A 57,671-nucleotide genomic window follows, 5' to 3' on the forward strand; every position below is an offset into this window, starting at 1 on the left:
GGTCTATCAGCGTGATACCGGGGTCGCTCAGGTTATGGTCTGTCCACTGCGGCGCATATCTTGGGATGAGTTTTCTTCCCTCCTGCGCAAGCTGGCTGAAAGTCTTATCATCCAGGTTTTGTTTTGGCAGTACCATTGTTATCAACCACTTCCAGGTATCCATTTTGCAGAAATATCGTGCTCGCCGCTATACAGGAGAGTATCAGCCGGGAGTTTGAAATTATCAGAATTTCTTGTTATTTCGGTTAATTTTGAGCTATCTTCATCATAAAGTTGTATCTTAAGTTCACTTACATAGTCCACATCTTCTATCTTCTCGAACAATGGGAAAATGTCAGATATGCATGGAACTGCGCCGAAGTCCCAGCCTTTGCCTTCCAATCCCCCGAAGAGAGGATGGAGAAAACCTGTTATCTGCGACTTTGCTTTCTGCTCTATGACAGGTATAGTATCTATCTTATGAGTTACAAGAATTGCAGATACCTTCACCACAATATAAGAGGGCTGGACCACATTCAGTTTTGCGAGATTGGAGCATCTCTCACTGACGTATCGTTCCACAATATGGCGCAGTTCAGGCGAAGGCACCGGTTTTGCATCCATGCTTCCGGGGACTATGACAATGGTAATAGTTCCTGGCATATGCGTACCTTCTGCGCTGAGATTCGGGAGGATTTTTACCCTTGCCACTTTATTTGAGGCTTCTTTTACAAGCATCTGGTAATCCTGGAGGGCAACAGCCCTGTTCCTGTGTTTCAGGACAGAGGGCGCTCTTTTTGTAAGAGTATCAACTTCCTCCGTATCGGCTCCCCCGTCAGAAGCTACAGGGTTGTAAACCTTATCGACAAAAGCTATTGTGCCCTGGAGTTTTGATATCTTCCTGGCAGGAATATTCCCTGTCTTTCCCCCGCCTGTAGAGTATATGGCTTTGATATTGTTATACCCGATGGATGGTATCATGCCATGGACTCCATCCCCGAACCGGATTTCACCCGTAGTCCTGTCTATAATATAATGCCTGTCTTTTGGGACTGAATCAAGAAAATATGGGACTTCATCCCATTTCACCCAGAACTCTGTCACATTACCTGAATCGTTTTTTTTCTCATCGATATACTTATTATTGCCGAGTGCTTTCCTTTCGATTTCAGTAAGTGTGCCGTATTCATTTACGAGTATCTTTTCCGATAATACAGGTGTATTCATCAGCCTGAACACCTGGCGGCTTTCACCTGTGCTGGAACCTGTAATTTCATACGCAACAGTCCTTGACTGGAGAGCCCATGCGGAATTCAGGTATAAACCGAGAAGTTTTGATCTTGTGTGGATATCTTTCAGTTCAACAACCGGGTTTTGTACTGCCTGCGCCCTTATCCAGTACAGGTCATTTGTTGTGAATATTTTTTCACTCACCATTTCCCCGGATATGACAAATTGTACCATTTCGCTTTTTATAAAGCCATTTGTTTCATCCAGGATATCAGGTTCAAGCCACTGGCTGTTCTTTGAGAGGTATTGCCATTTCAATGATGGTCTTTTATTTTCACTGTAATCGGTATTTTCATCAATTGAAATGAAAAGACTGAAAGGCCCTCCTTTTAGCGGCTTATCAAACCCGAAATAAAGGGAAGGATAGTTATCCGGGATGGATTCAAATGGTTTAAAAGTCTTCCCTGTATTAAGTTCGTCCAGGCAGTTTTTAAATACAAGGTTATTTTTTGAAAGTATGTAATCGGGCTGATCAGCAGATTTGTCCTGTCCCGCGCTGTTTTTGATATAATTGATCCTTAAATTCGAAAGCATTGGAGGACAAAAGCTTCCGGGTTCAACCTGGTTATTTTTGATCATGTATTCTTTTCCATAGTCTCCCCCTACAAGCCGCACGCGTATCCAGTATTTTTCCTGTCCGTTTACCGTTGTAGGTTTTGCAGTCGGCATGGATGGGATAATGATTTTAGGATAATCAACCGCTCTTTTTTGTTCTTCTTTTGCTGTGTCAATAACCGATGCCTTCTCTCCTGGCGTTTCAATACATTCATCAATACCAGCCCAGTTATCAGGAGTATTTTTAAATTGCAGCTTTTCAAGACAATTCCATCCCATCCCGTCCCAGTACTCCCAGGAAAGCTGTGGATTGTTCGCGGTTTTTTTATCTGCTGCGGCAGACCCCGCTGTTTTTCCAGGGGTAAGATCAAAACTTATCTCTACAATATATCCGGTCTTTGAAAAAGCATCATCACATGCTATGTAAAATGTATTATATATCTGCGGTTTCTTGCCAAACGGATATATGTTTTTAGTAACATCCACAGGCACATCGTTCATGAAAGCCATATCAGGTTTGATACCTGGAGAATAGGGTGAAGTGGATATATCCAGTCCTGATATTTGCATATCCCTGGCCAGCGAGATCCTGGAATTTATTACCCTGCACCGTATCCATCGGCTTTTTATTCCATTAATCTCTATTTCACTTATCGGTTCATCCGTACTTTTGACCAATGGCAGCCAGCTTGATTTATTTGCAGGGGCCAGGATGTTCCATCTAACAGTTTTTATTTCCTTGCCATCGATCTTTTCAGTGACTTCTGTCCCATATTCCCATGAAAAATTAAGCGGATTTGAAAGGTTCTGCGATCCTTTGCCTTCAACCTGGATCCTTGCAGTTGTAACATTCAACCGGTTCTTATCCCCGATATAAAGTATATGTTCCTGCCGGTTCTTGCCCTCGAAGAATCCTGATGAACCTGTCCCATCTATGGTTACTGTATGATCAAATATTTCGTCCTGCTTATATACATTTAATCTGCCATTCTCGATCCTGGCTGTAAATTCATCAGTCCTGTCAATCAGGTCATGTGAAGCATCCGTACCGATTTCCAGTTTAACTTTACCTGTAATGTTATTTAACTTAAACAAAATGTCAGGATTACCTGCAGAAGTTATTTTTATTATGTCATTACCCTGTTTCGTTATAGTTCCTGATCTTGCCCACTCAACATCATAATTCCGGGCCAGGAATTCCAGGATACTGTTATTCTCATTCCCCGGAATTTCATCCCAGTTGAATAAATAATTGTTATCAATAATACTGAACACGGATACAAGTTTTGAAGGCGTGGCTATGATATTCTTCTCAGTTTCAAATAGCACCGGTTTTCCGTCAGCTCCCTGGCCAGCCACCTGTGTCAATGCAGGAATAAGTACGTTCTCAGGAGTGCCCTTGCTCAGCAGGAATGTGAGTGGGGCTCTTGCAGGACGGGCCGGGATCAGGGAAGCATTAATTGTCTCAAGAAAGGACAGGAAATGTCTTTGCGGGGCATCATTTAATTTCTTAATAGCTATTTCAGACATTTGTGCAAATATTTTAGCAAGTGCCGCTCCCGGATCAGTATTAGTCTCATCTGTAAAAGTCCATTCCGGGGTGTAGTACGGGACCTTGCCTTTTATTTCCTGCAGGATAATTTCCATATTTTTTTTGATTACTTCAGGGCCGGGCATTTTTATTATTCTCCTTCCTTTAAGTAAAACGGATAAACAAGATTAAATTGGGTATTTGTCGCACGTACCCTGTAATCGATATTTATGAAAAGCTTGCCTTCATCTGCCTGTCCTGCATCCGTGTTCACATTTATAAGTTCAATCCGCGGCTCCCACAGTGTAAGTGCGTCTCTTACGCTTGTCTCGATAAGGGACAGGTTTACCGCATTTATAGAACTAAAAACATATTCGTGTATCCCACATCCGAATTCAGGACGCATGATGCGTTCTCCTTTAGCAGTTCCAAGGATTATCCTGATCGCTTCTTTGATATCTTCATCATATTCGGAAATGGCGATCTTTCCATTTTCATCGACCCTGACAGGGTACTTCCATCCTCTGCCAAGAAAATCCTTGCTCATTTAATCCTCCGGTGATATTTTGGTTATTTATCCGATCATTACAGTAGGGCATCCCATCACTATCGAATTAGGGGGCCCTGCTTCTGTGATCATGTCTCCCTGGCGGGCCGCAGGAAGGTTATTGATCAGGACTGTTGTGCTTCCCATGGATATTACTCCTCCGACATGCGGAGCAGGCCCATTGAACAGGGGGCATGTGTGAAAATCCGCACCCACGCGAAAAGCCGGCATCCCGCCGATTAGCACATTTGCACTTCCCGGACCTGGCCCAAGGGGGGTGCCGTGGCTTGTCATATCTCCTACTCTTGCTGCTGGCGGCATTGAAATCACTCCTAATTTATCTTTACGATTGATCCCTGGATAGTAAGAACAGCGCTGGATTTGAGGGTAAGCGACGTTGTACCCTCTATCTCAACAATATTTCCTTTTATTTTAAGTTCCATGGCGCTTTCGATGTTTATTGAATTCGCCACCGAATCGATCACGATCTTATTACTCCCGGTCTTATCAACTATCTCGATCTTTTCCTGGCCTGATGAGTCATCAAGCACTATCTTATGTTTCCCTTTAGTATGGATCTCGATTTTTTCCTTCATTGCGGTATCGTCATCATTAAAAATTATTTCATGTCCGCTTCTTGATTTGATCTTCCTGATATTATTCTTCCCATCGCTGTTGGTTTCGGGAGGTTTATCCTTTCCATTCCAGAGAGATCCGATGACATATGGCTGGTTTATATCCCCGTGCTCAAATGCCACCAGCACTTCGTCATCAACTTCAGGATAAAAAACCATACCTCTTTCGTTTCCTGCCATGGGGCTTGCGATTCTTGCCCAGTAGCTTTCATCCTTTTCTCCTCTCCATGGAAAATTGATCTTGATCCTGCCGAGTCCTTCTGTATCCTGGTTGCTTGTGACCACAGCTATTACCACGCCATATATGTGACTGTCCTGCTGTGGACGCGGCAGCAGGTCTTGCATGCTCATAAAATACTCCTTCGCACAGTGATGGTGGTTTTATAACCCGCATCGCCTATGGAATGCGTCGCTTTTGTTATGTAATATACGCCGCTGAACCGTTTCCCGACTTTTTCAATATTTACCGTTATTCCGGGCCGGAGTGAAGAATCACCGATACATTCAAGCATACCTTCAATGAAACCTTTATTCCTTCTTTTTAATTCTGCTTTTGCAAGGTTCTTTGCTTCTTTCTGGGATCGTACAAGCCTTCCTTCAAGCTTTACATCCACTTTTGTTCCATTGGACTGTTCTATGATGCTATCAAAATCAGGGTTCCCAACGCTGCTCTTGATATCACTGATCGTGGCGGATTCGGAGATACTTTCTTTATCCTTTATGTTCCAGGCCGTTACATGTACTTCATTTACAAGCGATGCAGTGGTCATCCGCGGATTGAAATTGATGAAATTTTTCCTGAACTCGAAAGTAAAATCTCCCCCGATGTTATCTCTGGGCTCACGAAAGTACAATTCTTTATTCCTGATGAAAAATTCATAACCAATCTCATTAGAAAGCCTTTTTAAGAGATCATAATCCGTTTCATTTTTTATCCGTTCAACCTTCCCATGAGTTATTTCCGTGGGATCCACCTTTGCCGAAAGGCCATTTGCCTGTGCGATCTCCTGTGCGATCGTTGAGTAAGTTACTTCCGTATCAGTAAATTTTTTTGCTGTCTTTTGCATATCGTGTGAATGATCATAACCTTCAACGCTAAGCGTTGGATTGCCGGTTGACTGGAAACCGGGTGTAAGTGCCTTGATTTTTCCTTTCATCATACCCTGTTTCTTTGATGTCGCATACCCGAAGAAAATCTCTACCTCTGTTCCGGGTTTGATCTTATCATCATCAAGCCACCTGAATTGCTGCGTCCGGATGTTGATCTCTTCATTTAATGACAGCCGGAACATCGCAGGACTTTCCAGGTCTTCATCTATCTCAATATTTAAGATGCTCTCTTTTGGCGGGTATTCCTCGCCATTTTGTTTTATCTTAAATACGGGCGCATAAATATCCATGCCTGAAATCGCTGTTGCCATATCATCACTCCAACATTATTCCAGCGGCGGGATTGCCAATTCCGTACCCGGTTTTAAAGACCGTGGGTTATAAATATTATTTTTTTCCGCAATAGGTCTCCACATATCAGGGTCGCCGTATTCCCTGTACGCTATAGCCCAGAGGCTGTCGCCCTGCTTTGCTATATACACCTTTGTTTTATCAGGTGATTGGAGCTCCCTTTCCCGGCTGTTTAGCTGCATCTTGAATTCTTTCAATGTGATATTCAGTCTTGCCCTGACCGGTACCCCATCGGAGTTGAACATTGTGAACTTTTTTGTCACCCGTTCAAGTACGCAATTAAAAGGTTCTTTAGGATCAAGCCCCCAGATAAATTGCAGGGGAGGCGGAGCATGGATCGTGGGATCGATATTTAAAAGATCAGTAAGCTGGCTGGTAATTTCCCTTACATCTGTTCCTTTTTCGTAAGTATCATAGAAAACCTCAATCGTGATCGTTCCGGCGTTTCCTTTTACAAACTGGAGATAAGGAGATTCAAGTCCCGGTATTGCTATTTCTGAGAATGTATTGCTCCTTTCCAGGGAGTATTCCGGAGGAAAATAGAGTATCTCTATCTGCTTACCCTTTTTATTCCCATCAAGTATTTTAATAAAACCTTTTTTCGGCTCCATTTAAATATACCCCCGTCTTTCTTTTTCAATAGTTATTTTCCTATCTAATAATTGATATACCTGGTCAGAAAGCTGCTTAATATCTATTTTACGCTTTATTTCCTCATCATGTAAAGTATGAACTGAATTTAACCTGTCTGTCACTGTCTGTTTTGCTTCCAGGGCAATCCTTTTTATTTCTTCTATTTCATATTTGATATTCTTATTTGTCTTAAAATGAAGATCAGAGTCATTTACAGGGATGCCTGGTTTTGCTACAGGTTCAGGATTTGCCTTTGCAGATAATGGCAGGTTAGTTTTGATAATTGATTTTGCGGATACCCCTGATTTCGTGAAATCTCCTGCCTTCGTGAATCCTCCTGCTTTTGTGAAATCTCCCGGTGGAGAGATCTGGAGCATAGTTACCATACCAGGAACAGTCAGGCATGTTATTGATTTTAAAAATGATTTCAAATGTGAAAATATCCCTGTGTGTGAAATTCCTGAAAAATGATATTTTAATAATAAATGATTTACAGGATTTGTGACCTGTTTATTCGTGACCCGGATATTTGCTGGTTGGTTATTTGTATATTGGATATTTGCAGGTTGGATAATTGTGGATTGGATATTTGTGTGCGGGACATTTATGTGCCGGATATTAACGGGGTGAATATGCATCAGGTTAATATTATCATCACCTGTAAGTTCATGGTCTGCTAATTCAATCCCCGGGAAAGAATAATACGATTCCTGACGACCAGAACTTGTTTTGAAAAATTCCTGGGAATTTAAAGCGCCACCAACCATTGTCATGTTGTTTAGCAATAAATTCACCTGCGGTAAGATAACCTGGTATTTATTTTCCAATGTTGAATAGTTATCCGAGTTTAAAACCTTCATATTATTCCCATAATTTGTAAGCTGCTTTTTTACATTTTCAGACCTGGAAAAACCAAAGAAATCCTTAGTATACAAAGCACTGTCAACTGTTGTCATGCTGTTTAGCAATAAGTTCACATGTGGTAAGGTAACCTGGTATTTATTTCCCAATATAATATAATTATTCAGGTCTGAAAAGTCCATATTATTCCCATAATTTGTAAGCTGCTTTTTTACATTTTCATGCCTGGAAAAACCAAAGAAATCCTTAGAATATAAAATACTGTCCATTGCCATGTTTTTTAGCAATAAATTCACATGTGGCAGCATAACATATTTAAATTGCGGGGTAGATATATAATCGAATTCCGGTTTAGACCCATATCTGGATTCCGGGAAAAAACCCTGATGGAATTGATAATAGGATCCAGGAAATCGGGGATTTATTTTTTGAACAATATTATCCCTGCCGGAAAAAGAATTGTTTACAATCAGCTTTGAAACAATATTATGAAAATCCTTCCTATTAATGCCGCATTTTGATATTTCCGTTCTGTTATAAGACGATAATATATTCCGGAAGTATTTTCCAATTCCGGACAACTTGAACACATTATTTATTCCACGTCCTGTTATCTGTGAAATTTTCAGATTATTTTTAGTATTGAATTGCAGGAGAACATTCAAATTTATCTTATTGGATATTGATTGCCCCTGGTTTTTGAAAAATATCATCAAAGGAAAGTCGTATGGATTTCTTTTGCTTTTATGATATCTGCCGGTGATCATGCGATGAAAATCCGGATCACTTAAATTGATCACTGGTTTAGCCATTATTCTTAGCCCTTCTTGATACCGTGATGTGCAAGTTCAATAGTCTCAAATGCGACAGTATTACTGTCTGCTCTTAATTCCGGGCCTGTCCACTTGACCGGATATGCCTGTTCGAAATTCCAGCACCATTTATCTTTGCCTGTGACATCCTGCAGGACAACAGTACCGTTTTTCTTCTTAAACTTACCACTTACCACTTCCTGGTACCATTTCCACATATCATCAAGATCAGAAATACCTCTTTTCAGGGTGATGTGCTGGTATTTTGTCCTTTTAGGAAGCAGGTGCACATAATCATTAACACCGCCCTCTTCATAGGATTCAGTTTCAGTTTCAAGTATAAGCCCTGTTACCTCTGTAACCTGCGCGACAGTAATTCCTCCGATCTCGATCCTGAACCTGAATGAAGTATATGGATATGGTTTATTACCTGTTGTCATAAATCAAACTTTAACCGGGACATTCTCCCTTAGACCTCAAGAATGCTTTTCTGTTTTTCTCCACTCAAACGCTGGTTTATCCTGGATATCTCCTCGCACCACCTGTGTCTTTCTTTGTGTTCCATATTCAGGATATCTTCAGATGGCCAGTGGAAATGATATGCAATAAAAGCTACCTCCTCGTACAACCTGTCAAGGGGGTAGCCTGCTATTCCCCCCGGGATTCTACCTCAAATTCAAATTGGTGCTGGCATTTGGGGCATTCTGTTTTTATTTTACCTGATCCGTTTTCATTGATACGCCTGTAGAAATCCTGCAGGTAAGATAAATCTGATGCAAACAGGTTCTCGATCACCTTTGTATTTATTGCCTTTATATCTCCCAGCTTTGTGATAACTCTTGAAAATAATATCACAGTCAGATAAGCCGGGTTTGTCTGCACTCTTGCATCCTTTAAAGGAAGGATCTCATCAGCGGCGGTTGCAAGACGCATAATGCCTTTCTTATGGAGATTCCCATCCTCATCTACATACCCTTTCGGTAAGGTGAACTCAAATTCTGTCTGAAACGCCATAATGTTACCTGCTCATTTTTTCATTTGACCCGTTTAAATCCTTCGTGGACTATTTCAAGGGTTTCTATCGCAACTTCATTTCCCTTCCCGCTGAAATCAGGCGGATCATATTTGCTTGGCCATGCAGACTCGATATCCCACCGGGATTTATCTGACCCTGCTTCATCTATCAGGGTTATGGATATGTTTTTCCGTTCTTTTTCCGCCCCTGCGTCTATAACTCTCTGTCTCCATTGATACAGGTCCATCGAATCAGTAATACCCCATTTGAGGGTGATGTTCCCGTATTTTGTTAATCCCGACAGTTTCCGGAATCGCGGGGGCTCATTTCCTTCACGGTATTCAACAGGATCTGTTGTTGTGTCAGCAAAAGTACATTCGCTAAAACCTGCCTGTGAAATTCCATCTATCTCAACACGGAACCTGAACTGCCTGTACGGATCTTTCCTATCTCCAGTAGCCATATTTATCCTCCATAGTTTTATTATTTATTTTCATTTTTATTTTCATTTTTAACATCGTTACTCAGTAGCAGAAGAGCCTCCAGCCCATTGAGCGATACGGAATATTACGAACTCTGCGGGCTTGACAGGAGCGATGCCGATAATGCAGATCAGTCTTCCGTTATCTATATCGTCCTGCGTCATGGTAGTCCTGTCGCATTTGACAAAGAACGCTTCTTCAGGTTTTGTTCCCATGAGTGCGCCATCTCTCCATACGCGTGTGAGGAACTGGGTTATTGTTGCCCTGATCCTTGCCCAGAGTTTTTCGTCATTGGGTTCAAATACTACCCACTGTGTGCCTTCTTCTATGGATTCCTCTACAAAGATGAACAGGCGCCGGACATTTATATACTTCCAGAGAGCATCGCTTGATAGTGTCCGCGCTCCCCATATGCGTATCCCTCTTCCCGGAAATGCACGAATCACATTTACCCCGCGGGGATTAAGGATACCCTGTTCTCCTTTTGTTATCTGGAACTCAATATCCATTGCCCCGCGAACCACTTCATTTGCCGGGGCTTTATGTACGCCGCGTTCAACATCGCTGCGGGCATATATCCCTGCCATGTGACCTCCTGGCGGGATTAACTTACTCTTACTAGTCAGGGGATCAATGACCTTTATCCATGGATAATAGAACGCAGCATATTTTGTGTCAAAATTATCACGGGGCTTAATATTACCTACATTACTGCTCCCGTCATCAGTATCTATGATAGCGAAACGATCCTTCAGTTCTTCACAGTGGCTTATGAGAGCCGAAACAAGACCTGATACCGAATTTGCATCGGGAGAATAAACAATGGAAATTTCATCTATCTCTTTAAAAGCCGTTAATCCTTTTCTGCTGCCAGGAATATTATCTTCATTCGAGTCGCGCAAATAATCATCTATACCCAGGGCAGTCCCATCAAGATCAGTTCCTCCCAGGGGTGTTACCGCAACCGGGCCATTTGGCAAATTCCCGGAATCACCAGCCTGGCTGGAAATGGTAATCAAACTGGATATCCCGTTAATCTTTTTATCATAGTGGTCAGGCGAAGCATGATCTATTGACAGGTTGTCATAAAATTCGACCTGTGCAGGCTGAGGCTTTGATTTTTTATCTGTTTCCGGATCGAACAAAGTCGATGGGACCGCATCTTTCCAGTAGAATACAGAAAGTTTGAACAATGGTTTTGCTGCCGTATTATCTGTTCCTGTTCCCACTTTGACAACTATCCTTTTTCCCCACTCGCCTTCCCCGATCGCATCTATTGTCAGCGCATTTGCGCCTGCGCTGGTAAGTTTAAGGGATGCTTTTGCGGCATCATTTGCAGCCACTCTCCCTATAAAGCATCGCTGGCCCCCGTTCATAAAAAAACCATCTACGGCATAGGGTAGATATGAACCTGCGATATAGCTTCCATACATTCTCTGGAATTGGAGCCAATTTGTGACCAGTTGGGGAGTGGTGGGTCCGCGTTCGGTTATCCCGAGGAATCCAGCTGTACTTGTGCTGACCCCTTCTATCGGTTTTGCTCCTATCTCAAATTCTTCTACATATACACCCGGTGTTAAATATTCTGGCATTATATATCCTCCTTCTAATATTTATTATATATTTTAAAATTTAAATTTATTATTAAGATCTGTCTGGTTTCCGCAATTCTATTCTACAACACTTTTGCAACTTGTCTATACCTCTCTGGTTATTGACATTCAAACCTCCTTTTTATAAATTTAAATATTTATTATGGAAAAGCTATTTTCCCCAGCGATACGGTTTTTCCTTCATCTAAATTTGTTTTTACTGTTTTTGATTTTCCGTCTTTCTTAAATTCAATCGTAATTTTTTTATTTTTGACATCCTTGAAATACAGGACGAATTCCCCATTAGCATCAGAAATAGTTTCTATTTCAGGCTTTACTGCTTTAATATTTACATTTGCGGTCAGGTTCATATCGGGATTAGACAACAATCCCCTGGCAAGGGTTGCATTAGCCGGGAAAGGATAGGATGGCAGGGGTTTAAGTAATATTTCAAGGACAGGATTTTTTGGATCAAGAAGAGAGGGATTCACGGTCAATTCCCGGGAATAGTATATTTTTGATTTTACGCTAACTGTATTATTACCAGCAGGCATATCCGTAAAAATATAATACCCACCGGGATTTTTTATCGCTTTTTGATTTTCTTCCCCGTACATCACTTCTATATAACCGATCGGCTCTTCTCCGGTGTAATCATCCTTAAGACGGATTGCAAGAGAAAGGCGTGTGATAATGATATCGCCTTTATAGGAAACAAATGTATCCGTAATATAAGGCTGGACAGGAAGCATTTATTCATGTCTCCTTTTTAAAACCATTTCATTATATCCGGTTTCCTTTGAAACTACCCTCTGTATGCTTATTTCATGTTGAGAGCCTATCCTGACAGGTGATACAAGATAACATGCTGTGGGCTTGAAAGGTTTGCCCTGGAAAGTGCTCCATATTTTGGTCATATCATCGATGTTTAAATTCTCAATTGTAATGCGCAGTTCTTCATTCCCGGATTTCAGGCTGCCTTTTAAAACTGAACCGGAAAGGATGGCATTATCATAAAAAACCTGCATTGCCCTGCCCAGTAACAAATGTGCCTCCAGTGTTTTCTCGGTATTTTCCTGGGAAGGGTGCGCAGTCAACATATAGGACAGGTCAAGGGCAAGAGGCGGGAATCTCATGGTTTTTGGTCCTGCCTGCTGCATTTCCTGGTTCTTCAAATGAATATTATCCTGGATCCTGTACAGGAACAGGGATATCCTGGTGTCGCTCTTGATCTCACCCGGAGAGCCCAGCACAATAGAACCATCAGGTAGATCTTTCATATTGTCAATTAATAAGCTTATTAAGGTATTCCCCACGTCTTTAATCGCTGTATTGTCTGCCATTATCGGTTTCCTGTGATTGGTTTAAGTTAATATCTTATAATATTCCCCGAAATCTTCCTTTGTGCACAGCTTTCCTATTTTCTGGAATTCCCTTTGTGTTCCCTTTATGATATGTTCCATCTTTATGACACCACAATCATCTGCTGCAAGGAAAGCCGCTGAGAGCGCAATATTTTTCATATTCCCGCCTGTGATCTTGAACATGGACAGGAAGCTGTAATCAATATTATCTGCCAGCGGTGTCTTTCCGGGGAAAATATTCCTCCATATCTTTTCTCTCAGTTTCTCATCGGGAGATGGGAAATTAATTTTGAAGTGCAACCTGCGCAGGAACGCCTCATCTATATTATTGCTGAAATTCGAAGCCAGGATCACTATCCCTTCATATTCTTCCATTTTCTGCAGGAGATAATTTATCTCGATGTTTGCATACCTGTCGTGTGAATCCCTGACTTCCGACCTCTTCCCGAAAAGGGCATCAGCCTCATCAAAGAAGATGATAGCATTGGTTGTTTCTGCCTCTTTGAAGATCCTGCTAAGATTCTTTTCGGTTTCACCTATATACTTACTTACTACATTTGAGAGGTCAATTTTATAAAGATCAAGTTTAACTTCATTGGCAATAATGCCTGCCACCATGGTTTTACCAGTTCCGGACGGACCGGAAAAAAGGACATTCAATCCTTTTCCGAGGGATAATTTTTTATCAAATCCCCATTCTGCATATATTGTTCCTTTATATTTTATATAACCGCACACTTCATTTAATTGCTTCTTCGTATCATCAGGAAGAAAAATATCATCCCAAGTATTGGTAGACTCGATCTTCCTGGCAAATGATATGAGCTTCTTATTGGATTGTGCCCTGCAGCCTTCAAAAAGGTCTTCTGTTGAGAGTTTTGAACCTTTGTTTTTTGCTATTGAAATATTCTGTGACGCTGTTATTGCATCTTTTATCAGGCCGCCGCTAAAGTTGAACTTGCCTGCAAGAGCGCCAATATCAACATCATTCGAAATATTCCCATTCATTAATGATTTCCATAACTCTTTGCGATGCAAATAAGAAGGCATCTTAAATCCAAAGCTTATAAATCCACGGTCTTTCAATATGCTGCCCAGTTCAATGTCAGCTTCTCCGGATAATATTATCCAGCCAGGATACCGGTCTAATTCCCGGATAATATATTTAGCCGCATTTCCTGCATTTTCATCGCTAAATAATGAATCAAAATCTTCAAGATACAACAGCGAATCCTGCAAAAGCGCTTCACGAATGATTATTTCCCGGATTTCGAACGATTCATTTTTTAAAAGTGTTTTTGAATCAACCACGAACAAAGACACGCCAAGTTCCTTTGAAATTGCCTCAGCAGCCATCTTTTTTCCTGTACCGTAAGGTCCCCGGAAATATAATACCGGAGGATTTTTATTAGAATATTTTTTTACCAGTCCGGCTATTGGCCGGGTTATCTCATCTGCAAGTATCAGTTCACTCAAAGTCCTCCTGGGTTTTACCAGGAATGAGTGGCGCTTTATCCTGTGGTCGATCTCGTTTGTACCCAGGAGAAAGTCGATTATTTTATCGTCTGTCCTTACGGATCTGGATAATAGTAACTGTGAGCTGTCTTCATTTGAGAAATAGATTAACCTGTTACTCAAAAGTGTTGAACTGTTTGAAAAATATTCTCTTGCCCTGATCCTGTCTCTGATCGAAGAATACAGGAGCCTGATAATAAGATCCACTGTCGGGCGCTTTTTAGTAACATCGTTTTGAAGGTAGGAATAAAGCTTCTCATATCGCAGATCAAGTTCCGGGGCAAGACATATAAGGAGCACATTCTCCTCAAAGGGTGAAAGATGAAATATTTTTGATAAAGCAGGAAGAAGCAATTTCTTATTTTGTTTTATGCTCTCATTTTTCTTGGCAATTATTTCCTTTGTTATTGTTTCTATTTTTTCGGTCCAGTGATCTGTGCTTTCATCAGTCTTTTTTTGATGGACTGGGGTTTGAAGAATTGAATTTACTTCATCTTCCGAAATGAACAAACCACGAAAATCATCTATCCCATAGTTGCTTTCTGACCTAGATTTATCAAGGCTTTTATGTAATAAAAGGTCAATTCTTTTAAGCTCATCAAGAAGATACTCGATGTTAGTTTCATAAACATTCATATGCTTCACCGGGAAAATTATCATATGACATTATAAAATGCTTTAATAATTATTTCATTATCCGTGAGATTTCCTGTGCTCTTTAATTTATCAACTTCAAGAAGAAATTTTTCAGTTTTCTCGATTTCAAAATTATTCTTTTTGGCAAATGCCATCGAAAGCATTTTCAGTTCGATCTTTGAAGAATATTTTTTTGATTGCTTCTGGTCTATAAAATTAAATATATGACCGCATTTTTTGTGACCTATTGTTGGAGTTGACGGGTTTGCTGATGTTTTTATGTAATCCTTAAACGTATTCCCGTCTATGATTTCTCCGCACTCGCATAATATCATGTTATCCAACCACCGATTTTTCAAAATATTTTCCAATATGCTAGAGGTTTCATCGCAGATTAGCTCGCCCCTTATCAGTATTCATGACCACACATCATATTCATATAGATACTTATCATGAATACGTACATCATGTACATGTAGATACTCATATATAAATGTTCTGAATGTTAAATTTAGAATGGATTATTTCAATTCGTTTTATGACAGGAATAAAAAATACCTTATGCGGCTGCCGGGATTTGAACACGGGTTAGAGGCTGTTTCCTGATTTTTGCAGTGCCTGCAAAAGCTCTTGGGAAGCCCCTGTCATAGCCGCTAGACCACAGCCGCATTATGAACCGATTTTCAAGGTATTGGTTCAAACCTAATACATTGTTATTGTTTATTTAACTTTTTGTCAGGATACAATTTCGGATCACATACCTGGCCTTGATCTTAACCATTCGTTAATGATTTCTTCAAGTTTTCCATCCACTTCCTCGATCGTGTATCTGACCCGGATAACAGGTTTATTAAGCTTTAACAGCCTGCCAAGGTCTATGGGCGTCCCTGCTATGACTATATCGCAATCCGAAGCATTGATCGTATCTTCCAGTTCTTTGATCTGGTCGCTGCCGTACCCCATAGCAGGAAGCACAGCGCCAATATGCGGGAAATCCTGGAAAACATTATGGATAGAACCTGCAGCATACGGACGGGGGTCGATGATCTCTTTTGCCCCGAATTTTTTTGCAGCAATTATACCTGCACCATATGACATTCCCCCGTGGGTGAGCGTGGGGCCGTCTTCCACGACAATAACCCGCTTCTGTTTGATCGCTTCCGGGTCTTTGACCGTTATAACAGACCTGGCTTTTATGATCCTTGCATTATTATTTATGGATCTTACATTCCTGATCACTGTTTCTACATCTTCTTTCCGGGCTGAATCCACTTTATTAACGATCACTACATCTGCGAGGCGAACATTCACTTCCCCCGGATAATAAGTGAGTTCATGTCCCGGCCTGTGCGGATCAGCAATAACGATATGAAGGTCGGGTTTGAAAAATGGGATGTCATTATTCCCGCCATCCCATATGATAATATCAGCTTCATCCCGGGCAGCTTCAAGGATTTTCTGGAAATCAACTCCGCTATAAACAACGGTTCCGCAGCAGATATAGGGTTCATATTCTTCCCTTTCTTCTATTGTGCATTCGTTCTTCACGCAATCTTCCATTGATGCAAATCTCTGGCACTCCTGTTTCAAAAGGTCGCCATACGGCATCGGATGGCGCACAACCACTGCCCTGATACCTTTTTCCCTGAGTATATCCACCAGTTTCTGCGAAGTGGGGCTCTTACCCGAACCTGTCCTGACCGCGCATACCGAGATAATCGGTTTTTTTGAAATTAGCATCGTGCTTTTTGTTCCCATCAGCCGAAAATCCGCACCTGCTGCAAGGACAAGAGAAGCTTTTTGCATGACTGTCTCATGAGAGAGGTCTGAATATGCAAGTATAACCTGGTCTATGCTATTCTCTTTAATGAGCTGTGCCAGTTTGTCTTCGGGATATATGGGTATGTCTTTCCCATACAACCGCCCTGCCAGTTGCCTGGGGTAACTGCGACCGGATATGCCTGGTATCTGTGCTGCTGTGAAAGCCACTACCTCGTAATCACTATTATCCCTGAAAAAAACATTAAAGTTATGGAAATCGCGCCCTGCAGCTCCCATAATTATTACTTTTGTTCTCATAGACTAACCTCATGATAAAGATTGGTCTCTTATCATTTAAGGATAATGGAATTTGAACTTACCTGGAAAAAGAACTTCTGTCGTCCTTTTCATTCATCTGTCTCATGATCTCCTCATACTCAAGAGGATGTTCGTGTTTCATCTGTTTCTCTGAAAGGTTGCCTGTAAGCCATGCTTTTGACATGGGAAATACTTCAGGGCTATAATGAACGTTCCACCAGTGGACAATAAAGATAAACAGCGTAGCCAATAATGCTTCATCTGTATGAACGATAGTTGAAAGATGCACATAAGCATAAGGAATCACTTCCATAGCCTGGAATGGGAATAACATTATCAACCCGGTTACGCAAAGCATCACCATTCCCCAGAATGCACCCCAGTAATCGAATTTCTCTTTCCAGCTATACCTTCCATATTTTGGCGCCTGCGCTTTTCCAAGGTAGAACATTATTGTCTGCCAGAAATCCTTTGCGTCTTTTAAAGTCGGCCAGACTTTTCTATCAAGCAAGGATTCCTTATCAACAAAAATATGATAAACAACATGATACACTCCAAGGATGACCATACCTATCCCTGCAGCATGATGTATCTGTGTCCTCATTGCAAATCCCCCGAGGAGATTGATTATAACCGGAGACCACCACGCATCCGGGAATTTCAGGGGCATTCCACTTATTACTAAAAGCATGAACGTAACTATCATTGCCCAATGCTCTGCAAGTTGATTGAAAGTAAATCTTTTAAAATAAATTTCACCCATATTTCTTTCTCCATTTTTATTAGATTCTAAAGCTTCAATTATTTTTTGCCTGGACATATCCTAAAACCTCCTCTGGATCTTGAGTCTTGATAAGAAATCAAGAATCACCATTCCAGTAAAGAAACCTATCACGGTAGTTGTCAATATCTTGAAAAATATTGCTATCCAGTAAGCAAGGTCAAATGGGCCGAGGAAATAGTCTTTCATATTGGAATCCATGCCCGTTTTATTCCACTTAAGCTCGCCGGTATGCAAAGACTCTTTATCATGTACGAGCCCTCCTGCTACCTTGGCATCAAAATTCACTCCCACGTGACAATTCTCTTTTCCGCATGTTTTAGGAATATTTTCAGGATAAGTGCTTGAAGTGGGATCCGTATGGGACTTGGTTTTATGGTTCTCATGGCAATCGGCGCATGTTGCAACCAGTGTATAGCCTTTATCAAGCGCCCTCCAATGGAATGATTCTTTATATGTATCGAATCGGTCTGCCTTAATACCATAATACCATGCGCTCATCATTTCGCTGTTTGAATGGCACTTGGCACATGTCGCAGGGCTGTTTTGATGATTAGAAGATGAGTTAGGATCTTTTATGGCCCTGATCTCATGTATCCCATGGCAATCCGTGCAGGTTGCAGCCTCAGGATGGCCTTTCTCAATCGCATCCCAGTGAATGCTTGTCTTATAATCTTCAGTTTCCTTTATATGACATTTAGAGCAAATATCCGTAATATTATTTCTTGTTGGCCTGCCCACAAAATCTCCTGACATTACAGTATTGGAGATCAAACTGGAATTGGATTTTTCTGCCCCGCCGTGACAACTTGCGCAGTTAAATCCTTTATCATAATGAATATTGTTCCTGAATTCAGTCACAACTTTAGTGTGGCAATGATAACATGAAATATCTTCCTGGGCACCGGCAATACCGATAAATATCGATAATATAACCATTAAAATCAATATATATTTATTTTTAAATAGTGAATACACATTATTGCTTAGAGACATTCAGTAATACCTCTCTTAGTCTATCTATCCTTTCCTTTTAGCCCGTTTTTAATAAGTTACTTCTATCGTAATGCTTTATATAAGTTATCATTTTTTTTATCATTATTTTATATGTTATAACTATTTATCTTCAAGAGCTGATTTAATCAATAATGAACGCAGTTGATATTGAAAATGAAATAGAGTATATTTATTCATTTCCTGACGAAGTTTATATTAAAATAATCCGTGATGTGGGGTTTGATTGTGATTTCTGCGGTAAATGCTGTAAGAGTGAATTTAATGATCACGTCTTCCTGCTCGACGATGATGCGCAAAGGATAATCGAAATTGTGGGGCGGGAATTTCTCAGACCTGCGCCATATTTTGATCTATGTGACAACCTCGGGAGATTTTATGTAATGGGTTATGCCCTGAAAACCAAACCGGATGGGGACTGCATATTCTATACTGGCACAGGATGCGAACATTATGAAGTTCGTCCCCGGATATGCAAAATATACCCATATATGCTTCACAGGGAGCCGGATGAAGAAGGAAATATTGAATTCAGGCAAATAAGCGGCCTGGATATGCATGGATTGTATCACAATGAAATAAGTGATAAGATATGCGAAGAGATAATAAAATCAGTAAAGGATTATGAATCCGGATTTCTCAGGCAAAAACTTGGATTTATCAAAGAAATCGAAAGATATTTCAAAGAAAATAATTTAAGAAACAGCAAGCAGATGTATGACCGGATGATGAGGCAGTATGAGAAAGGTAAAGCAATAGACGTATATGTATTCTTCCATGGAGGATTTAAAAAAGAAGTAATAGCCAAATAAATTATTAACCCTGAGTGATATTAAGAGTAATCAAATTTGAATGAGTATCTATGACAAAAGAATGTTATTATTGCGGTTTCAGGGACCCTATGCCGTTCACATGCAAATTCTGCGGTAATTCCTATTGTTACAACCACCGGCTTCCTGAATCACACAATTGTCCGGGGCTTTTAGAATATAAATCGAGATCAAGAGATACCGGGATCATTTATAAGACGGATTCTGTGGTAAGACGGAAACATAGTCCCTTCTTGAATTCATTAAATAATATTATGTCTGCTGTTAAAAGTAATTATTCTTTGATGATTCTTTTGATCGTTCTTATTTCTTATGTGTTGCAGTATATTATTCCCGGATATTTTTCTTATCTGGCTCTTTCACCCTACTATATTTTTTCCAGGCCATGGATACTTATCACACATATATTCCTGCATTCCGGACCTATACATCTTCTTTTCAATATGATGTTTTTATTTTTCTTCGGGCCTGAGCTTGAGCGAAGGATAGGAGGAAAAAGATTCCTCTTTGTATTTTTCATTTCCGGGATTATTGCTGCGATCGGCTATTCATTGTGGTCGGTTTTTATTTTGAAACAATATTCGACAGCTGTGGGTGCAAGTGGCGCATTGTTCGGGATATTTGCATGCCTAGCTGTTCTTGCGCCGGATATCGAGGTCGGTTTGTTCTTTTTTATTCGCATGAAGATAACATATGCATTGATATTTTTTGCTCTTTTTGACCTTTTGTTCATAGGCTCAAGCGGCGACCTGGTAGCAAGAAGTGCTCACTTAAGTGGAGTGATAGCTGGTCTTGCTTTTGGGAAATACATAAAAAAGACAGGAAATTACATCCGTTATTAAGATATTATTTAAGATATTATATTTCTCCGGGCCCTGAGCCCATCCATTAATTCCAACTTTCTGAACTGCATGCTATTTTTAAAGGCTATAACCAGCCAATAGACAGGATTCACAGGATCGACAGGATAGATTTCTGGCAATTCATCCTGTCAATCCTGTTATCCTGTCCATTTATTGGATGGGTTCCCGGGCCCTGTTATTCTTTTATAATCGCTATGGTATTCGTATGACTTATCTCCGGCTTTTAAGATGATTTTGAAACCGGGTGTAATTACCTGTGCATACATCATGCCTTTTTCAGGATAGCCAAGGCTGGTGTCAGGCCACTCAACCGCTTCTTGTTTAACCAGCTGAATATTTTCAACAGGAATTTTTAATCGTTCAGAAAGATCTTTTTTGGCTAAATCCACCACCGGAGAATATTCAGGGATGACTGAATTATTATATATAGACTCATTTTGACTTTGTTCCACGCAACCCGTAAAGTAAACTGATACTAAAAAAAGAACCATTAATAGTTTCATAATATTATATCTTTCTTGAACATATTTAATATGATTGTAATCACATTGAATCATTATATTGAAAATATATTTATATCAAATAGACCATATCAAACGTCTATAATGAACGGAGAATTTGCGGAAATAATTGTAGCATCAAGACCCTCTGTGGCCGTAATCGGACTCGGGGGCGCTGGAAGCAATATAATAACCTTTCTTTCGGATAAAAACATTGCCGGTGCAAAAGTAATTGCGGCAAATTCGGATATCAGCCATCTTGTCCTCCAGAGGGCAGATAAATTATTGCTGCTGGGAAAAGAAAGAAGTAAAGGCAAAGGATGCGGTGGATTCCCGGAAGTTGGCGCAGAATGCGCACAAGAAAGTAAGGATGAGATCCAGAAAGAACTTGAAGGAGCAAATATTGTGTTTATTGTTGCAGGTCTTGGGGGAGGGACAGGCACAGGCTCGGCTCCTGTGGTTGCAGAGATTTCACGTTCGATGGGCGCACTCACAATAGCCTGCCTGACAATGCCTTTTGAGATCGAGGCGTTGAGGCGTGAAAACGCCAAAAAAGCGATCCGTGCTCTTTCGCAAACCTGCGATTCCGTCGTTTTGATAGATAACACAAAACTCAGGCAGGTCGCAGGAAACCTGCCCCTTAAGACGGCTTTTGCTGTTGCCAATTCATTAATAGGGGAATTTATTAAAAGTATTACAGAAACCATCACTCTCCCCAGCCTTATGAATCTTGATTTTGCAGACTTAAAAGCTGTGCTTGAAAATAAAGGTATTTCCTCATTCGGGATCGGGGAATCAGAAGGTCCGGACCGCGTGAAAAAAGCAGTATTAAAAGCAATATCTGCCCCTCTTCTTGATATTCCTGATCTTGGGTCTGCACACGGTCTTTTGATCCATATCAATGGCGGGCAGGACCTGACACTTGAAGAAGTGGCGCATGTTGATGAATTGATGGCGCAACAGGTTCCCGGCACAAAAAGAATAATCTGGGGTGCAAACGTGGATGAGACAATGACAGGGCGAATCCGCATTATGGCATTGTTCGCAAGTGTCGGCAACCCTTTTGAGTGATTTAACTGTAAGCTGGTAAACCGACTGTAATCGTTTTAATTTCAAAATTTTTTATCATAATCATAACTATTACAATCATTTTTTAAATCTTTAAACTGCAATAATTATAAGTAGATAGTAGTCCAATATTAAAATAATCATCCAAGATAGGTCGTTTGACTATTTATTGGGTGAACCGAGATATGGAGAAAAAGAAATGATACATGAGAAATTATGGAATAGGATGTTATTCTGTATATTAATATCAATCCTACCGGTGATGCTGCTTGTTCCTTTATGAGCCGCACAAAAAGGATTCTTTGATTTTCCCGTAAGTTTTTTTGCTTTCTTGCATTTTGCAGAAGCAGGTTTATATCTTATTGAAATAGATACGTCTAACCCGAAAAATATGCTCGAAATAACAACCCCCTCCCGCCTGCATTTAACACTTATCGATATGAATGCCAGTATCGGGCGCGTTGATGGAAGCATCGGCCTGACTCTTGATAATCCTGTAATAAAAATTAAAGCCCGAAAATCGGATATTATTGAAATAACAGGCAAGAACGAGCATATTGAACGCATAAGGAATAGCGCAAAGTCCCTGCTTCCTGACGGCGAGGGAATACAAATCTCAATCGAAGAAGATTATCCGTCACATATTGGCCTTGGTTCAGGCACCCAGGCAGCTCTTGCGGCAGGCATGGCTGTCAGTGAATTATATGACCTTGGCCTGTCTGTTCATGAGATCGCAATAAAAGTGGGACGGGGAGGCACAAGCGGCATTGGCGTTGCTGCATTTGAAAATGGCGGGTTCATACTTGACGGTGGTCACAAATTCAGCCAGAAGAGGGCATTTCTTCCCTCAGCTGCAAGCAAGCTTCCTCCAGCACCGGTTTTATTAAGAAAAGATTTCCCTGATTGGGATATCGTTATAATCGTGCCTGAACAGAAAGGTGCATCGCAGCAAAGTGAAGTGGATATATTCCGGAAAGAATGTCCGGTTCCGCTCAAGGAAGTAGAGGCACTATCCCATGTGATCCTGATGCAGCTTCTTCCTGCGCTTTTTGAGAATGACATCATTACATTCGGGAAAAGTATCTATGCGATCCAGGAACTGGGTTTTAAAAAACGGGAAGTTGAATTGCAGCCCGCTTCATTTGATTTGATACAGGCTTTAAGGGATGGCGGCGCCAGTGGCGCAGGGATGAGTTCATTCGGGCCAACCGTGTATGCTTTTGGGGAGGATACAGAAAACCTCAAGAAAATCGCAGGTGAACTCCTTGATGGCAAAGGGCTGGTATTTAGTACCAGAGCGAGGAACAGGGGAGCGATTATTGATAAATGTCGATAAGAACCAGTGTATTAAAACATTATGAAAGTCTTTCCAGGGACTATGATCATAGATTTGATAATCCCCGTATCAATTATATGAGGTCTGTAGAGAAAATAGTTCTCCTGGACAGCCTGAAGATGGGATTAATACTTGATATTGGCTGCGGAACAGGAGAGCAATCTTTGTTCCTGGCTGAAAAAGGATATCGGGTACTGGGTGTAGATATATCTAAAGAGATGATAAAAATAGCAAAAGAGAGGATAAAAGATGCCAGATTCAAAGACAATCTGTCTTTTGTTATTGCATCAGCCGAGTTTCTTCCATTTCGCGATAAAAGTTTTGACGGCATAATTTCCATCTTTGGGATATTTAATCATATCCCAAACGTCGATTATGCCTTCCGGGAGACATCCAGGGTTTTAAAAACCGGCTGCCAGGCCATCTTTACAGTTGTTAACAGGTGGAACCTGACATGGTGGGTCAACGCTTTTATAAAATGTAAGGGAAGCTGGATAATATCTTCCCTGAGAAGTAAAGAGTATGTAGTGAATGGATTGTGGACGTATTATTTTTCAAGAGGGGACCTGATAAACAAACTTAAGGATGTCGGATTCAAAGCAAGAATTGGAAGTTTGTTACTGTTTGTGTACCCATTTAGCCCAAGGAAATTATTATTGCATGAAAAAATATTCATTCGTTTTGAGGATGCAGCCCGGTGGTATTACCCATTCAATAGCCTGGGTTATTATCATCTTGTCATAGTAGAAAAAGATGCAGTTTGGAAAGGTATTTAATATCCTACCCCCATAATGGGTTGCCTTCGCTTATAAGAATTTGAAAATCAATTGGAAATAATAATTATCGGAGAAAATTAAATGGCAAGAATGCACACACGTAAAAAAGGCCAGGCAGGGTCCACAAAACCGATCAGGACGGAGCCCCCTAAGTGGTCGAACACCAACAAGGATGAGATCGAGAGTACTATAGAACAGCTTGCAACGAGTGGTAATTCCTCAAGCAAGATCGGTATGATCTTAAGAGACCGTTACGGCGTCCCTGATGTCACACTTGTGACAGGCAAGAAAATAGGAACCATAATGAAGGAAAAGAATGTTTCTTCAAAAGTTCCGGAAGACATTCATAATATTATAACCGATGTACTTGATCTGAATAAACACCTTTTAAAGAATCCTAAAGATATGCATAATAAGCGTGCGCTTAATAATAAGATCTCAAAAATAAGGAGACTTGAAAAATATTATCGCCGTGAAGGTGTACTTCCGGAAGACTGGAAATTCTCTATCCAGAGAGCAGAAATGCTCATTTCATAAGTCCCGATGACTGATGGACAGGAAAGCCTCGCTGAACTTGAGGCTCTTAGCAGGCAGGTAGCAGAAGCCATATTGGAACATGATATGGTTCGGCTTATTTCGCATAACGATGCTGATGGCTTATCTGCTGCCGGTATCATGTGTAACGCCCTTCACAGGAAGGGTATACTTTTTCATGCTACGATAGTCAGCCAGTTTGACCAATCAACATTGGACTTAATTGAAAAAACATCCTATGGACCTGTAATTCTTTGCGACATGGGAAGCGGCCAGGTCGAACTGACTTCCAGGATAAAAGAAGCCATTATAATTGACCACCACAAACCAACAGGGAAACTGGAACATATCCAGTTCAACCCGCATCTTGTGGGTATTGATGGCTCGACCGAATTATGCGCTTCATGCGGCGCTTATATGATAGCCCGCCAGATGGGCGATAATACCGACCTTGCAGGACTTGCTATTGCAGGGGCGACCGGGGATAAACAGCCAATGAAAGGCGCAAATAAATCTATCCTCGATGAAGCCATCGCCAGCAGGACAGTAACTTCCAGTAAAGGGCTTCGAATCGGGGATGGGCCCTTAGCTGAAATTTTTGAAAATAGTATAGATCCTTATCTTGATATAACCGGTGATAAGGATAAGATCAAGGTCTTCCTGGATAGTCTTGGAATAAAAGGCGAATTGCGAAATCTTTCAGAAGAAGAATTGACGAAACTTTCGTCTGTGATAATATTAAAGCTTGTGAAGCAGGGAAGCCTCCCGGCTATTGATACCCTTATAGGTGACAACTATCACCTTAACAGGGAAGTTGTACAAAACATATATGATTTTGTAAATATCCTGAACGCTTGCGGTAAAGATGAAAAAGCAGGAATTGCACTTTCACTGTGTATGCGGGATGAGTCGGTCATTGATGAGGCAAAGATCATAGCGCGGGAGAACCAGCGCGCTTTGATCAGCGTAATTAAAAAGGCACAGGCCCGGATCAAGGCAGCCCGGAGTTTCAGGTATGTGCTCCTTGAGGATTCAAGCGGCACTGGAATAATTGCAGGAACGATGACGCGATACTTATATCCGGATAAGCCTTTCCTCACATTTAACGAAATTGAGGGAAAGATCCGTGTTTCAGGCCGCGGGACAAGGAAATTGGTAGGCGCCGGACTTGATCTTGCAGCGGCTATGAGGGAAGCGTCAGCAGCTGTGGGAGGCATGGGCGGGGGGCATGATGTTGCATCAGGCGCCACAATACCCGTTGGAACCGCAATGAAGTTCATAGATCTGGTTGATCCAATAATCGAAAAACAATTAAAACCAAAAGCATGAAGATAGAAGGAAAATTAACATTCAGAGGTGAAAAATCAGGAGAACTGGTTAATATTATTGCAGAATCCCTGGCGCCGGATAATGTTCCTGGAATAAAGACAATTATCGGGGATGGTTCTGCGGTCGTTTTATTCGAAGGAGAAAAGGTGGGCACGATCCTTGCTTCGGTTGATGATTACCTGATGAATGCAAAAATCGCATATGAAATGATAAATTTATGTCTCTTCCATTTGATGATACACTATTGATCAAACACGTTAACCGACTGCTGCAAAGCTACTTACGCTGGACAGGGCAGGAGCTTATTCCTCCTGGTAGGCCACAGGAGCGCGCCAGGGCACTATTTTATCAACCTTTCGTTGTTCTCTCGCATGGGATACAGGCAGACCCTGTTTTGAACTATGGTAACCAGGCAGCGCTTGACCTGTGGGAGATGACATGGGAAGAATTCATTAAAATGCCATCACGCCTTACTGCAGAACCTGTTAATCGCGAAGATCGTGAAAGACTCCTTGAAGAGGTCAGGCGCAATGGGTATATCGACACGTACCGCGGAGTACGCATATCTGGCACAGGTCGGCGCTTCCTGATAGAGCGAGGTACTGTCTGGAATATCGTTGATGAGAATAATAAATATGCCGGACAGGCAGCGACTTTTAGCAGATGGACATATTTATAATTCATTTGACCTTGATATTGAGGCTGTAACAAAAGAAATTTCTTAAGAATTCAACAGGAAGTAAAGATTGTTAAAATTAATAAACAAATACATGTATATCATTCCTAACATTGCGCCTTTTGCCATCCTTCGGTTTTGAACAGGAATTCGATACATTACTAACATTATGAGAAAAACTATTGTCAATTTGAACGGGACGAACCATTCCTGGTTATACAGGGGATTGAGTTCTTTGTTCTGTGGGTTTTGAAGCGCAAAATACGTGATCGTCAGGTCTGATATTTGCAGTATTGTGAATAATATCCCGAATAATATTATAAATCGTATGTATCCTGAGTTACCACCGATCAAAGATTTAAATCTATAAAGGAAATTGTACTTAATCTCACTTTTTGTATCCTGATTTTCCAGGTTATTCACGTGATATTTTGAATCGGTCATCTCATACACACCAATTCTAAACAAGACCTTTATCTATTTAAATATATCTAATTAATTGAATAATTATAATCGTGATTATCATAAGATATATTCCAGATTAAAATTCACACAATCATATGTAATAAAAATCCTGGTTGATAATCTTTAAATAATATGAAGAATAATGTTTATTAAATTAACAATGTTTATTTATGGGAATAAAAGAAAGAAAAGAAAACGAAAAATCTGAGATGAAAGAGCTGATCTTAAAGACAGCAATGAAGTTGTTCCTGGATAAGGGGTTCAATAACATAACCATACGAAACATTGCAGAAAAAATTGAATACAGTCCGGCGACTATTTATCTCTACTTCAAAAATAAAGATGAAATCCTTTACACTCTTCGAAAGGAAGGATTTGAAAAACTATATGAATGGCAGAAAACGTCACTTAATATAAATGATCCTCTTGAACGTCTAATCAAACATGGGGAGGCATATGTTTTATTTGCCCTTGAAAATCCTGAATATTATGATCTGATGTTTATGATGAGAAGTCCTGTAAAAAATACAACAGAGACAAATTTTTATGATATCGGTCTGAAATCATATGAACTGCTCAAGAATAATGTGAATGAATGTATGATACTGGGATTGTTCCCCCGGATGAACGTGGATATAGTCGCATTCTCATTATGGTCTTACGTCCATGGAGTCGCTTCATTAATAATTCGCAGCAGAGGCATTATGTTCCCTGAAGAACAAGTAAATAATATAATTAAAGGGTCCCTTGATTTTATGCTGAAGATAAATCGTAATAAAATATGGAATATTAATAATGAATTAAGAAATACGAAACCGGAGATAAATAAATGAAAAATTATATAATTGCGCTATTTTTAACATTAGCACTGGCCATGAACGTACAGGCTGACCCTTTCAATGTAACAACTGTACTTTCTGTTCCTCACCTGACGCCGGGTGACAGGAACATCGGGCTTGAATTCACGATACAAAATAATCAGGATACTTCCCTTAGTAATGTCAAAGCATATCTTTTTTTAAGATATCCATTTTCTGCATCCTACTCTCCAAATAATAAGCTCGGTGAAATAAATAATCCGGGGTATCTTATCAGCGCAGGAGGATCTGGAGATGAATATACACCTTATTTTGACCTGTCTCCGCACATGTCTCGAAAAACCTTTTTCAAGATAGATATTGACAGGGACGCAAAATACGGGGTTTATGACCTACCTTATACAATTTTTTATGATGATAAGGAATATAACGGAAAGATCACACTAACGATCAAAGGGGATACACTGATAGAGATAAAAAATGTATCAGTGGCCTCAAACAATAGCCAGGTCGAGCCAGGGGAAGTCTTTAAAATACAAATCTCTCTTGAAAATGTGGGAGATAACGAAATTAAATGGCTAAAAGTCAGCCTGAACCCGGAAGATAAAGCACTCATCCCTCTCTCCTCGGATTCGGAACTGATCTTTAAAGATATGCCACAGGGCTCACAGACAAATTCAGAGATATGGTTTTCCCTGGAAAAGGATGCCTCTATCAAAAATTATCCGATCAATCTTGAGCTTAATTATCTTGACGAAAGAGGTATAGAGTATAACGAGAGCAAACTTGTGGGCATAGTTGCCTCAGGAAGAGCGAATATGGACATCGCCAAAAAGACCACAGAACCCGCAAGATTAATAGAGAAACAGCCTTTTACCCTTACTATAAAGATCGAAAATACCGGCACAGGAGATGCAAAAGGAGTTACGGCACGTCTTGAATCTGCACTTTCCGGGGATAATCTTGCTTATCTCGGGGAAATAAAAAAGGATGATTATTCAAATGCGCTCTTTACACTGGATGCTGACCGCAGCGGGAAACAAACCGGTGTTTTGCATATAACTTTTGAAGATGACTTTGGAATACAGGAGATACAAAAAGACGTGATCATTGTTGTGAACCCGGCAGAAAGCCAGAACCTCCTGCCGATATTAATCGGGATAACAGCAATAGGTGCTATAATACTTTACCTGAAAAGAAGGAAACACTGATTATGAAAGCCTGGCTGTTCCTTGCCATAAAGGATATGTCAAAAAGAAGGCGTGAAACACTGATGGTCATCCTGGCCATAACGATAGGGGTCGTTGGGCCGCTTTTTACTACAGCGTTGAATAACGGGATGCAGGATGCTTTTGTAGGGAATACTGTTAATGTTTACACAGGGCATCTGCAGATCCAGCCAAATACCGGCGATAACGTCATTCCGAAATCAGAAAGCGTGCTTTCGAAGGTAACGGGGATAAAAGGCATAGTAGGTGCCGCTCCACGAATGACAGGTGGAGTAGATATCGAATCAAGGACTGAAAAAATCGGAATTGCAATATTCGGGGTAAAACCATCACTTGAAGAAAAAGCCTCCACACTATCAAGAACAGTTGAAAGAGGAGAATTCCTTGATGATAAGGATAAAAACGAACTGCTGATAGGCACCTCTCTTTCTGAAGTAATGAAAGTGGATGTTGGTGATATGGTTCTTCTTACATACCAGGATAGAAAACCTGTTGAATTCAGGATAAAGGGCATTATCAGTACAGGTACATTTGAACTTGACAGGTATGCCATTATAGCTGCATATGATACAGTAAAGGAACTCATAGAAAAAGATGAAGCCAGTAATATCATTATCCGGCTTGAGAAGCCTGAAGAATCCACAAAGTACAAATTAATTCTCCAGAAAGAGACCACGCTTCCTAATGTCAAGACCTGGCAGGAACTTTCAGCAGGAATGGCAGGGATGATCGAGACATTCGGGGCAATATCCACGATGACATCAGGCATTTCCATATTTGTTGCCGCGATAGCAATCAGCCTTATAATTTACACGACCGTAAAAAATAAGATCCGTGAAATCGGTGTCATAAAAGCAATAGGCGCAAGGGGCGAAATGATTTTAAAAATATATCTTGCAGAGGCTTTATTCATTGGCATTATCGGGACAACACTCGGTACTTCTATAGGTTTAATCCTGATACATGGAATGCAGCAAAATCCGCTTATCATGACTCCTGAGTATGGTATGAAACTCATAATCATGCCACGGATATCAAATATTTCAATAATGGCGGCCGATCTGTCAATACTTATCACATGTATCATCGGCGGCATCTTCCCTGCAATTATCGCCGCGCGGACAAATATTATAAAAGCAATATGGAGCGGATAGTTTTGATCGAGACCGAAAACCTCAGGAAAATATATTATATGGGTAAAATTGAAGTTCATGCTTTACGGGGAGTTGATATTAATATCAGGAAGGGTGAATTCGTTGCTCTTATGGGTCCGTCCGGCAGCGGAAAATCAACTCTTTTAAATATGATCGGCCTTCTTGATACTCCAACATCGGGGAGAATCGTTATCGACGGGATCGAGGTATCTTCTCTTAATGATAATGAGAGAGCTGATTTCCGTCTCAGGAAAATGGGGTTTGTTTTCCAGTTCTTCAGCCTGCTTAAGGAACTGAATTCGCTTGAAAATGTTGCACTGCCGATGATAATGGATGACCGGAAATATGACCGTGCCTCTTCACTTCTGGAGCTTGTGGGAATAGGCGACAGGGCCGATCATTCTCCAAGTGAGCTTTCGGGCGGGCAGCAGCAGCGCGTAGCAATTGCCCGGGCTCTTGCGAATGAACCTGCAATCCTTCTTGCGGATGAACCCACGGCAAATCTTGATACGGAGTCTTCAAACCAGATAGTCGGACTATTTCGCGAATTGAACGAAAAAGGACAGACTATTGTTATGGTGACGCATGAACCTGAGCTTGGCGAGAAAGCTGACAGGATAATCAGGATCAAGGATGGGAAAGTGGTTTTGTGAATATAAAATAATCTATAAAAATAACCTGTCAATTTCATATCAATTTATTAAAATTTACATGAGCATGTCGATGATCCGGTAAAAAAGTAAAAAGATTAGTGAACTATATGTGTGTGTAAAATATAAAGTTCCGTGGAAGGAACATTATATTATGGCCAACGATAAAAACGTAAAATTAAAGGCCCTCCTGAATATTGCTTCAATAGATACCACCTCAGGATTAGATGAAATCCTCCAAAAAATACTGAACGTTACATGTGAATCCATAAATGCAGATTATGGAGCAATAATATTGGTCGATGAAGGGACATGTGAGTCCAGGATGGCCTCGTCGTTCGGCCTTCGGGAAGATTATATTGAGCAGGTTCACAGGGCAGCAAGAGAAGCAGGCGTGCCATTTTCCTCAAGCCTGGCAAAAATGCACAATATCAGATCTCAACTACTCATTCCCATGAAAAATGGAATGGAAGTTATCGGTCTCTTAAATGTCTATATGTCAAAAGTGCATGACTTTACCGAAGAAGAGATTGATTTCATAACTATCGCCGCGTCACAGGCGTCATTCATTGTCCAGAATTCCAGAATGTGTACTGAAGATAGAATAAAAGAAATATATGGTAAATTATATAATTCAGAAAAATATCTTAAAACAATAATTGATTCATCCCTTGATGGGATCGCTGTCGTTAATATGCAGGGTGAAATAGAATTTGGGAACGATTCTTTTTTCAATATCGTGGGCTGGCCGAAAGATGAGCTACTAGGACAATCTTTCGTTAAAATACTACCACAGGATACAAAGGAAGCCTACATCAAAATATGGCATGAAACTCAAAATAACCTGAATAGCGGAAAAATTGCAGATGCTAAAATAATCACTAAAAAAGGCGAGATACGATATTTATTAAAGTCTCGTGCTGAAATGATTTTTGACGGAGTAAAAAAATTTTTATTCATAGCTAAAGATATTACAAAACAAAAGAAAACTGAGCTGGAATTGGAGGAATCTGAGGCAAAATTCCGGGATCTCTTTGAAAATGCTAATGATTTTATCTATACACACGACTTGAATGGAAATATCCTGAGTATTAACAAAATCGGATTGGAATTACTTGACGTGACCAAAGAAGAAATAATCGGGACAAATGTATTAAATTGGGTAACGCCTGAAAGTGCTAAAAAAATTGAAGACCGTTTCAAGAAGATTTTCTTAAACCAGCCTTTAGAGCCGACTGTTGTCATAGAAGCAATAAACAAGAAAGGGGAACATCAATGGGCCGAAGCAAGAACCAGGCTTATTAAAGATGGGGATAAAATAATCGGTGTACACGGCATAATGAGGGATATAACTGAGAAAAGGAAGCTGGAGAAGGAACTCAGGGAGTCCGAAGAAAAATACCGTGACCTCTTTGAAAACGCCCAGGATGCTATGTACGTACTCGATTCCAGAGGCAATTTTTTGAAGATGAACAAGGTTGGGCTTAAAACACTCGGATGTAAAAAAGAGGACGTTATTGGTACTAACATTAATAAATGGGTCACAGCAGAGAGTTTGAAAATAGTCGAACAACGGCGGAAAAAACGTCTCTCCGGGGAAAAGGTGGACCATATGGATATACTCGGAATTGTATGCAAGAATGGGGAGCGCCGATGGGCCGAGATAAGAACGAGGGAAATAAAATACTCAGATGGGACAGTAGAAATTCATGGCATAGCCAGGGATATTACTGAAAACAGGTTATTGAAACAGGAACTCAGGAGATCCAATAAACGACATAAGCTGCTATGTTATCTGATTAAAGGCACACGTGGAGGAAAGACAAGGGCATTGATCCTGAAACATCTTTCTGATAAATCTTATAACGCAAATCAATTAGCAACGGCTGTGAATAAGGATTATAAGACTATCAGGCATCATCTGAATGTCCTGATTAAGAATGGAATAATTGCAAAAAGTAACGATGGATATTCCGATTTATATTTCATTCCAGATAATATAGACGTGGATGAAATTGAGGATTAGTATCTAAATAAATGCTGGAATACTCAGAAAAGGAGGTTTTATGACAGCTTCTTTCCCGTCTTTTCAAGATAATCCTTGATCGCTGCGTGTAATCCATCCGCTGCAAGATTGGAGCAATGCAATTTAACCTGTGGAAGCCCATCAAGCGCATCTGCCACATCCCCGCGTGAGATTTTAAGCCCTTCCTCAAGCGTCTTACCTTTTGCAAGTTCAGTGATCATGCTGCTTGTTGCGATCGCAGCCCCGCAGCCGAATGTTTTGAACTTGACATCTTCAAGTATGTTATCCTTAACTTTGATGTAAATCCACATCAAGTCACCACATACTGGATTTCCAACCTTTCCTATTCCATCAGCATCAGGTATCTCGCCAACATTTCGCGGATTGGCAAAATGGTCCATTACTTTTTCACTATATCCTTCAGTCATTTTTACCTCGAAAGCGGAGATATCATCCGCAGTTTATTAACAATACCAGGCAGCACCGAAATCACATAATCGACATCTTCCTGTGTATTTTCCCGTCCAAGCGTTAATCTCAGTGAGCCATGAGCTTCCTCTGGCCGAAGACCGATAGCCATTAACACATGAGATGGTTCAAGGGAGGTGGATGAACACGCAGAACCGGTTGAAGCTGCCACCCCGTTCATATCAAGATTCAATATCATGGATTCGCCTTCTATAAAGCTAAACCTGAAATTTGCATTATTGGGGAGGCGTTTTGTCGGATGACCATTTAAATATGAATCCCCTATCTCAAGAATACCTTTTATTAGTGAATCCCTGAGAACTGCTAAATCTGACTCCCGGGGCAATCGTTCTTTTGCAAGTTCGCTTGCTTTTCCGAAACCAACGATCCCCGGAACGTTTTCTGTACTTGAACGGATGTTTCTTTCATGTCCGCCCCCGTGCAACTGGGGTTCGATAGGAGTTCCTTTTCTCAGGTAAAGCGCGCCAACGCCTTTTGGCCCATATATTTTATGGGCGCTAATGGATAACATTGAAACACCAAGGGCATCAACATTCACAGGGATTTTTCCTGCTGTCTGTACAGCATCAGTATGGAACGTGACCTGTTTTTCTTTTGCGATCTTTCCTATTTCCTCAATGGGCTGGATGGTTCCAATTTCATTATTTGCATGCATTATCGTGATCAGAATTGTTTGTGGGGTTATGGCCTTTTCAACATCAGCCGGATTCACGATCCCGTCTTTGCTTACAGGAAGATATGTAACTTTGAAACCGTTTTTTTCAAGGTATTTACAGGTATGAAGAACCGCATGATGTTCGATCGAACTTGTTATGATATGGTCGCCTTTTCCCCGGTTCCTGAATGCGGTTCCTTTTATCGCAAGGTTATCGGATTCTGTTCCGCTGCCTGTGAATATGATCTCTTCTTTCTTTGCGCCTATAAGGTCGGCGACTTTTTGTCTTGCTTCCTCTATAGCTCTTCTTGCCTGCCTGCCTATCGTGTACAGGCTTGAGGGATTCCCGTATTTTTCAGAAAAATAAGGCAGCATAGCCTCAGTGACCGCAGGGTCAGTAGCAGTTGTGGCGCTGTGATCCATATAAACTTGTTTCATAATGTTTAATCCTATGACTTAAATCGGAATATACTTAACGATGCAAACCCTATCCTGCCGCTGTAAGGTTCCACAATTTTTGCATTGATAATCTTTTCACGGAATCTGTTCAATAGTTTTCAAGGAATCTGAGGTTAAAACGTTTAATCAGCTCCTGTATGTTTGGCTTCATCTCACTTTCTAAATTCTTAAACAAAACAGTTGTATTATCATGTTCGGATATAGCGAGCAAAAAGCTATCTGATAATGCAATATTATATCCGGATTTTATAATCCCTGCTTTCAGGCAAAGTTCATAATCCGGATTTTTAACTTCAACGTGCGGATGATAATATATGAAATCATATAGTTTCTTTGCAAGAATTTCAGATCGGGACTGTGTATATACTTCCTGATAAACCCTTTGTGCAACATAATATATTTCAGCCAGTGTCAATGGGGTCAAAATTGCAGTAACTTTTCCCTGATTCACGGAATCAACAACTGCTTTTGCATGGTGATGCAGCACCCCACGGGTATTAATGTATTCTATCCAGACCCCGGTATCTATTGCGATCATTTAATTCCCAGGTCATCAAGAAGTCTTTTAATTTTTGCCTCATCAATTTTGTGTGATGTTTTCATGGCATTATCAACCGCATGGGGTGAGGCACTTACAAATAATTCCGAGGGCTTCGTTTCTGGTTCTGTTTCAAGGATTATCTTCTTGTTTTCCTGGAAAACCTTCAGCTTTTTTCCCATTGTTAAACCAAGCATTTCCCTTAATTTTTTAGGAATTACTATCTGCCCTTTGCTTGAGATTGTTACAGTTGTCATGAGAGAATGTAAGACTGTTGTCTTATTTAAGTCTTACTATTACATCAAATAACTAAATAATTAAATGAATTAAAATATGCAGCCAGCTCCTACGGACTGAACAATCCGATCGTCTTCCCCAGAGTATCCACAAACTTCTTCGCTTCATCCTCAGTATTATACAAATATAGCGAAGCCCGCACCGCAGCCCCGCATTTCCTGTAATTGAACCAGGAATGCACGCAGAATGCACCCGAGCGCACTTCTATGTTCTCGGTCTCATCAAGAATAAGGGCAATATCATGTGCATCACCGCCTTTTGGCATATCGACAGTAAATGAAATGATGCCTCCCCTCAGGTTCGGGTCTTCCGGGCCTATGATCTTTAATCCCGGCATGTCTTTTATTCCTTTTGTGATAATGGTATTGAGCCGCTTTTCATGCTTCTCGATATTCGGCAATCCCACGCCGCAGATATAGTCAACTGCCGCGCCCCCTCCTATGATGCCAGCATAATCCTGGAGACCTGCCTCGAATTTCTCAGGAGTGGGCAGGAATTTCGCACTTTCATACGTTGTGTCACTAACCGTATCCCCGCCAACGATGAAAGGTGCTATCTCTTCAAGCAGGTGATGTTTACCATAGAGCACACCCATGCCTGTCGGTCCTGCCATCTTATGTACTGAAATAGCGAAAAAATCAACATCAAGCGCCTTTACATCTACAGCTTTGTGAGGTGCGCTCTGGGCTCCGTCAAGCATCACAAGAGCATCGTGGTCATGGGCGATCTGTATGATCTCTTTTGCAGGTATGGTATAGCCGTCAAGGTTCGCGGTATATACCATGCTCACAAGCCGTACGTTCTTGTTTTTATCGAATAGTCCGCAAAATCCCTCAAGATCGAAGGTATTATCAGGATTTGAATGGACAATAATATGCTTTATCCCTCTTTTATGCGCCTGCACCTGCCAGGGAACGAGATTTGAATTATGTTCCCTGTCTGTTGTTAGTACGATGTCGCCGTTTTTAAAATCCATCGAATTGGCAACAAGATTCAATCCTTCGGTTGTGTTTCTTGTGAAGATTATCTCTTCAGGACAGGACGCCCCAAGGAACTTCCGGAACTTCTCCCTGCTTTGAGTGACCTTCTCATCCACTTTTTTTGCCATCTTGTGAATGGAACGCCCACCGCATACTGGATATTCCGTATAATATTCATTCATCGCATCTATTACAGGCCTTGGCTTCAGGGTCATGCATGCATTATCAAAATAGATGGGGTATTTACCATTCCATTTTTTCCCCAGTGCCGGGAAATCACGGCGGATTTTCTGGATGTCCATTATAATACTCCAATGCTAAAATCAAATATATAGTTAAAATTTCCAAAACTAACCTTTATTTTTTTCTTATTCTACAGCTATTGATTTTTTGCACTTTACTCGTTATTGATTTCATGTAATTACTTCCATAGTTCATTTATAGGTTTATACACGTTTATAAGCCTTTCAGAAGCTTACTTCTTATGCAGGATAAACGATCTATACCCTTTCAGGGTATATCCATACCACCTTTAACTTAGGGGTTACACAATTTTTGATGATTTTGTTGCATCTGGCATATTAACCGCAGATGAACACAGATGAACACAGATACGCATCATGATTTTGGGCGCACAAGAATTTATATATTTCATATTTTCTAAATCAAAACCCATGAGCTGCGTATGGTGCTATCGTCACGAACACAAAAGACAAAAGAATCAATAATGCAAATACCAGTACGATCGCATTGGATATCCTTTCTACTTTCTCGCCATCTCCGAACACCTTTGAAAGGAATGAAGTCATAACATCGCGGAACACATGCCCGCCATCAAGAGGTACTGCAGGAAGGCAATTAAATAGCCCGGCATAGAAATTCATCCAGCCGATCCATAACAGGGAATTTAATATCCAGAACACAACTACACCGAATACTGCCACCCAGCCTGTGGGCTCATAAAAATTCATTAGCATGCCGCTAAAGCCAGGGAATCCTTCACCTGCAAAGCCAAATATTGGAAGGCCAAATATAATTACCCATCCATATATTCCGGTCATTAACGATGGAATACTCTTCAACATATCAAGATATGTTTTTGCCTGGAATTCACCTATCCCTATTCCGATGGAATAACTTACCGCTCCCTGCTCAGGCGAATACGACACACCAAGGAAACCTTTATTGGCATTCACAGGAGAGGGATTTTTTCCAAGTTCAATAGCCTTGAATACTTCAGTTGAAGCATCAAGAGAGCTGTTACTTAATAAATAAACATCGATTTTTTGTCCCTCTTTTGTGGAATTCATGAAATTGATGAAATCGTTGAGCTCTTTGATTTCAGTATTATCTATCCTGACTATTATCATGCCTTCTTTTATCCCGGCTGCCCCGGCAGCCGAACCTTCTGTTACGCTCAATACCTTTACACCTGCACGCGTAACATTTTTCCCTGATGCAACCAGATGTATTTCTTTCGGTACACCGTTCTCAACTAGGTTTAATTTTACATTGCTGCCAGGTGCGATCGTACTGGCATAAGAAAGAAAATCAGACGCATTATTGACTTTAATATCATTTATTCCTGTCAATATCATACTCTCATTAACCCCGGCAAGTTGCGCAGGAGAGCCGGGGATAACCGTTGTGATCATTACATCTCCCACTGTTGAAATAGAGCCAAGCAGTGTGAAAAACAGGATAAAAGCAATGATTGCCGTGACAAAATTAGCCATTACTCCTGCTGTTAGCACCCGCACGCGCTCGCTGCGTGTGGCTATGCGCTTTGGTTCAGAAGGCTGTTCTGTTTCGGTTTTTTCTTCTTTTTTCCCCAGCAATTGTTCTTCATCAGGTTCTGCAAAACCACCTACAGGGACAAGAGCCAGCAATATTCCCATGGATTTTACCTTTATACCTTCCACTTTGCAAAGGATTGCATGGGAAAACTCATGTACCATGAGAGTTACGATCAGTGCAATTGCCCCCCAGTAAAGCGGGATATATTCATTAATCCCGGGGATAAGGAAAATATTTCTGGGTTCGTTGAATTTGGTGGGCTGGGGTACTGTCTGGGTCTGGAATGATGTTATCAGTGAGTAATCGATGAACAGTATCAGTAGAAACATTATCAGCATACCGAGAAGCATAGCAGGCAGCCCGATATTTGCAAATGTTCTCCAGAATGTTTTATGAACTGCAAGCCTGTCCAGGAATTCCTGTCCTTTCGTTGTGCGGATCATCAGTATCGGGCCAAATGCAGATATATTATGTTTTGCCAGTGTCCCGCGCCTGTTGAGGATCATCACAATAAGCCAGTAGAATAAGAACAGCGGCAATAAAAGATCAGTGTAATTCAAAAATTTGTCTCCGGGAGCATTATCAGTAAATTATTAAGCTCATTATACATATTAAGCTTTGGGTGACTTAATGTTTTCAATAATATATATAACCGCCGGGGATCTGGCAGAAGCGAGGATGATCGGCCGCAAACTTGTCGAGGAGCGCCTTGCTGCCTGTGCGAATATTTTTCCTATCACTTCCATTTTCAGATGGAAGGGGGGCATAGATGAGGCAAACGAATTCGGGATAATCATAAAAACAAGATCGGATAAAGTAAAGGAAATCGAAAAGAGAGTAAAAGAGATCCACAGCTATGAGGTTCCATGCGTTGTGTCGTTCAAGATCGGGGAAGGTTTGACAGATTACCTTAATTGGATAGATGAGTCTGTGAGAGACCAATAGAGTTATGATACATCGGGGTTAAAAAAGAAAAAAAACGGTATGCTGTGGGCATACCCAGTAGCATACTCGTTAACTCACGGAATTTAAGGTTAAGGTATTCCGGGCAAAGTTGGCTGGTTCCAGTATACTTTTGCTGCTACGGATTGAGATTTTTTCGGATCTGCTTTTCCATTAATGTACCCGGCCGAGAAAGGCTGGTTGCTTCCTCCATTGTTAAAGGTATCCAGCAGGGATTTGGACGTTAACATAGCATTCTTATCCGTACCGCAGAAGTTTGTTCTGGCATCATTAAGAACCGTGCCGCCTGGATCGCTGCCAAAAGCCTGGTTGTTAAGTATGGCTGCCAATAGCTGGAATGCAAGCTGCATCCTTGCCTGGTCTACCGGAGTTCTTTTTTGTTTATTTGTCTCATATGATATACTGGACCAGAACCCACCTTCCAATCTGGCTGTAGTATTTACAATGAAGCTTTCAGGTGCACCGCATTGCAGAGCATTACCGGCAGCAACTACTTTTGCCCATTCCCTGTCTGCCTCCACATAGTGCGTCTGCCAGTATCCCGGTGTTCTTGTTACCAATGTCTTTGCTTTACCATAGTAATGGCTCGGATCTGTCGCAGTCACGGTCTTGCTGCCGTTTGTTCCGGAGGCTGTGCCATTATTTTCGTACTGGCCTGCCACAGCAGTACCTGAGGCCGTGCATGTCATTGATTCACCAACTGCCAGTGCAGTCTTCGGGCATGTTACTGTAACGCCTTTATCATCGGTGACAATTACATCTGTCAGGTCCACGTTACCGGTGTTAGTGACAATGTAAGTCCATATAACAGGATTACCTGTTGTTAAATAAGGACCTGGCGCGGTATCGGCATCACTGCCATTAGTGTATTTCTTAATTGTGATCGCAGGATTTGTCATAAGTACCGAAAGGCTGGCTGCTGTCCATGTCAATGAAGCAGGAAGATTTCCGGATGTATAATCGTCCCGTGAAAATGCCTGGACGGTCAAATTCGTTGCTCCCGGTGGGATGATGACAGGTAAATTCAGGGAATCCCACTGTGGTCCGTCGATACTTGCAAGTAAATTACTATGAACCGTTTTTATTCCCCCCGTAACGACTTCAATGGAATTCGGTCGGCCATTACTGGATACACTTCCAAAAAACATGGCGAGGTTAGCAGTCCTGGAGACTGTATCAGGAGTAAATTTTAAAGTCTGGGGAACCGTACTTTTACGTGGTTCAGGGAAATCAATGAATGCTAAATCAATCCCATCTTTCAGGCTGATTTCGGCGTTATCTACGCCATTATCATAAATTACCAGTATGCCGGCACCATTGTTCTCATCACCCCCAAAGTCCATACCTTCTATCGTAAGAGAATTTAGTCCCTGACTTACAAGATTTAATCCTGTTATGTCCTTTCGATAGCTTGAAAAATAATAATTTATATTGTATGTGTAAAAAAAGGCTGGCCCACCGATTAGCGTCCCTGTTACCGGAGTTCCATTTACCGTAATGGTATCATCACCAATAACTGCATTATTGCCTCCACCTGACCAGTAAAGCAATACCTGTTTTACAGTTCCGGGAACATTTATATTAATCGTTCCGGGTTGTGTTTCCATACCGGTTCCCGCAACCACAACCCCGGAACCCGGAGAAAGTGATATGCCTACCGGATCACCTAAGGTTTCTGTTCCATCAGCCAAAACATTATTAGCTGAAATTCCAAAAAAGAGTACAATCAACACTGTTGTTAGTAATACTCTAATCAAAAAACTGTTCTTCATAAATTTCCTCCTAAATCAAATTAAGATTTTTACTATATATATTTATTGAATTTATTGTATAATAATTGTTATAATAATACTCAGGAGGATTATCATACTTCGAACCAGATAGGTATATTAGTATCGGAAATTATGTTATGATTGGGGAATTTTAATGAGAATGCTCATAGTTTCAAATCGGCTGCCTTTCACTGTTGTTGAAAAAGAAGGTACTTTCAGGTTTCAGGAAAGCGTAGGCGGCATGGTGTCAGGTCTTTCAGCATATCTTGATTCAATGAAAACCTCTTCGTTTACAGAGTCAGAATATATCTGGATTGGATGGCCGGGGATAACAGTTGAGGATATAAAACAAAAAGAACAATTAAAATTAAAAGCGCTTTCTGATTTCCATGCATATCCCATTTTTCTTTCCGAAAAAACCATGGATAAATTCTACCATGGATTCTGCAATAAAACCATCTGGCCGCTATTTCACTATTTTCCGTTTTATACAATATATGATGAGGATTCATGGATATGTTATAAGCATGTAAACGAAATGTTCTGTGAAGCTATTACGGAAATCATAAAACCGGATGATATAGTCTGGGTTCATGATTATCATCTCATGCTTCTTCCCGGGCTCCTGAAAAAAAAGTTCCCTGAAAACCAGGTCGGATTTTTTCTCCATATTCCTTTTCCTTCGTTTGAAATATTCAGGATGCTGCCCAAAAAATGGCAAAAGGAATTACTGGAAGGGATACTGGGAGCTGACCTGGCCGGATTCCATACACATGAATATACCCAATATTTCTTAAGATGTGTTCTGCGCATATTGGGTCATGAGCACAATATGGGAAAGATTATCACGAAGAACAAGATAGTAAGAGCTGATACATTTCCCATGGGTATTGATTTCCCAAAATTCAATGGTCATACAAACAATATGCAGGCTCAGAAAGAAGAAGATACATTCGACAGGACGCTTGCAAACTACAGAATAATTCTTTCTATCGACAGACTGGATTATACTAAAGGTATTATCAACCGTCTTCGCAGTTATGAAATTTTCCTTGAGAGATATAAACAATGGCATAAAAAATTAATACTTCTCTTAGTAGTTGTTCCTTCACGCATAGGAGTAGAGCACTATCAGCTGAATAAAAAAGAAATAGATGAGCTTGTCGGCAGGATAAATGGGAGATTCGGCAGCATCGACTGGACTCCAATATCCTACCAGTACAGGTTCCTGCCGTTCAGTTCTCTTATTGCACTTTATAAAAGAAGCGACGTTGCATTGATTACGCCTTTAAGGGATGGTATGAACCTCGTATCAAAAGAATATATAGCAGCAAGAACCGATAAGACAGGTGTTCTTATACTCAGTGAAATGGCAGGCTCTTCAAAAGAACTTGGAGAAGCCATCATCATAAATCCCAATAATACGGAAGAAATGACCGAAGCATTAAGGGAGGCGCTGGAAATGCCTCCGGAAGAGCAGATCAAGAGGAACCATATCTTGCAGGAGAGACTCAAATGTTATGATGTTGTGAAATGGGCGCATGATTTCCTTAATGATCTGATTTCCGTAGGTGAGGAACAAAAAAGGTTCGATGCAAGATTATTAAATAGCAAAGTCAAACAAGAAATGAAAGTAGATTTCAATAAAGCCAGAAGAAGGCTTATATTATTGGATTATGATGGGACGCTTGTTCCCTTTGCTCCAAAACCTGAGATGGCAGTACCGAGCCAGGACATCCTGAATCTCCTTACGAGTTATTTAAATGATATGCGAAATGAAGTTGTTCTGTTAAGCGGTCGGGACAAAGATACTCTTGAGCGATGGTTTGGATTGCCGAATATAAACATTGTGGCTGAGCACGGGACATTGATCAAGGAAAAAAACTGTGAATGGAGCATAGCTAAACAATTGAATGATCAATGGAAACCCAGGATACTTCCTTTACTCAGGTTATATGTAGACAGGGTCCCCGGATCCTTCATAGAGGAAAAAGATTTCTCTACTGCATGGCATTACCGCAAATCTGACCCTGAACAGAGTTCCGGGCAGGCAAAAGATCTGATGGATACCCTGGTAAATCTTACTGCGAATATAGACGTCCAGGTAATGCAGGGTAATAAAGTTGTGGAAATCCGGAACGCAGGCTTTAACAAGGGCACAGCCGGAATGCGCTGGATATCAAAGAACGAATATGATTTCATTCTTGCGATAGGCGATGATTTCACAGATGAGGATCTGTTTAAGATCCTTCCTGATACTGCTTATTCAATCAGGGTCGGGATTACCCAATCATATGCAAGGTTTAATCTTCATAATTATGTGGAAGTTATAGAGCTTCTCAGGCAATTGGTTGAAGTTAATGTGATATCGGATATCATTAATAAAGAGATTCATAATGAAATTCCCAGTTAAGGATTCGTTAACAGAAGGAGAATTAAAATCCGGTCTTAACAATGTGATAATGGACGGCCTCACAACACAGGCGATCGCAACGCTGACTGGCGGAGTGTTTCTCGTGGCTTTTGCGCTAAAGCTTGGGGCTTCAAACCTGACTATCGGTATTCTCTCAGCCATCCCGCCTCTGGGACAGCTGATCCAACTACCTGCGATATATATTGTGGAGAAATACAGGGTCAGGAGAGAAATCTGTATCTTGAGTACGGGAATAGGCAGGTCATTCTGGCTGCTGATAGCTATGCTCCCTTTCTTAGTTTTTATCAAGGACCCCCTGACCCTGCTCATTATCGTTCTAATAATAAATGCAGCATTCTCTGCTATCGGAGCCTGCAGCTGGAACTCATGGATGCGCGATCTTGTTCCTATGAATCAAATGGGATCTTTTTTCAGTAAACGAATGCTATATGCAAGTATAGTAGGGATTTTATTCAGTCTTATTGCCAGTATATTTATAGATTACTGGAAACAGCTATATCCTGACAATGAATTATATGCATATTCATATATTTTTTTCATCGGATTCCTGGCAGGTATGGCAGGACTGTATTTTCTTTCAAAGATACCTGAGCCTCGTATGATGGTCATCAAAGAAAGGATCAATTTCTCCAGGCTGCTTTTCCAGCCTTTCAAGGATACCAATTTTAAAAACCTGATAATTTTTCTTGGATCGTGGAATTTTGCCGTGAACCTGGCGGCCCCTTTTTTCACTGTTTACATGCTTACAAGATTGAATCTTGATATGGCAACTATTATAATTCTTATGCTATTGAATCAGGTCACCAGTATTGCATTCTTACGTTTGTGGGGAAAATATGCTGATAGATATAGCAACAAATCGATCCTCAGTATAAACGGTCCTTTATTCATAATATGCATTCTTGCATGGACTTTCACTGCAAGACCTGAGAAATACATATTTACTATGCCATTATTGGTAATTATACATACGTTGATGGGTATTTCCTCAGCAGGAATAACCCTTTCATCCGGGAATATCGGGCTCAAATTAGCACCACAAGGACAGGCCACGTCATATTTAGCAGCAAACAGTTTTATTAATTCGTTAGCGGCGGGAATTGCACCCGTGCTTGGTGGTTTATTTGCAGATTTTTTTGCAGACCGCAAACTTTCACTGGATCTCCACTGGGAAAGTCCGGTAAGGAATCTGTATATTCAAACTCTGTATTTTCAATCATTGGATTTCTATTTTCTCTTTGCATTCCTGATAGGTTTTTATTCCATACACAGGCTGGCAATGGTAAAAGAAGTCGGAGAAGTTGAGGAAAAGATCGTAATAAATGAACTTATTTCTGAAGTAAGAAAAGATATGAGATCATTTTCCACTGCAAGTGGTTTGCGAAGCACGATGCAATTTCCATTTTCTGTTATGAGAAGCACTGTGCAGAATACAGATGTTCTGAATAATTTCAGATGTTCGCTCAACAGTTACAACAGACGGCGGGCAATTAAAAATGCTATGTTCAGATCTGCATTTAAAAAGCGTTTAAGGAGTATTCAAGAAGAGAGATAATTCCCGGTATATATTTAAATATTTTTCAACCATTCTATCTGCCGTGAATTTATTTTTAACATGATCAAAACAGTCTTTTGGCTCTATCTCATCTATTCTCTTTATTGCTTTTACCAGTTCTTTTATGTTTGGCTTCCCGTCTTTATTACGCGGCCGGACAAAAAAACCGGTTTTGCCATTTATAACTATTTCAGGAATTGCCCCGCATTCAAAAGCGACCAGAGGCGAACTGCAAGCTCCGGCTTCAATAGGCACCAGGCCAAAAGGTTCTCTCCATAAAGATGGAAAAATCACTCCTGCTGTTGCATTGAGCAGCTTAATTTTTTCTTTATCGCTTACCTCGCCAGCGTACTCCACTACACCTTTTTGTAAGCGCGGTTCTATGCGTTCCTCGAAGAATTCTTCTTCCTTACCAGGGTGTTTTCTTCCGGCTATAATAAGTTTCATGCCAGATTTTTCCGCTGCATCGATAGCATATTCTATCCCTTTATGAGGGTCAATCCTGGAAAGACACAGGAGCGTGTCGTTTTTTCTCTTCAATCGCTTTTTGGTTTTATAATTGGAAAGATCAATCCCGTTATGTACAATATCTTTGTAATGCAATCCTGCATCATCATGTATTGTCTGTGATTTGCTGATAGCAACAAAACGATGGCGTTTCCTGTTTTTTGCATACCTGTATAGCATAATGTTTCCCCAGCCCATGTCTTTGGCACTCATACTATTGTGTATCGTGCTCAGTACCTGGACCCCTGATCCATTTAATGAAGAAGTTACAAGCGGATCAGCATATACATGTGAATGTATAACTTCAAAATTCTCTTCGACTTCCATAGCCTTCCGCAAGCTCAGCAGATTATCAGTTATATCGTTCCAGGAAACGCTATTTTTACCGTTTTGCCCGTTCTTATTATTATCCTGCCTAAGAACAGAACAGGGATATGTGGGTACCAGTTTTGCCGAAGTTTTTGAGTCTCCAGTGGCAAATAAGGTAACATCATGACCCCATTCTACCAACTTCTCACATAACCAATAAACAATTTTTTCTGCCCCGCCATATTTTGATTCATGCGGGGGAGCTATCCTGTACCAGACTGAAGGAGCAACTATTGCAATTCTCATTTTGTCTTCCCCACTAAACTTTTAAATTCTTTATCTTACTATTTTTGTACTAACGCCCTAATTTCATATATGTAACTTCACATATTTATGCACATGGATAAGACTATATATCAAAGTTCTCCAAATAATAAATTATGCGCATTGCCATGTTTTGCAGTGGTTTGATGACCACACCCCCGGCAAACAAAGAAAACATAATTCATGCCCCGCTTCATCTGACAGCAGTCCTGGCCTCTGAGATGGTAAAACGCGGTCACTCTGTGACACTATTTGGTGCTAAGGGTACAAAGTCAAAGGCGAAGGTCATTGATTTAAATCTACCACCATTGTTTAACCATCCGCATATAGGTGATTCAACAGATTTGAAAAATCACAATGCTATAAATTTTTATGAGCAGGTATTTATCGCGGATATTTATCGCAGGGCTGCAGAAGGAGAATTCGACATCATACATATCCATCCGGTTGATCTGTCAATCAACTTTGCAGCCAATTGCAAAGTTCCTACCGTTTTCACCTTGCATGATCCTCTTTCCGAGTGGCGGTGCTTTATTTATAACATACACAAAACGAATAAGAATATTTATTATGTATCAATCAGCGATTCCCAGCGCCTGCCCTTTAAAGATCTAAATTTTATAGATACGATCCATAATGGTATTGATCCAGGCAGGTATCAGTTCAATTCTCTATCCGGGGATTATTTATTATCCGCATCGAGATTGGTTCCGGAAAAAGGGGTCGATATAGCAATCAAGGTTGCAAGGAGAACAGGTTTTCCACTGAAAATAACCGGGGAGCCAGCTTCCGATAATAACAGCTACTGGATGGAAAAAATAAAACCTGAAATAGGAGGAAAGATCAGTTATGAAGGAATGGTTTCCACACGGCGCATGTTAAACATTTATAAAAATGCTGCCGCCCTTCTTTTTCCAATAAAATGGGAAGAATCATTCGGCATGACAATGATCGAGGCTATGGCCTGCGGCACACCTGTGATCGCTTTTAACCGCGGTTCAGTCAGGGAGATCATAAAGGATGGAAGGACAGGTTTCATAGTTGATGACATGGACGGGATGGCCGGGGCAGTTAAAAAAATCAGTTCTATCGATCGAAAAGAATGCCGCTGCCATGTCGAAGAGAACTTCAGCCTCCGAAAAATGGTGGATAAATATGAATTGGTATATGAGAAAATCTTAAAATAACTAATGAGGAATCTAAAAAGTCTCTGTTACTTTACCCTGATATTAAGTATCTTGAACCACAATACGCTGGAAACCCCTGCCAGGAACACGATCATCAGGTCACCATAATGAAGTTCTGAAAAATGGAACAGGTTCCTTAAAACAGGAATATTCAGGACAAGAAGAAGGCTGCCAAGCGCTCCTGCGATCATAATCCACAATGCCTTATTTTCCGGATTGACCCTTATCAGGCTTGTTTCCCATGAAAGGCCTGCAATGATCAGTGTAAGATTGGCTATTACAAGAGTGGCAAAAGTGAGGCTTCGGGCTTCTGTGTCACTTTTTCCCATCGTTAAAGCTAAAAGAAAAACAAAAAAAACAACAACAAGCACACTGACGCCCTGTAATAAACTACCGAAAACATTTTTTTTGCCAAATAATTTCTCTTTTAAATCCCTGGGTGGTCTTTTCATAATGTTTTTTTCTTCAGGCTCTGCTTCAAATACAGTAGAACATGCAGGATCAATTATCAATTCAAGAAATGCAATGTGCGCAGGCAGGAGTATCAGGGGCAGGTTGAACATTACAGGAAAAAGTGCCAGACCCGCAATGGGTACGTGAACTGAAAAAATATATGATATTGCTTTTTTAAGATTATCAAATATCCTCCTGCCCATCCTGACAGCTTCAACGATAGATGAAAAATCATCATTTAACAATACTATTGCTGCTGATTCCCTTGCAACATCGGTTCCCCTTTCACCCATCGCAATACCGATATGAGCTGACTTTAATGCAGGGGCATCATTAACCCCGTCGCCTGTCATTGCAACGATTTCCCCGTTGGATTTGAGCGCTTCTACGATGGCCAGTTTTTGTTCCGGTACTACACGCGCAAAAATATTGATAGTTTTGATCTTTTCCTGTAATTCTGTTTTTTCCATTCCTGAAAGTTGGGCGCCGGTCAAATAATTTCCGGGATTTTCTAAACCTATCTGGCGCGCAATATGCTGCGCTGTCCCCGGATAATCCCCGGTTATCATAATAACTCTTATTCCTGCAAAATAGCAATCGGAAAGTGCTTTATTGACACCAGGACGAACATTATCCATGAAACCCAGCAAACCAATGAATTCAAATCGGAAATCATGCTGCTTTTCGGGAAAAGCATTCTCGGTAAAGCTTGATTTTGCAACACCCAGAATCCTCAATCCCATATCTGCCATTTTCTGGACACAGGCCAGTAATTTATCTTTTTCTTTACCGTCAATATGACATAGATCGATTATTGCCTCAGGCGAGCCTTTTGCAGCGATCACATGCTTTCGTTTGTCATGTGATTCCCATACATTTGAGAGTGCAAGTAAATTCCTGGAAAGCGGATATTCCCTTACAAGCTTCCAGTTATCATGAACGTGTTCGGATTTTGAAAGGAATTTTTCCGTGCCTGTCTTTATTTCCTTTTCGACAGGATCAAAAGGGTCTTTCTGGCTTGCAAGATTTGAAAATTCAAGCAATTCATGGAATTTCTCAGGAAGCGGGATGTTCCCGTTTTTTTCAAGATCGTAATATTCACCATTTGAAAATATGGTATTCAGGATCATCCTGTTCATTGTCAGGGTCCCGGTCTTATCAACGCACAGGACTGTTGCCGAGCCAAGCGTTTCAATAGCAGGCATGCGTCTTGTCAGGACCTTCCTTTTTGACATGCGCCACGCGCCCATTCCAAGGAATATGACAAGTACCACTGAAAATTCTTCCGGGATCAGTGCCATGCTCAAACCAAGGCCCGCAAGTATCCCGTTCAGCCAGTCACCCCTTGTATATCCGTATATGATCGCAACGATCAGGCAGAGTATCAATCCGCCGATAGCGAAATTACGGACAACTAACCGTGTTTCTTTTTTCAGCAGGGTTTCTTCCGCGGAAATTGTTTCAAGGGCTTTTCCGATCCTGCCCATCTCGGTATATCCGCCTGTAGCCGTAACCCTGGCGATCCCGTGTCCCTGGACAACCAGCGTTCCTGAATAAACAAACGGCAGATCGTCGCCGCCAGGCTGGTTTGACTTTACCTTACCATCCCATTCGCATTTTCGAACTGCAAATGACTCACCTGTCAGCATTGATTCATCTATAAGGAGATTTGAACATACGTGCAAAACCCCATCAGCAGGGACGCGGTCTCCTTCTTTTAAGACCAGGATGTCATCCCTTACGACCTCCCGTCCGGGGATTCTTTTTTGAACGCCATCCCTGATCACAAGAGCCCTGGGGCTTGAAAGATTCTTTAATGCCTCTAATGCCCTTTCAGATTTTCTTTCCTGGTAACAAGTTATTCCTACAACCACAAAAACAAAAAAGAGCAGCATTATTGCATCATTTACCTCACCAAGAAGCAGATAAATGATACCCGCACCTATTAGCAGAAGCAGCATCGGTTCTTTAAGGATGTTTATGAATATGGTAAGAATGCCCTGTTTTTTCCTGGATGGGATCTCATTATATCCATTGTCTTTTAATTTTTTTGTTACTTCTGCTTCCGAAAGTCCGGTAATATTTTCCTGATCGAAGGGTTCTTCCATTGGTTTTCCTTTAATAAAATTGGAACACAATATACTGGGAATTATATTTCCTATAGTTATATTGCAAAAAGAATTACTTAAATTGAACTATTTTATGTGACCGTTTCAATTCATGTTGGTAATCCCCCTAATGTGCAACACATTTCTTCATACTTTATGTAATCGATGAATTTAAAGATTTCAAATCTCATCTTGGTCTTTTACCTTTATATAATATTTTTTAACTTTTATCTTTTTATTGATTGATTAAGGAAATTTATTTAAGTGTAAAGTCGCATCAGGCATTAGTGATATGATATGATAACTGGTAATGAAGCTTCTTTGAAAGCAAGGGATTATTTTGAAAGTGTGATGGGTGTGAATGCTGTTATTGGCTTCATGGTTATGTCTTTGAAAAAGGATCTTCTTGGGTCGGAATGGGTGGTTAATTGCAGCTTTTTTCCAAGTGTTGGAGCAAGACAACGTGTTGGTTATATAGTTAAGGTTGATTCAGAAGATGGTTCTATTAAAGAAACGGAAGCAATCGTTGTCAAAGATTGAATGAACAAAAAGTTTTTTTCAGCTAATAATATTGCAATCGATACGGGTCCTCTTTTCATTCACGCCGTGGGTGTTTTTGATTGCAAGAAACTCCAAAATGTTTGTCTTTGTTCCGAACCGGATGAAGAATTTGAATTTTTAGACAAACTTTTTATTTCCCGTAAGACCTTTTATATTACTCCCTATATTTTAAGCGAACTTTTTTACCAGATAAGAAAAATATTTAAATTTGATGATAAAAAAACAGAGGAATTTTTCAACATCTATGGGGAATTTCTAAAAAAAATAGGGGAGATTCAAGTAGAAAAAGAAAAAATAATAACCCATGAGAAGATAAAATTCGGATTAGCCGATATATCTTTGATACTGGCAAATAGAGAAAGGCAGTCTTTAATCTTTTCTAGTGATGGGGCTTTTTGTAAATTTTGTGAACATGAGAAAATTGAATTTATCGACTATAGAAGCTTCTTTTGGAATCGAAGTTTTATGTAGCATTTTAATGTTCATCATTTTATTCGATAAAATGTGCTGTCAATCATAGTTAATTTAATTACCTGACAGGGAATTCAGAAGGGAAAATTATGGTGAAATTAGAGGACATTATATGACACAATACAAAATCCCTGTGATCCCCGGTGATGGTATCGGCCCTGAAATAATAAGAGAAGGACGAAAAGTCCTTGAGACTGCGGGTGAAAAATTCGGTTTTGATATCGAATGGATCGAATATCCGCATGGAGCTGACCATTATCTTGAAACAGGAGAGCTGATATCCGAAGATACGCTAAAAGATCTTTCAAAATACAGGGCGATCTATTTCGGGTCAATCGGAGATGACAGGATAAAGCCCGGGATACTTGAAAAAGGAATTCTCTTGAATATCAGGTTCTATTTTGATGAGTATGTAAACCTCCGTCCTGTGAAGCTCCTTGAAGGGGTCTGGACCCCATTAAAGGATAAGACTGCAAAGGATATTGATTTTGTAGTAGTGCGGGAAAATACGGAAGACTTCTATATCGGCATCGGCGGGCGTGCTAAAAAAGGTAAGAGCAAAAAAACGCTTGAAGTCATAAGGAATATGTATAATGTAAAATTCGGCCTTGATATCACATCCGATAGCGATGAAATAGGCTACCAGCTTGGCCTTATCAGTAAAGAAGGCACACGCAGGGTAATACGCTATTCATTTGAGCTTGCAAAGAACAGGAATAAACATCTGTCTTCAGTGGATAAGGCAAATGTATTATCTGATATCTACGGTTTCTGGCGGGAAGAATTCACGTCAATAGCTTCCGGATATCCGCAGGTAAAAACAGATTTCAATTATGTGGACGCTGTAACCATGTGGTTTGTCAAGAATCCTGAGTTTTTCGATGTTGTTGTCTCACCAAATATGTTCGGTGACATAATAACCGATCTTGGCGCAATGATCCAGGGAGGTCTTGGACTTGCCCCCGGCGGGAATATAAATCCTGAAGGCACAAGCATGTTTGAACCCATCCACGGCAGCGCTCCAAAATACAAGGGACTGAACAAGGTTAATCCGATCGCAACCATCTGGGCAGGGGCGCTGCTTCTTGACCAGCTGGGTGAAAAAGAGGCTTCCGCACAGATCGTGCAGGCTATCGAGAAAAATATCGTTAACAATAAAGTGAAAACATACGATATGGGCGGCTCGAATACGACATCGGATGTCGGGGACGATATTGCGCGATTATTGAAGGAAATATAAGGAAAAAATTTGCGATAGAACACAGATTGCGCGGATGACGCGGATGCGCACGGATAAGGAAAAATCCGTGAATATCCGTTAGATCCGTGTCATCCGTGTTCTTTTTGCTTAAATTACAAATCAGGATGATTTTTAAATTTTAAAAATATCTGCGATAAATGGAAAAAAGCGATTTAATTGAAACCGGGCTTGATAATTCTTTTATTTTTATTTCAGATAGTTCAAAAAGATTAATTACCAAAAACCTTGTTCCTGGAATAAGAGTTTATGATGAAAAACTCATTAATATTGAAAATGAAGAATATCGCATCTGGGATCCGTTTCGAAGCAAGCTTGCAGCCCTGGTATTAAAAGGTTCACAAATCTCGATACAGAAACATAATAGTGTTCTTTATCTTGGCGCGGCAAATGGAACGACTGTAAGCCATGTTTCAGATATTGTTTCTGAGGGTGTTGTTTTTGCCGTAGAATTCTCGCCACGGGCGATGAAAGATCTCATTAATGTCAGCACTTCAAGGATGAATCTTGTTCCCATATTGGCGGACGCAAAAAATCCGAAATCTTATCAAAATATGGTTTCCGAAGTGGATGTTATTTATCAGGATGTAGCGCAAAAAGATCAGGCTGGGATCGCTATCAGGAATGCCCGGATGTTCCTAAAGAATGAAGGGATCCTTGTTTTAATGATAAAAGCAAGGAGTATTGATTCAACAAGCAATTCCAGGGATGTGGCATTTACTGAAATGAAAAAGCTGGAAGGAATTTTTAAGATTAAAGAATTAGTAAATATAGGACAATATCATAGTGATCACTTTGCAGTAGTGGCACAAAAATAGTAGTGTTTCTATCATCATACCCGAAAGAACAGATACTATGCCCTTTTTTTAGCTATCCGGCGGACGATCAATATTGAAGCTACTAAAAAGACAAATATAATTACTACGAAAAAGAATCGAATTGAATATTCAGAAACGCTGAATGGGTTATCCGGGTGCATAATCCTTCCTGCTCTTATCATTAATACCCACACAGACAATGCCAGCCCTGTTCCGAGAAAAGATATCATTTTAGGATTCTCCGAGGCAGAGGATATAAAATAAATACTTATAGATATTAGGGAAATAATAATCGTAGCCTGAAGCCGCGGCTCACCCCAGAAGACTCCGCCCCATGCAAGTTGTGATGATACATTACCTGCTATAGTAGCTGCAACCCAGAATACAACAGCCGTTTTTTCAACAGCAAAGAGCAAAGAAAAGTCTGAACTTTTCCTGAAAAGCGATATTAGACTTACCAGACCCGCACTGGTGAATAGAAAGAGACCTGCGGCTATCAAAGCTCCGTGAAGGTATACTAACTTCAACACCGATCCTAACTCCTTATCCTCAGGTGACAGCCAGATCAATATGATTCCAATGAGGAGTGATATTATTATTCCTGCTGGCAACTTTTTCAGATTCACGATAACACCTATGCTATGAGATATATTATTCTATATACTTTAGCATATATTCTTGCGATGAGCTGATTTAACTTTAATAGCCTGGAAAGAATATCAGCATAGGCAAATATGCATAATGATGCTTTCATAACATTAAATGTCCATCCATCACCACATTATCCCCAGAGCAAGTCCATGGCTGCAATCTTTTATTGAAAGGGTTTTCGAACAATAAAGGAAGAATTCTTAAATTTGATATGGATTGGGGATTGGAAAAAAATGACTTATTTACCCCAGAAGGTTAGTGGACACTAACCCTAATTCTGTCCCACAGCCCGATAAAATGAAAGTTTAAATAACATATAAATCGTATAAGAACCGATAAATCGAAATCAATATCTTCAGATCAATAATTTATGGGACTTAAGACTATGGAACCTTACTTTCACCTAAAAGGAAGCTACAAAACAAGCGCTGACGTAAAAGCTGCAGGTGCAGAGATTGAAAAATTCATTGAAGAATCAAAAGCGACCATCCTCCAGAAAGGCGTTCCGGCCGGGAAGGGCGCGAAAATCATAAACTGGGAAATCCGTGATAACAGTATATTTTTTGATATCGAATCTGACCGGTATCTGCGGGCGCACGACGCATTTATAAGGCTCAGGAAGCCTCTGGCTGGCGTTATTGGAAAGGCATATAAGATCGGTGTCAGGGGTGTTGAAGTTGAAGAGTTCATCGTAAAAATGCCATCAGAACAGCCGCTGCACCAGCAAAAGATACCTTTTGTAAAATCAGTTGGATTTGAAGACGGGATGATCACTCTTTCACTTGAGGTGGGTGAAACGCAGCTTGAGAATAAGATCCCTGACAGGATAATTTCACTCATTGAGGACAAAATAGCAGCACAAAGCTTTGGTGGAAAAACAGAGCACTGGAGCCTTCTCTGGGAAAGCCCTAAAAGGGAAATGAAATTCAAGGGCGACCCCACGGTTGAAGCGGAAAAGCGCGGATGGATAAAACGTGCTGCAGGCCGGGGGCAGTGGATATATGGCCCCCAGATGACACGAGTTTTCAGGACTTTTGAACAAATCGTGCTTGAAGAAGTCATAAAGCCTCTTGGCTATGTTGAAATGATCTTCCCCAAGCTTGTTCCATGGGATGTGTGGAAACATTCAGGTCATGCGAAGGGTGTATATCCGGAAATATACTACGTCTGCCCTCCCAAAACCAGAGACCCTGCATTCTGGGAAGAAGTTATAGATAATTACAAGGTCACACTGGAAGTCCCCATTGACCTGATCGCAGAGAAGATCGATAAGCCTCTTGGCGGCATGTGCTATGCACAATGCCCCTCGTTCTGGCCATTCATGCAGGGAAAGACCGTATCTGATGAATCTTTCCCTGTAAAAGTGTTTGACCGCTCGGGCACATCACACAGATATGAGAGCGGCGGCATACATGGTATGGAAAGAGTGGATGAATTCCACAGGATCGAACTCCTGTTCATTGGGACGCCCGAGCAGGTTCTCGAACATTCAAAGCAGATGCAGGAGTGCTATAAGCATGTTTTTAATGATATCCTTGACCTTGAATGGAGAATGGCATGGGTCACGCCCTGGTTCATGGCACAGGAAGGACTCACGGGACTTGCAGGACAAAAAGGTGTGGGAACAATTGACTTTGAGGCGCCGCTACCTTACCGCGGGAAGGATGGGGAATGGCTTGAGTTCCAGAACCTGAGCGTTAATGGGGATAAATATACAAAAGGATTCAATGTGAAGCTGCAATCGGGAAAAGACTTATGGAGCGGCTGTTCGGGAATCGGGCTTGAGAGATGGGCCAGCACGTTTTTTGCCCAGAAAGGATATGATGAAAAGGACTGGCCTGAGGCGTTCAGGGAAAAGATCGGGAATATGCCGACGGGCATTAAATTCATGTGAACAACTTAATAACAGCCGAAAGATTTAAAATATATGAAATAATAGATTTGGCTGGAGGTGAAAAAATGGTTGGACTAGAAAGTTCAATGGATAACGCAACGGCAGCAAAAAAAGTAAAAGCAAAAGAAGATCCTGCCGAGAAAAAGAGATTAGATGCGTTTAATGCAAAACTGAGAGCCCGCAAAGGACCTCAGCCTAAATGAAGAAGAGAATTGTATAAACATATCAACAATTCTTATATCTGTGAGGTATGAGGAGTGGTTTACTTTTTTCCATGTTGCATCGCATAATAAAACAAAGCAGTATAGATTAAGGAGGTTAATTTTGATTGCCCATTGCAGCCGGAAGGTCAAAGAAGGAAAAATCGTAAAAGTAGAAGTGGAATTCGATGATGTCATCAAAAAGCTCAGGATTACCGGGGATTTTTTCCTGCATCCCGAAGAGGTTCTGGATGATATAGAAAAAAGTATGGTTGGCTTGAAAAAAAATGTAAGCTCTGACGCTATGGTCATCAAAATCCGCAATATTGTAAGGGATTACAATACGCAGATGATCGGTATAAGCCCTGAATCTATCGCCGAAGTCTTGAAGGAGGCGTTGAAATGAAATGGAGAGTAATAGGGCTTGAAACCCATGATGCCTACCTCAACATGGCTCTTGATGAAGCAGTGAGCGAAGGCGTAAGAGCAGGCTCATCCCTGCCCACCATACGATTTTATAACTGGAAACCGAACGCCGTTTCCATAGGCTATTTCCAGGGCATAAGAGATGAGGTCAATCTTGATGTATGCAGGGAACTGGGTGTGGACTGCATAAGGCGGTGGACAGGCGGAGGGGCGGTTTATCACGATTTTGAAGGGGAGATAACATACAGCGTGATAGCGCCTGCAAACATATTCCCGAAAAACATAATAGAGTCATACAGGCTGATATGCGGCTGGCTTGTCAGGGGTCTTGGAAGCCTTGGGATTGAAGCCGAATTCAGGCCGGTTAACGATATTCTTGTTAAGGGTAAAAAAATCTCAGGAAGCGCCCAGACAAGGAGAGGCGGGATATTGCTCCAGCACGGCACCCTGCTTTACGGGCTTGATCTTAAAACAATGTTCAGTGTGCTTAATGTGAGCAGGCAGAAAATTACAGATAAGATGATAGAGAGCGCCCAGGAGCGGGTCACATGCGTTCGTAATCACAGCGATGCAGGAAAGATGGAGGTTTATGATGCTCTCATTTGTGCTTTTACAGAAGGAAAGGATTATGAGTATGGCACATGGAGCATGGATGAACTTGCAAGAGCTAAGGAGCTTGCTGGAGGAAAATATAGGAGCGATGAGTGGATGTATCTGAGGTGATTTTACGGGATTTCAAAATAAGACGGTGATCGTTACAGGAAGCGGAAGGGGCATCGGGGAATATATTGCGAAAAGATTGGGAAGGGAAGGGGGGAATATAGTTGTAACAGGAAGAACAACAAAAGATATAGAAAGAGTAAGCAAAGAAATAAATAATGAAGGTGGTAGTTCGATTTTCATTAAAGGGGATGTCACAAGAGAAGAAGATGTGAAAAAAGTTATACATGGAGCTATCAAAGAATTCGGGAAAGTTGATGCTGTTGTGAATAATGCAGGGATCGGATTAAAAAAATATATATGGGAAACCGGTGTCGAAGAATTTGGGGAATTAATAGATGTGAATGTAAAAGGAGTTTTCCTTTACATGAAGCATATTATCCCGGAAATGAAAATAAATGGAGGTTTAATAGTAAATATTTCATCAGGTGCCGGGAAGGAGGGGATTCCAATGCTGGGCGCATATTGCGCATCGAAATTTGCAGTGATCGGCCTTACCGAATCTGCTGCTGCCGAAGTCAATAATATCAAAATAGTTGCATTATGCCCTGGAAGCGTGGATACAGGGATGTTCAAGCGGCTATTCCCGGATGAAAAGGCAGACCTCAAACCTGATGAAGTCGCGCAAAAAGTGGCGGATATCTGCATCAATCCGGAAAAATATCGCCAGGGGCAATCTATTGAACTTTATTAAAAATGATGGAGGCACAGAGCTTTTTTAAGTCTCTGTGTCAATGAGGCTTTATATATTAATTATGTTCTTGGGTTTCTTCCTCCATATCTTTCCACGGCGGCAGGATAGCTGTTAC

At 40.8% G+C, this 57,671-nt stretch carries 59 protein-coding genes and 1 tRNA gene (2 of these 60 cut by a window edge); 26 read left to right on the top strand and 34 right to left on the bottom strand.

From position 1 onward, the window contains the following. The 21 genes from FIB07_03820 to FIB07_03920 form a co-directional block, all read right to left on the bottom strand. Positions 1-163, bottom strand: partial view of a putative baseplate assembly protein gene (locus FIB07_03820; protein NJD51975.1) — the 5' portion only. The gene continues 2,147 nt to the left of window position 1, outside the view; only the first 163 of its 2,310 coding nucleotides appear in the window; its start codon is at positions 161-163; its stop codon lies beyond the left edge, outside the window. Then, positions 142-3,501, bottom strand: a complete 3,360-nt coding sequence (locus FIB07_03825) for a hypothetical protein (protein NJD51976.1) — start codon at positions 3,499-3,501, stop codon at positions 142-144. Before FIB07_03825 ends, FIB07_03820 begins: the two co-directional genes overlap by 22 nt. Positions 3,502-3,506: 5 nt before the next feature. Then, complete coding sequence (locus FIB07_03830; protein ID NJD51977.1) at positions 3,507-3,902, bottom strand: GPW/gp25 family protein; 396 nt, start codon at positions 3,900-3,902, stop codon at positions 3,507-3,509. A gap of 27 nt (positions 3,903-3,929) precedes the next feature. Next, positions 3,930-4,223 (bottom strand): hypothetical protein, encoded by a 294-nt coding sequence (locus FIB07_03835; protein ID NJD51978.1) that lies wholly within the window; start codon positions 4,221-4,223, stop codon positions 3,930-3,932. 11 nt (positions 4,224-4,234) lie between these two features. Continuing rightward, entirely contained in the window at positions 4,235-4,888 is a 654-nt protein-coding gene (locus FIB07_03840) for a phage tail protein (protein NJD51979.1), read from the bottom strand. Next, positions 4,885-5,958 (bottom strand): phage late control D family protein, encoded by a 1,074-nt coding sequence (locus tag FIB07_03845; protein ID NJD51980.1) that lies wholly within the window; start codon positions 5,956-5,958, stop codon positions 4,885-4,887. The genes FIB07_03840 and FIB07_03845 overlap by 4 nt, the downstream gene beginning before the upstream one ends. A 15-nt stretch (positions 5,959-5,973) precedes the next feature. Further along, complete coding sequence (locus FIB07_03850; GenBank protein NJD51981.1) at positions 5,974-6,609, bottom strand: LysM peptidoglycan-binding domain-containing protein; 636 nt, start codon at positions 6,607-6,609, stop codon at positions 5,974-5,976. Continuing rightward, complete coding sequence (locus FIB07_03855) at positions 6,610-8,304, bottom strand: hypothetical protein (GenBank protein NJD51982.1); 1,695 nt, start codon at positions 8,302-8,304, stop codon at positions 6,610-6,612. A 5-nt stretch (positions 8,305-8,309) separates the two neighbouring features. Beyond that, positions 8,310-8,744 (bottom strand): phage tail protein, encoded by a 435-nt coding sequence (locus FIB07_03860; protein ID NJD51983.1) that lies wholly within the window; start codon positions 8,742-8,744, stop codon positions 8,310-8,312. Positions 8,745-8,773: 29 nt separating this feature from the next. After that, positions 8,774-8,956 carry a hypothetical protein gene (locus FIB07_03865; GenBank protein NJD51984.1) on the bottom strand — a complete coding sequence of 61 codons (183 nt, stop codon included), beginning with the start codon at positions 8,954-8,956 and terminating at the stop codon, positions 8,774-8,776. Next, entirely contained in the window at positions 8,953-9,321 is a 369-nt protein-coding gene (locus FIB07_03870) for a phage tail assembly protein (GenBank protein NJD51985.1), read from the bottom strand. Before FIB07_03870 ends, FIB07_03865 begins: the two co-directional genes overlap by 4 nt. Before the next feature lie 17 nt (positions 9,322-9,338). Beyond that, positions 9,339-9,782 carry a phage tail protein gene (locus FIB07_03875; protein NJD51986.1) on the bottom strand — a complete coding sequence of 148 codons (444 nt, stop codon included), beginning with the start codon at positions 9,780-9,782 and terminating at the stop codon, positions 9,339-9,341. Between the two features lie 57 nt (positions 9,783-9,839). After that, positions 9,840-11,393 carry a phage tail sheath family protein gene (locus tag FIB07_03880; protein ID NJD51987.1) on the bottom strand — a complete coding sequence of 518 codons (1,554 nt, stop codon included), beginning with the start codon at positions 11,391-11,393 and terminating at the stop codon, positions 9,840-9,842. A gap of 161 nt (positions 11,394-11,554) precedes the next feature. After that, entirely contained in the window at positions 11,555-12,145 is a 591-nt protein-coding gene (locus FIB07_03885) for a hypothetical protein (protein ID NJD51988.1), read from the bottom strand. Beyond that, positions 12,146-12,736: a DUF4255 domain-containing protein gene (locus tag FIB07_03890; protein ID NJD51989.1), complete on the bottom strand. Its 591-nt coding sequence runs from the start codon at positions 12,734-12,736 to the stop codon at positions 12,146-12,148. A gap of 21 nt (positions 12,737-12,757) precedes the next feature. Further along, complete coding sequence (locus FIB07_03895) at positions 12,758-14,932, bottom strand: ATP-binding protein (protein NJD51990.1); 2,175 nt, start codon at positions 14,930-14,932, stop codon at positions 12,758-12,760. Next, positions 14,929-15,243 carry a hypothetical protein gene (locus FIB07_03900; protein NJD51991.1) on the bottom strand — a complete coding sequence of 105 codons (315 nt, stop codon included), beginning with the start codon at positions 15,241-15,243 and terminating at the stop codon, positions 14,929-14,931. The genes FIB07_03895 and FIB07_03900 overlap by 4 nt, the downstream gene beginning before the upstream one ends. 227 nt (positions 15,244-15,470) lie before the next feature. Next, positions 15,471-15,576, bottom strand: a tRNA-Gly gene (locus FIB07_03905). An 85-nt stretch (positions 15,577-15,661) separates the two neighbouring features. Then, the gene (locus FIB07_03910) at positions 15,662-16,987 is read right to left on the bottom strand and encodes a GTPase (protein NJD51992.1); all 1,326 of its coding nucleotides are present in this window, start codon (positions 16,985-16,987) and stop codon (positions 15,662-15,664) included. Positions 16,988-17,045: 58 nt separating this feature from the next. Beyond that, positions 17,046-17,807, bottom strand: coding sequence for a cytochrome b/b6 domain-containing protein (locus FIB07_03915; protein NJD51993.1), 762 nt, complete (start codon positions 17,805-17,807; stop codon positions 17,046-17,048). Between the two features lie 3 nt (positions 17,808-17,810). After that, the gene (locus tag FIB07_03920; GenBank protein NJD51994.1) at positions 17,811-18,764 is read right to left on the bottom strand and encodes a hypothetical protein; all 954 of its coding nucleotides are present in this window, start codon (positions 18,762-18,764) and stop codon (positions 17,811-17,813) included. A gap of 152 nt (positions 18,765-18,916) precedes the next feature. Here FIB07_03920 and FIB07_03925 point away from each other — a divergent pair, with 152 nt between their 5' ends. Beyond that, positions 18,917-19,594 (top strand): YkgJ family cysteine cluster protein, encoded by a 678-nt coding sequence (locus FIB07_03925; protein ID NJD51995.1) that lies wholly within the window; start codon positions 18,917-18,919, stop codon positions 19,592-19,594. A gap of 50 nt (positions 19,595-19,644) precedes the next feature. Continuing rightward, entirely contained in the window at positions 19,645-20,454 is an 810-nt protein-coding gene (locus FIB07_03930; GenBank protein NJD51996.1) for a rhomboid family intramembrane serine protease, read from the top strand. Positions 20,455-20,612: 158 nt separating this feature from the next. Here the strand turns inward: FIB07_03930 and FIB07_03935 are convergent, their stop codons facing one another. Continuing rightward, on the bottom strand, positions 20,613-20,978 hold the full coding sequence (locus FIB07_03935; protein ID NJD51997.1) for a hypothetical protein: 366 nt from the start codon (positions 20,976-20,978) through the stop codon (positions 20,613-20,615). A gap of 30 nt (positions 20,979-21,008) precedes the next feature. Between FIB07_03935 and ftsZ the strand changes: the two genes are divergently transcribed. From ftsZ to FIB07_03970, 7 genes are all read left to right on the top strand, one after another. Beyond that, positions 21,009-22,046 (top strand): cell division protein FtsZ, encoded by a 1,038-nt coding sequence (gene ftsZ, locus FIB07_03940; GenBank protein NJD51998.1) that lies wholly within the window; start codon positions 21,009-21,011, stop codon positions 22,044-22,046. A gap of 388 nt (positions 22,047-22,434) precedes the next feature. Continuing rightward, on the top strand, positions 22,435-23,379 hold the full coding sequence (locus FIB07_03945; protein ID NJD51999.1) for a beta-ribofuranosylaminobenzene 5'-phosphate synthase: 945 nt from the start codon (positions 22,435-22,437) through the stop codon (positions 23,377-23,379). Continuing rightward, on the top strand, positions 23,370-24,155 hold the full coding sequence (locus FIB07_03950; protein NJD52000.1) for a class I SAM-dependent methyltransferase: 786 nt from the start codon (positions 23,370-23,372) through the stop codon (positions 24,153-24,155). The genes FIB07_03945 and FIB07_03950 overlap by 10 nt, the downstream gene beginning before the upstream one ends. 81 nt (positions 24,156-24,236) lie before the next feature. Next, on the top strand, positions 24,237-24,692 hold the full coding sequence (locus tag FIB07_03955; protein NJD52001.1) for a 30S ribosomal protein S15: 456 nt from the start codon (positions 24,237-24,239) through the stop codon (positions 24,690-24,692). Between the two features lie 6 nt (positions 24,693-24,698). Further along, positions 24,699-26,018, top strand: a complete 1,320-nt coding sequence (locus FIB07_03960) for a DHH family phosphoesterase (GenBank protein NJD52002.1) — start codon at positions 24,699-24,701, stop codon at positions 26,016-26,018. Next, positions 26,015-26,266, top strand: coding sequence for a hypothetical protein (locus FIB07_03965; GenBank protein NJD52003.1), 252 nt, complete (start codon positions 26,015-26,017; stop codon positions 26,264-26,266). The genes FIB07_03960 and FIB07_03965 overlap by 4 nt, the downstream gene beginning before the upstream one ends. Then, positions 26,236-26,697, top strand: coding sequence for an MEKHLA domain-containing protein (locus FIB07_03970; protein NJD52004.1), 462 nt, complete (start codon positions 26,236-26,238; stop codon positions 26,695-26,697). The genes FIB07_03965 and FIB07_03970 overlap by 31 nt, the downstream gene beginning before the upstream one ends. A gap of 42 nt (positions 26,698-26,739) precedes the next feature. On the opposite strand, the gene FIB07_03975 is transcribed toward FIB07_03970, so the two are convergent. Continuing rightward, entirely contained in the window at positions 26,740-27,138 is a 399-nt protein-coding gene (locus FIB07_03975) for a hypothetical protein (protein ID NJD52005.1), read from the bottom strand. A gap of 191 nt (positions 27,139-27,329) precedes the next feature. On the opposite strand from FIB07_03975, the gene FIB07_03980 reads away from it, so the two are divergent. The 5 genes from FIB07_03980 (at position 27,330) to FIB07_04000 (ending at position 33,036) form a co-directional block, all read left to right on the top strand. Further along, the gene (locus tag FIB07_03980; protein NJD52006.1) at positions 27,330-27,992 is read left to right on the top strand and encodes a TetR/AcrR family transcriptional regulator; all 663 of its coding nucleotides are present in this window, start codon (positions 27,330-27,332) and stop codon (positions 27,990-27,992) included. Further along, positions 27,989-29,188 (top strand): hypothetical protein, encoded by a 1,200-nt coding sequence (locus tag FIB07_03985; GenBank protein NJD52007.1) that lies wholly within the window; start codon positions 27,989-27,991, stop codon positions 29,186-29,188. Before FIB07_03980 ends, FIB07_03985 begins: the two co-directional genes overlap by 4 nt. Positions 29,189-29,190: 2 nt before the next feature. Further along, on the top strand, positions 29,191-30,360 hold the full coding sequence (locus FIB07_03990; protein NJD52008.1) for an ABC transporter permease: 1,170 nt from the start codon (positions 29,191-29,193) through the stop codon (positions 30,358-30,360). Further along, the gene (locus tag FIB07_03995) at positions 30,348-31,013 is read left to right on the top strand and encodes an ABC transporter ATP-binding protein (GenBank protein ID NJD52009.1); all 666 of its coding nucleotides are present in this window, start codon (positions 30,348-30,350) and stop codon (positions 31,011-31,013) included. The genes FIB07_03990 and FIB07_03995 overlap by 13 nt, the downstream gene beginning before the upstream one ends. A 151-nt stretch (positions 31,014-31,164) precedes the next feature. Further along, positions 31,165-33,036: a PAS domain S-box protein gene (locus FIB07_04000; protein ID NJD52010.1), complete on the top strand. Its 1,872-nt coding sequence runs from the start codon at positions 31,165-31,167 to the stop codon at positions 33,034-33,036. Positions 33,037-33,074: 38 nt separating this feature from the next. Here the strand turns inward: FIB07_04000 and nifU are convergent, their stop codons facing one another. From nifU to FIB07_04030, 6 genes are all read right to left on the bottom strand, one after another. Continuing rightward, entirely contained in the window at positions 33,075-33,464 is a 390-nt protein-coding gene (gene nifU, locus FIB07_04005; GenBank protein ID NJD52011.1) for a Fe-S cluster assembly scaffold protein NifU, read from the bottom strand. 2 nt (positions 33,465-33,466) lie between these two features. Next, a complete protein-coding gene (gene nifS, locus FIB07_04010) occupies positions 33,467-34,618 on the bottom strand; it encodes a cysteine desulfurase NifS (GenBank protein NJD52012.1) in 1,152 nt (383 codons plus the stop codon). 109 nt (positions 34,619-34,727) lie between these two features. Further along, positions 34,728-35,177, bottom strand: a complete 450-nt coding sequence (locus FIB07_04015; GenBank protein NJD52013.1) for a type II toxin-antitoxin system VapC family toxin — start codon at positions 35,175-35,177, stop codon at positions 34,728-34,730. Then, the gene (locus FIB07_04020) at positions 35,174-35,434 is read right to left on the bottom strand and encodes an AbrB/MazE/SpoVT family DNA-binding domain-containing protein (GenBank protein ID NJD52014.1); all 261 of its coding nucleotides are present in this window, start codon (positions 35,432-35,434) and stop codon (positions 35,174-35,176) included. Before FIB07_04020 ends, FIB07_04015 begins: the two co-directional genes overlap by 4 nt. A gap of 89 nt (positions 35,435-35,523) precedes the next feature. Then, entirely contained in the window at positions 35,524-36,756 is a 1,233-nt protein-coding gene (locus FIB07_04025; protein NJD52015.1) for an aminotransferase class V-fold PLP-dependent enzyme, read from the bottom strand. A 363-nt stretch (positions 36,757-37,119) separates the two neighbouring features. After that, positions 37,120-38,811, bottom strand: coding sequence for a PDZ domain-containing protein (locus tag FIB07_04030; GenBank protein ID NJD52016.1), 1,692 nt, complete (start codon positions 38,809-38,811; stop codon positions 37,120-37,122). Between the two features lie 70 nt (positions 38,812-38,881). Here FIB07_04030 and FIB07_04035 point away from each other — a divergent pair, with 70 nt between their 5' ends. Then, positions 38,882-39,196, top strand: coding sequence for a divalent-cation tolerance protein CutA (locus FIB07_04035; protein NJD52017.1), 315 nt, complete (start codon positions 38,882-38,884; stop codon positions 39,194-39,196). 89 nt (positions 39,197-39,285) lie between these two features. Here FIB07_04035 and FIB07_04040 read toward each other — a convergent pair whose 3' ends face one another. Then, positions 39,286-40,986, bottom strand: a complete 1,701-nt coding sequence (locus tag FIB07_04040) for a hypothetical protein (GenBank protein NJD52018.1) — start codon at positions 40,984-40,986, stop codon at positions 39,286-39,288. Between the two features lie 154 nt (positions 40,987-41,140). Here FIB07_04040 and FIB07_04045 point away from each other — a divergent pair, with 154 nt between their 5' ends. Next, the gene (locus FIB07_04045; protein ID NJD52019.1) at positions 41,141-43,399 is read left to right on the top strand and encodes a bifunctional alpha,alpha-trehalose-phosphate synthase (UDP-forming)/trehalose-phosphatase; all 2,259 of its coding nucleotides are present in this window, start codon (positions 41,141-41,143) and stop codon (positions 43,397-43,399) included. Next, positions 43,383-44,975 carry an MFS transporter gene (locus FIB07_04050; protein NJD52020.1) on the top strand — a complete coding sequence of 531 codons (1,593 nt, stop codon included), beginning with the start codon at positions 43,383-43,385 and terminating at the stop codon, positions 44,973-44,975. Before FIB07_04045 ends, FIB07_04050 begins: the two co-directional genes overlap by 17 nt. Here the strand turns inward: FIB07_04050 and FIB07_04055 are convergent. After that, positions 44,949-46,097: a glycosyltransferase family 4 protein gene (locus FIB07_04055; GenBank protein NJD52021.1), complete on the bottom strand. Its 1,149-nt coding sequence runs from the start codon at positions 46,095-46,097 to the stop codon at positions 44,949-44,951. The genes FIB07_04050 and FIB07_04055 overlap by 27 nt on opposite strands. Positions 46,098-46,231: 134 nt before the next feature. Between FIB07_04055 and FIB07_04060 the strand changes: the two genes are divergently transcribed. Further along, the gene (locus FIB07_04060) at positions 46,232-47,302 is read left to right on the top strand and encodes a glycosyltransferase family 4 protein (GenBank protein ID NJD52022.1); all 1,071 of its coding nucleotides are present in this window, start codon (positions 46,232-46,234) and stop codon (positions 47,300-47,302) included. A 26-nt stretch (positions 47,303-47,328) separates the two neighbouring features. On the opposite strand, the gene FIB07_04065 is transcribed toward FIB07_04060, so the two are convergent. After that, on the bottom strand, positions 47,329-49,863 hold the full coding sequence (locus FIB07_04065) for a cation-translocating P-type ATPase (GenBank protein ID NJD52023.1): 2,535 nt from the start codon (positions 49,861-49,863) through the stop codon (positions 47,329-47,331). Positions 49,864-50,160: 297 nt separating this feature from the next. Here FIB07_04065 and FIB07_04070 point away from each other — a divergent pair, with 297 nt between their 5' ends. The 4 genes from FIB07_04070 (at position 50,161) to FIB07_04085 (ending at position 52,971) form a co-directional block, all read left to right on the top strand. Next, positions 50,161-50,403 carry a hypothetical protein gene (locus FIB07_04070; protein ID NJD52024.1) on the top strand — a complete coding sequence of 81 codons (243 nt, stop codon included), beginning with the start codon at positions 50,161-50,163 and terminating at the stop codon, positions 50,401-50,403. Further along, positions 50,404-50,895 carry a hypothetical protein gene (locus FIB07_04075; protein ID NJD52025.1) on the top strand — a complete coding sequence of 164 codons (492 nt, stop codon included), beginning with the start codon at positions 50,404-50,406 and terminating at the stop codon, positions 50,893-50,895. Between the two features lie 112 nt (positions 50,896-51,007). Continuing rightward, a complete protein-coding gene (locus FIB07_04080) occupies positions 51,008-52,135 on the top strand; it encodes an isocitrate/isopropylmalate dehydrogenase family protein (GenBank protein ID NJD52026.1) in 1,128 nt (375 codons plus the stop codon). 158 nt (positions 52,136-52,293) lie between these two features. Further along, positions 52,294-52,971, top strand: coding sequence for a fibrillarin-like rRNA/tRNA 2'-O-methyltransferase (locus tag FIB07_04085; GenBank protein NJD52027.1), 678 nt, complete (start codon positions 52,294-52,296; stop codon positions 52,969-52,971). Between the two features lie 35 nt (positions 52,972-53,006). Here FIB07_04085 and FIB07_04090 read toward each other — a convergent pair whose 3' ends face one another. Next, on the bottom strand, positions 53,007-53,597 hold the full coding sequence (locus FIB07_04090) for a hypothetical protein (protein ID NJD52028.1): 591 nt from the start codon (positions 53,595-53,597) through the stop codon (positions 53,007-53,009). A 410-nt stretch (positions 53,598-54,007) separates the two neighbouring features. On the opposite strand from FIB07_04090, the gene FIB07_04095 reads away from it, so the two are divergent. The 4 genes from FIB07_04095 to FIB07_04110 all read left to right on the top strand — a co-directional run bounded on the left by FIB07_04095 (position 54,008) and on the right by FIB07_04110 (position 57,556). Further along, the gene (locus tag FIB07_04095; protein NJD52029.1) at positions 54,008-55,516 is read left to right on the top strand and encodes a serine--tRNA ligase; all 1,509 of its coding nucleotides are present in this window, start codon (positions 54,008-54,010) and stop codon (positions 55,514-55,516) included. Between the two features lie 324 nt (positions 55,517-55,840). Next, positions 55,841-56,122, top strand: coding sequence for a hypothetical protein (locus tag FIB07_04100; protein NJD52030.1), 282 nt, complete (start codon positions 55,841-55,843; stop codon positions 56,120-56,122). Next, a complete protein-coding gene (locus FIB07_04105; protein ID NJD52031.1) occupies positions 56,119-56,865 on the top strand; it encodes a lipoate--protein ligase family protein in 747 nt (248 codons plus the stop codon). The genes FIB07_04100 and FIB07_04105 overlap by 4 nt, the downstream gene beginning before the upstream one ends. 25 nt (positions 56,866-56,890) lie before the next feature. After that, on the top strand, positions 56,891-57,556 hold the full coding sequence (locus FIB07_04110; GenBank protein ID NJD52032.1) for an SDR family oxidoreductase: 666 nt from the start codon (positions 56,891-56,893) through the stop codon (positions 57,554-57,556). Positions 57,557-57,611: 55 nt separating this feature from the next. Here the strand turns inward: FIB07_04110 and FIB07_04115 are convergent, their stop codons facing one another. Next, positions 57,612-57,671, bottom strand: partial view of a polysulfide reductase gene (locus FIB07_04115; GenBank protein ID NJD52033.1) — the 3' portion only. 1,119 nt of this gene lie beyond the right edge of the window; 60 of the gene's 1,179 nt are visible here — the last part of the coding sequence; the start codon falls outside the window, past its right edge; its stop codon occupies positions 57,612-57,614.

Origin of the sequence: Candidatus Methanoperedens sp., assembly GCA_012026795.1 — an archaeon.
In the GTDB taxonomy this organism is placed as follows: Archaea; Halobacteriota; Methanosarcinia; order Methanosarcinales; family Methanoperedenaceae; genus Methanoperedens.

Excerpts from the sequence above, each read along its gene's own strand:
- FIB07_03825 (NJD51976.1), bottom strand. The coding sequence starts at position 3,501 with ATGCCCGGCCCTGAAGTAATCAAAAAAAATATGGAAATTATCCTGCAG.
- FIB07_03830 (NJD51977.1), bottom strand. The coding sequence starts at position 3,902 with ATGAGCAAGGATTTTCTTGGCAGAGGATGGAAGTACCCTGTCAGGGTC.
- FIB07_03835 (NJD51978.1), bottom strand. The coding sequence starts at position 4,223 with ATGCCGCCAGCAGCAAGAGTAGGAGATATGACAAGCCACGGCACCCCC.
- FIB07_03840 (NJD51979.1), bottom strand. The coding sequence starts at position 4,888 with ATGAGCATGCAAGACCTGCTGCCGCGTCCACAGCAGGACAGTCACATA.
- FIB07_03845 (NJD51980.1), bottom strand. The coding sequence starts at position 5,958 with ATGGCAACAGCGATTTCAGGCATGGATATTTATGCGCCCGTATTTAAG.
- FIB07_03850 (NJD51981.1), bottom strand. The coding sequence starts at position 6,609 with ATGGAGCCGAAAAAAGGTTTTATTAAAATACTTGATGGGAATAAAAAG.
- FIB07_03855 (NJD51982.1), bottom strand. The coding sequence starts at position 8,304 with ATGGCTAAACCAGTGATCAATTTAAGTGATCCGGATTTTCATCGCATG.
- FIB07_03860 (NJD51983.1), bottom strand. The coding sequence starts at position 8,744 with ATGACAACAGGTAATAAACCATATCCATATACTTCATTCAGGTTCAGG.
- FIB07_03875 (NJD51986.1), bottom strand. The coding sequence starts at position 9,782 with ATGGCTACTGGAGATAGGAAAGATCCGTACAGGCAGTTCAGGTTCCGT.
- FIB07_03880 (NJD51987.1), bottom strand. The coding sequence starts at position 11,393 with ATGCCAGAATATTTAACACCGGGTGTATATGTAGAAGAATTTGAGATA.
- FIB07_03885 (NJD51988.1), bottom strand. The coding sequence starts at position 12,145 with ATGCTTCCTGTCCAGCCTTATATTACGGATACATTTGTTTCCTATAAA.
- FIB07_03890 (NJD51989.1), bottom strand. The coding sequence starts at position 12,736 with ATGGCAGACAATACAGCGATTAAAGACGTGGGGAATACCTTAATAAGC.
- FIB07_03895 (NJD51990.1), bottom strand. The coding sequence starts at position 14,932 with ATGATAATTTTCCCGGTGAAGCATATGAATGTTTATGAAACTAACATC.
- FIB07_03900 (NJD51991.1), bottom strand. The coding sequence starts at position 15,243 with ATGATATTATGCGAGTGCGGAGAAATCATAGACGGGAATACGTTTAAG.
- FIB07_03910 (NJD51992.1), bottom strand. The coding sequence starts at position 16,987 with ATGAGAACAAAAGTAATAATTATGGGAGCTGCAGGGCGCGATTTCCAT.
- FIB07_03915 (NJD51993.1), bottom strand. The coding sequence starts at position 17,807 with ATGTCCAGGCAAAAAATAATTGAAGCTTTAGAATCTAATAAAAATGGA.
- FIB07_03920 (NJD51994.1), bottom strand. The coding sequence starts at position 18,764 with ATGTCTCTAAGCAATAATGTGTATTCACTATTTAAAAATAAATATATA.
- FIB07_03925 (NJD51995.1), top strand. The coding sequence starts at position 18,917 with ATGAACGCAGTTGATATTGAAAATGAAATAGAGTATATTTATTCATTT.
- FIB07_03930 (NJD51996.1), top strand. The coding sequence starts at position 19,645 with ATGACAAAAGAATGTTATTATTGCGGTTTCAGGGACCCTATGCCGTTC.
- FIB07_03935 (NJD51997.1), bottom strand. The coding sequence starts at position 20,978 with ATGAAACTATTAATGGTTCTTTTTTTAGTATCAGTTTACTTTACGGGT.
- ftsZ (NJD51998.1), top strand. The coding sequence starts at position 21,009 with ATGATTGTAATCACATTGAATCATTATATTGAAAATATATTTATATCA.
- FIB07_03945 (NJD51999.1), top strand. The coding sequence starts at position 22,435 with ATGCTCGAAATAACAACCCCCTCCCGCCTGCATTTAACACTTATCGAT.
- FIB07_03950 (NJD52000.1), top strand. The coding sequence starts at position 23,370 with ATGTCGATAAGAACCAGTGTATTAAAACATTATGAAAGTCTTTCCAGG.
- FIB07_03955 (NJD52001.1), top strand. The coding sequence starts at position 24,237 with ATGGCAAGAATGCACACACGTAAAAAAGGCCAGGCAGGGTCCACAAAA.
- FIB07_03960 (NJD52002.1), top strand. The coding sequence starts at position 24,699 with ATGACTGATGGACAGGAAAGCCTCGCTGAACTTGAGGCTCTTAGCAGG.
- FIB07_03965 (NJD52003.1), top strand. The coding sequence starts at position 26,015 with ATGAAGATAGAAGGAAAATTAACATTCAGAGGTGAAAAATCAGGAGAA.
- FIB07_03970 (NJD52004.1), top strand. The coding sequence starts at position 26,236 with ATGTCTCTTCCATTTGATGATACACTATTGATCAAACACGTTAACCGA.
- FIB07_03975 (NJD52005.1), bottom strand. The coding sequence starts at position 27,138 with ATGACCGATTCAAAATATCACGTGAATAACCTGGAAAATCAGGATACA.
- FIB07_03980 (NJD52006.1), top strand. The coding sequence starts at position 27,330 with ATGGGAATAAAAGAAAGAAAAGAAAACGAAAAATCTGAGATGAAAGAG.
- FIB07_03985 (NJD52007.1), top strand. The coding sequence starts at position 27,989 with ATGAAAAATTATATAATTGCGCTATTTTTAACATTAGCACTGGCCATG.
- FIB07_03990 (NJD52008.1), top strand. The coding sequence starts at position 29,191 with ATGAAAGCCTGGCTGTTCCTTGCCATAAAGGATATGTCAAAAAGAAGG.
- FIB07_03995 (NJD52009.1), top strand. The coding sequence starts at position 30,348 with ATGGAGCGGATAGTTTTGATCGAGACCGAAAACCTCAGGAAAATATAT.
- FIB07_04000 (NJD52010.1), top strand. The coding sequence starts at position 31,165 with ATGGCCAACGATAAAAACGTAAAATTAAAGGCCCTCCTGAATATTGCT.
- nifU (NJD52011.1), bottom strand. The coding sequence starts at position 33,464 with ATGACTGAAGGATATAGTGAAAAAGTAATGGACCATTTTGCCAATCCG.
- nifS (NJD52012.1), bottom strand. The coding sequence starts at position 34,618 with ATGAAACAAGTTTATATGGATCACAGCGCCACAACTGCTACTGACCCT.
- FIB07_04015 (NJD52013.1), bottom strand. The coding sequence starts at position 35,177 with ATGATCGCAATAGATACCGGGGTCTGGATAGAATACATTAATACCCGT.
- FIB07_04020 (NJD52014.1), bottom strand. The coding sequence starts at position 35,434 with ATGACAACTGTAACAATCTCAAGCAAAGGGCAGATAGTAATTCCTAAA.
- FIB07_04025 (NJD52015.1), bottom strand. The coding sequence starts at position 36,756 with ATGGACATCCAGAAAATCCGCCGTGATTTCCCGGCACTGGGGAAAAAA.
- FIB07_04035 (NJD52017.1), top strand. The coding sequence starts at position 38,882 with ATGTTTTCAATAATATATATAACCGCCGGGGATCTGGCAGAAGCGAGG.
- FIB07_04040 (NJD52018.1), bottom strand. The coding sequence starts at position 40,986 with ATGAAGAACAGTTTTTTGATTAGAGTATTACTAACAACAGTGTTGATT.
- FIB07_04045 (NJD52019.1), top strand. The coding sequence starts at position 41,141 with ATGAGAATGCTCATAGTTTCAAATCGGCTGCCTTTCACTGTTGTTGAA.
- FIB07_04050 (NJD52020.1), top strand. The coding sequence starts at position 43,383 with ATGAAATTCCCAGTTAAGGATTCGTTAACAGAAGGAGAATTAAAATCC.
- FIB07_04055 (NJD52021.1), bottom strand. The coding sequence starts at position 46,097 with ATGAGAATTGCAATAGTTGCTCCTTCAGTCTGGTACAGGATAGCTCCC.
- FIB07_04060 (NJD52022.1), top strand. The coding sequence starts at position 46,232 with ATGCGCATTGCCATGTTTTGCAGTGGTTTGATGACCACACCCCCGGCA.
- FIB07_04065 (NJD52023.1), bottom strand. The coding sequence starts at position 49,863 with ATGGAAGAACCCTTCGATCAGGAAAATATTACCGGACTTTCGGAAGCA.
- FIB07_04070 (NJD52024.1), top strand. The coding sequence starts at position 50,161 with ATGATAACTGGTAATGAAGCTTCTTTGAAAGCAAGGGATTATTTTGAA.
- FIB07_04075 (NJD52025.1), top strand. The coding sequence starts at position 50,404 with ATGAACAAAAAGTTTTTTTCAGCTAATAATATTGCAATCGATACGGGT.
- FIB07_04080 (NJD52026.1), top strand. The coding sequence starts at position 51,008 with ATGACACAATACAAAATCCCTGTGATCCCCGGTGATGGTATCGGCCCT.
- FIB07_04085 (NJD52027.1), top strand. The coding sequence starts at position 52,294 with ATGGAAAAAAGCGATTTAATTGAAACCGGGCTTGATAATTCTTTTATT.
- FIB07_04095 (NJD52029.1), top strand. The coding sequence starts at position 54,008 with ATGGAACCTTACTTTCACCTAAAAGGAAGCTACAAAACAAGCGCTGAC.
- FIB07_04105 (NJD52031.1), top strand. The coding sequence starts at position 56,119 with ATGAAATGGAGAGTAATAGGGCTTGAAACCCATGATGCCTACCTCAAC.